Genomic DNA, 57,671 nt, shown 5'->3' with positions numbered 1-57,671 from the left:
TTTTAACAGATGACGAACAAGACATTAACAGGGAAATTAAATCTCTAAATATTGATGAAGACATCGTTAAGCGGGAGTTAGCAAACTATATTTTCCAAGACCTATATGATGAAAAGCGTTTCCGTTACAACAGTGAATACTCATTTACCTACAATCAGAAAATGGATGAGAAAAACTATGGAAACCAAACATCCAATATAGGAATGCAAATTCTTTCTCCATTATCAGACCATTACCAGAAGTCTGAGCAAGAATTAATGATGATGACTTCAGGTAACGGGGAAATGATCATTAAACTTGGTGGCAATGAGGCTTATATCGAGGAAATCGGAGAAGCATTGCGGATTGAGGAATTCCGTAAGAAAACGAATATTACGCAACTTCCTGAAAACATTCAAAACATCTTGAATAATAAACAAGCGGAAGTTCGTGAACGTAGAAGAAGGGTTCGTGAGCTTTTAGAGGATGCAATTAAAGATAGTGCCTTCTTTATTAATGGGGATAAAGTAGAAATTAAAGGATCAACTGTTCGTGAGAAAATAAATGCTGCTTTTACAATGCTAGTCGATAATGTTTACACAAAACTAAGTTATGTAAAGGAACACTTAGATAATGAACGAGCTCTAATTTCAATCCTTGCTTCAAACGATGAACAATTGTCATTTGAAGAAACTTTGAAGGTAAATCCTAATGACTTGGCTAAACGGGAAGTGTCTGATTTTATCAGCTTACAAGACGATTTGAAAAAACAAGTAAGAGTAAAAATTTTATTTGATCGTTTTGCGGACAAACCATATGGTTGGAAAACGCTTGATATAGCAGGAATGATTGCACATTTATTAAAAGAACAACGTATTCGGATTCGTTATAATGCAGAATACTTAGAACCTGAAGATAATGTGAATGCACTTGTAACGATTTTTACTAAGACACAGGAAGCCGACAAAGCTATTGTAGTGAAGAGGGTAAAAGTTGATGAAAAACTAATTAAAACAGCTAAAAGTATTTGTAAAGATGTTTTTAATAAAACAGATTTAGCTGATGATGAAGATGGACTATTGAAGGACATTCGTCTACTTGTTGAAAAACAGATAGACGAAATTAAGGGATATAAAGCCCGTTATGAAGGTAGAAAGTATCCTGGTATGAGTTTGCTCGATAAAGGATTAGAATACTTTGAGCAGTTCCATAGTGGCTTAGATAATGTATCTTATTTCAATAAGTTAAAGGAATTAGAAGACGACTTACTTGATTGGGAAGAGGATATTGTCTATGTCAAAAGTTTCTTCGGTACTGATCAGAAGAAAATTTTTGATGATGGATTGGCGGCCATACGAAAATATGATGAAAGTAAATCCTATTTGGTCGGTGCAGAGGTAGAAGGAATTATTAATAATCTACAGTCCATTCTTCAGGATTCTATACCTTACAAAAAGATAAAGGACATTCCTGAGCTTATTCATGCAATGGATGAACAGATTAATGCTGTTCTTAATGAGAAAAGGGAAAATGCTCACAAAAAGTTAAAAGATGATAGTGATTACTTATCATTATTGACATCACAATACGGTGTATCCAATGAAACGAAAGAACGAGTAAATCAATACTATCAAGAACTTAATGCAAATGTAGATGCTTTTACTGATATTTATAAAGTTGATGCAACAGTTTCTCAAAGCACCAGCTTCAAAGAAAAAATGGAAAGGTATATCGAGCGGGAAATTGCCGAATGGAAACATAAAAAGGAAGAAGAACAAAGAAAACGTCCTGATGGTGAAGTAGTTGATCCTCCTGTATCGCCTGTTGAGCCGACCATTCAAAAGCAACCGGTAAAGGTAACAAAATTAGTTAATGTTAAAACATTAACTACTGAAGATGATGTTGATAAGTACATCAATGCTTTGTCCAATAAGCTAAAACAGATTATTAAGGAAAATAAACAAATTGAGTTTGTAGAGTAATTGAGGTGAATGGAATGAATAAAACTGCACTCAAGACTTTTGCTACGAATGCACGAAGAGAGCTGTTGAAAAAGGTCGAAGCAAGAGCAATGAAGATAGGAATTACGGAAGACAACATAAAAAAAGCGGACATTGAAAGCTCAGATGCCATCTTTATAGATGGCAGACAGCTTTTAAAGGAAGAAAAGACTCAAAGAGATAGATTAATTGAGCGTATTAATCAAATTGGATTAAAGCGAGTAATGGAGGAAGTTGCTTATACTTGGTTTAACCGTTTCACCGCTTTACGCTTTATGGAGGTAAATGATTATTTACCAACCAAAGTAAGGGTGCTTTCATCTACTAATGCTGGTAGTACAGAGCCAGACATGATGAAAGAAGCACTTTCGTTAGATTTAGATTTGGACAAGGAATATATCTATGAGCTAAAAATGAACAATAACTCAGAGGAATTGTTCAAATATCTTATTATTAAGCATTGTAATGACTTAAATAGTTATATGCCATTTATGTTCGAAACTATTGAGGACTATAGAGAAATTCTATTTCCAGAGGGGCTACTTGCAACTGATTCTTTTGTTCGCCAAATGACTAATACTGAGGTTATTCCTGAGAATAATTGGAGTAAGGTTGAAGTCATTGGTTGGTTGTATCAATACTATATTTCTGACGAGAAAGATAGGGTAATTAAAGCTAAAAAGAAGTACAAAACAGAGGAAATACCTTTTGCTACACAACTTTTTACACCTGATTGGATAGTACACTATATGGTACAGAATTCATTAGGTCGTTATTGGCTTGAATCGCATCCTGAACATAGAGATCTTTTAGGAAATTGGGAATTTTACCTTGAAAACCAGAATCCTGAACCAGATTTTGCGGACAAACTTGCTCCTTATATCAATAAAGAGCTTAAAGTAGAAGACATTAAGTGTTTTGATCCTGCAATGGGTAGTGGACATATCCTTGTATATATGTTTGATGTCTTATATGAAATATATAGTAAATGTGGATATATGGAGAGAGAAATCCCAAGATTAATTATAGAAAATAATCTCTATGGCTTAGATATTGATGATCGAGCATATCAACTTGCATGTTTCTCTGTTGTTATGAAAGCATTAGAGTACAATAACCGATTCTTTAGAAGTATTGAAAGAGAAGGTTTAGAATTGCACTTAGCTTCTATTCAAGAAACAAATGATTTTCATATTGAAGAGATATCATATATAGCAGGAGAAGATAGTGGAGAAAGTTATGAAAAGACAGAGAGTTTCATATATCAATTTAAAAATGCCAAGTCTATTGGATCGTTAATAAAAACAAAAGAATTTGATATGAATTACTTTGAAGAAAGACTAAGACAAATACAGGAAAGTCCTGTACAAGACCTTTTTCAAGAAGAGGTTAGAAAGAAAACGTATGAATTATTACCAAAGTTAATAAAGCAGGCCAAAATAATGAACGAAAAATTCGATATATTAGTATCCAATCCACCTTATGTTGGAAATAGATATATGAATAAAGAGTTGGTTGATTATGCTGAATTGGAATATAAAGATTCAAAAGCCGATCTTTTTTCAATGTTTATTGAATACAGTTTTTCAATGACAAAAGAGAATGGTCAAATTGGCTTCATGACTCCCTTTGTGGTGATGTTTATATCTTCTTATGAGAAGTTAAGAAGTATGATAATAGATAATAAAAATATAAGTAGTTTAGTGCAATTAGAATATTCTGGATTTGAAGAAGCTACTGTTCCAATATGTACATTTACGCTCAGAAATTATAATATCCCAATTTTTGGTGAATTTATAAAACTTTCAGATTTCCCAGGGGCAATAAACCAGCCCATAAAAGTTAAAGAGGCGATAGCAAATCCTAATGTTCCTTATAGATACTCTACATTAACATCGGTGTTTAAGGAGATACCAGGTTATCCACTTTCCTACTGGGCAACGGAAAGAGTAAGAGACATCTTCAATCAAGAAGTTAGATTAAGTGAAATTGCTGAACCGAAGACAGGGATACAAACAGGTAACAATACTATTTTTTTAAGATATTGGTTTGAAGTTCCTCTAAATAAAATTGGATTTAACATGACTGAATTCGCAGATATTAATAAGTATGGTTATAAATGGTTCCCTTATAACAAAGGTGGCGAGTTCAGAAAATGGTATGGTAATAATGAGTATGTAATAAATATGGAAAATGAAGGGGATGCCATAAAAAACCTTGGAAATAGTAATTATAGATTACGTGAACCAAGACTTTATTTTAAAGAATCAATTACTTGGTCTTTTATTAGTTCATCTAAATTTGGTGTGCGTTTTTCTCCAAGGGGATTTTTATTCGATGTTGCAGGTTCTTCGGTATTTCCTGAAACGGAAGATAAGTATTATTTAACAGCTTTTCTTTGTAGCAAATTAACATTTGAATTTTTAAAATTGCAAAATCCTACATTAAATTTCCAAGTTGAAAATATTTCAAAACTTCCTGTGATTCTTAATGAAAATGACGATATTAGAAAAGAAATTGATGAATTGAGTAAAGAATGTATCAATTTATCAAAATCTGACTGGGACTCTTATGAAAATTCGTGGGAATTCAGGAGACATCCTTTGATATCAGATAGAAATATATCCATAGAAGAAAACTATAAAAACTGGGAAAAACTGAAGGAAGAGCAATTTACCAAATTAAAGTTAAATGAGGAAAAAGTAAATGAAATATTTATTGATATATATTCCTTAAATGAAGAAATGAGCCCCCAAGTAGATGATAAAGATGTAACGGTAAGGTTAGCAGATAAAGAAAGAGAAATAATATCGTTTATCTCCTATGCCGTTGGTTGTATTTTAGGCAGATATTCTTTAGATGAAGAAGGCCTAATATTCGCAGGAGGGGACTTTAATTCTGCCAGATACTCCACTTTAAAGGCAGATAAGGATAATATACTTCCAATTCTCCCTGGTGCATATTTTGAAGATGATATCGTGTCAAGATTTATTGAATTTGTAAAAGTTACTTTTGGAGAGGATTCTTTAATTGAAAACCTTGAATTTATTGGAAATACACTTGGTAAGAAAAAAGGTGAAGTAGCTAAAGAAACAATAAGACGATATTTTCTAAATGACTTCTTTAAGGACCATGTACAGAATTATAATAAACGGCCGATTTATTGGTTATTTACTTCTGGTAAACAAAAGGCGTTTAACTGTTTAATTTATATGCACCGTTATGATAAAACAACGTTATCTCGTATTCGTACTGACTATTTGCATGAATATCAAATCCGCCTTGATGCTGAGAAGAAGGATTTGTTGAGCATTATTGAAGGTGATTACACTGCTAAGGAAATTAGTAATGCTAAAAAGGAATTAAAAACGTTAGACAAGAAGATTGAAGAGTTAAAAGAGTATGATGAATTGTTGCATCATATGGCAGATATGCAAATTGAAATAAATTTAGATGATGGAGTTAAAGAAAATTATGAAAAATTTGAAGGACTGGTTGCAAAAATCTAATTAACTTTAACGAGGATACATTGGCGTTTTGCTGATGTATCTTTGCACTATAATGATAATGGAAGGTAGGTGAAGGGAATGAAAATAAATCAGATTGAGGCTGCTTTATCTGATATATTCAATGAGCCATTAAAAGAAGGGGAACAACGGAAAATTGTGTTCTGGGTTGATAAAGATAATGAGTTCACTGAGGACATTGAACAGCTCACCGTTGATAAAGTAAAGGTTCATACGCTTACAGACCGTAACCAGTTTCAGACGAAATATTTGCTTGAAGAAGAAGATTCTAAGTCTCCATACTTGATATATACAAATATAGAATTGGGTGTGGAAGACAACTGGTTAGCAGATACTGTTTTTTATTCAAAAACGTTCTATGCAGATCGAATTTCACTTATTTTAAGTGAGTTGAATATAGACCCATCACTTCGAGCGACAATCAAAAAGTATGAACGTTTCTTTAATAATAAGGAGCGTTTCAGAAAGTTCTCTGCACTAAATATAGAAACATATTCAGAAGGTATCATTGAACAATCAATTATGAGTGTTTTATGTAACGTTAGAACACCGGATTTTGAAGAAGTTTTAAAGGCTGTACTAATGGATACTCTGGATGACAAGGAGAATAAACTCCTTTCCCTTTTGGAGAAGTTTTTTGATATTGAAGTGTTCTGGAATTATGTTTCTAATCACTATGGTTATGAACGGGAGAAGAAGAGTCTAAAAACATTATTCATCCATCTTGTAGTAACGGCATTCAGTCAATCGGTTGGAGAAGAAAATCTAAATGTGCTTGGTGATTTTATATCCAATCGAAATAAAACGAATGCAGTTGTGTTTATTGACCATTGGATGCACCATAAGACTGATTATATGGTATTTGATGAATATGCGAAGATGGCTGAACAGGAAATTCAACTTTCGAACATAATTAATAATCTTCCAATTGAAACTTTTAAACAGGCGGATACTTTTCCATATGTCGACCGAGCAATCATCATTTACATAGCTAATGGATTGGTTACACAACTTGAGGATTATGATGAATACACGAAACTCATCAAATTGAGACGAGCAAAGCATTATTATGATAACTTTGCTTCCATATATGAAGCACTTTACTACACTGTGAAGATACACGAGTTTTATAAAGAGCATCAGCAAGGTATTCCACAGGGACGGGCTATTGATTTGTATCAAGCGTATGTAAATGATTATCACTTAATGGATACATATTACCGTAAGTTTTATGTGGCTTATGATGAAGAAAGTAATCATGATCTATTGAAAAAGTTAAAAATGCTGGTAGAAAATCTATATACAAACTGGTATATGGGTGAGTTGAGTTCACATTGGTCCCAAGCGGTTGAGTCTGAAATGACACAGGACTGGTCATTACCTGGTATCAAAAATCAGCAACACTTTTATTCTTCATTCATTGACTCTAAAGTTAGAAATGGGGAACGAGTTTTTGTTATTGTTTCAGATGCGATGCGTTATGAAATAGGTGTTGAGCTGGCCGATCGTCTTAATACCGAGACAATGGGTGTTTGTGATGTGGAAACATTACTTGGAGTAGTACCTTCTATTACAAAGCTAGGGATGCCTTCACTCCTACCACACAAAGAAATAGACATAGATACAAATGCAAGGGTATTTGTTGATGGAAAAGATTCCTCTGGTTTGGAAAATCGGAAAAAGATTATTGAATCTAAAGTGGCAGAAAGCATTGCTGTTCATTTTCAAGATGTACTAGCAATGAATAAAGCCGGAAGAAGAGAAACCTTTAAGGGTAAAAAACTCATATACATCTATCATGATACGATTGATGCAATGGGAGATAAGGCATCAACAGAAGTCTATACATTTAATGCAGTAGAAACCTCATTAAATCAATTGTATGATTTAGTTAAAATTATTCGGGATGATTTAAGTGGAACGAATGTATATATAACGGCTGACCATGGTTTCCTTTATCAAAGGGATGAATTAGAAGAAAGCGATAAGATTGGACAAGATTCAATAGATAATATTGAAGTTAAACGTCGCTATATACTTTCACAAGAGCAGCGTGAAGTGTCAGGACAATTGGCTATAAATCTGTCATCTGTTATAAAAAATGAACAGCAATTAACAGCGTATTTGCCAAAGGCAACGCTCAGATACAAAATGCAAGGATCAGGTATTAATTTTGTTCATGGTGGTGCAAGTCTGCAAGAGATTGTTATCCCACTATTAACGTTTAAAAACAAACGTACTGGGCAAAAAGGTGCTAAGGCCATTAAAAAAGTAGATATTAAACTTACGAATACTACTCGTAAGATAACCAATAGCATTTTTAATCTTGAATTTTTCCAAACCGAAAAGGTGGAGGACAAGACAACTCCTCGAACTGTAGTCATCTATATGGCTGATGAGGAAGGAAGAGTAATATCTAACGAGGAAACAATTATAGGAGATCGCCCATTTGATAATCCTGCTGATCGTACTTTCAAAATAAGGTTTGTATTGAAGAACATTCCTTATGATCGAAATAAAACGTATTACCTGACTATTAGGGATACAGAGACAAGTGTTGAAGTGGAGAAAATACCGTTTAACATCAACTTGGGTATTATCAGTGATTTCGACTTTTAAGAGGGAGGGGGACCGTGAGTGGAAGAAAATATGAATGAAGGATTAACTGTTGATTTAGATAAAAAACTGAATGACGTTTTTGCCGGAAGAGTTGTACGTAAAGATTTAACCAATCTTATTAAAGAAGGGGCAAACGTCCCTATTTATGTACTTGAGTATTTACTTGGAATGTATGCTGCAACTGATGATGAGGACAGTATTCGTGAAGGGCTAGAACGAGTGAAGAAGATTCTTTCCGAAAATTTCGTTCGTCCTGATGAGGCAGAGAAGATTAAATCTCGTATACGGGAATATGGTCAATACTCTGTTATAGATAAGGTAACAGTGGCATTAAATCCGAAGATTGATACTTACGAAGCCGAGTTCTCCAACTTAGGATTAAAAGGTGTTCCTATTTCATCCATGTATGTGAAAGAGTTTGATAAGCTCCTTGTCGGGGGCATCTGGTGCATGGTTAAAATTGATTATTTTTATGACGAAGAGGTACGGAATTCTAATCCTTTTAATGTTAGTAGCTTACAGCCGATTCAAATGCCTAATATGGATATAGATGAGGTATTTGAAGGGAGAAAGAGCTTTACAAAAGACGAATGGATTGATGTATTAATACGCTCTATAGGAATGGAACCTACACAATTAGAAGAGCGGGTAAAGTGGCATTTGTTGCTACGTTTGGTTCCCCTTGTAGAAAACAATTACAATATGTGTGAACTCGGGCCACGTGGTACCGGGAAATCGCATGTCTATAAGGAACTATCACCGAATTCAATTCTCGTTTCGGGTGGACAAACAACCGTAGCAAATCTATTTTATAATATGTCTACGAGAAAAGTAGGACTTGTAGGGATGTGGGACTGTGTTACTTTTGACGAGGTAGCTGGTATTCGCTTTAAAGATAAAGATGGCATTCAAATCATGAAAGACTACATGGCATCAGGTTCTTTTGCTAGAGGCAAAGAAGAGAAGAATGCCTCTGCTGCTATGGTATTTGTCGGCAATATCAATCAAAGCGTGGACACATTAATTAAAACATCACACTTGTTTGCACCATTCCCAGAAGAGATGGCAAATGATTCGGCATTCTTTGATCGGATGCACTATTATCTGCCTGGTTGGGAAATTCCAAAGATGCGTCCAGATCTTATTACCGAAAAATATGGCTTTATAGTGGATTACATTGCAGAGTTTTTCCGTGAAATGCGGAAGCGGACTTTCAGTGATGCGATTGATCGCTATTTCAAACTTGGAAACAATCTAAACCAACGTGATACAAATGCAATCCGAAAAACAGTTTCTGGTATGTTAAAGCTCCTTTATCCTCATGGCGAATTTACAAAGGAAGAAGTCAGTGAGGTCTTGGAATACGCTCTTGAAGGTCGCCGTAGGGTTAAAGAACAGTTGAAGAAAATTGGCGGTATGGAGTTCTACGATGTAATGTTCTCTTATATTGATAAGGAAACTCTTGAAGAACATTATGTGTCAGTTCCAGAGCAAGGTGGAGGCAAATTAATACCAGAAGGTATGGGTAAGCCGGGGCATGTTTATGTTGCTGGGCATGGTCATTCTGGCATGATTGGTATCTATAAGCTCGAAAATCAAGTTGTTAGTGGAACAGGTAAATTTGATAAGTCAGGTGTCGGTTCCAACCGTGAAGCAAAAGAAAGCCTTGATACAGCATTTCGTTTCTTTACGGCTAATAGCAAAAGCATTAGTAATACCATTAGCACTAAAACAAAAGACTACCTCATGCACATAAGTGATCTACAAGGAATTGGTCTAACGGATGAGTTAGCTATTGCTGAACTAATTGGTCTTTGCTCTGGAGCGTTAGGAAAGCCAACGCAGGAGAGTTTGGTCGTCATAGGTAATATGACTGTCGGTGGCACTATTTCCAAAGTGGAGGAATTTGCAAATACTTTACAAGTATGCGTAGATGCAGGTGCCAAAAAAGTATTAATACCTGCAGCATCAGTTATGGACTTGCAGACAGTTCCACCAGATTTATTGGTAAAAGTGCAGCCTGTGTTTTATTCTGATCCAATTGATGCGGTGTTTAAGGCATTAGGGGTCAGTTAATATAAAAATAACATTTATTTGATGGATCGGTTCCCCCCGGTCCTTTTCTTTTGGTCTATTATGAACTTTTTCTTAGGATGTAATGATTTTATTGTTAATGAGGCCTGTATTCCCTTGTAAACATTGATTAAATGCTTCATTCATTTACTTATAGGAAGCGTGAGGTTCTATGTAATAGTAGAACAATTATATCGGTGCAGCAACATGCTATTGAACCATATAATGATTTTGCTCTAAAAATAGTATGAACGAGTGAAACGAGTGTATTAATGTAATCTACTTTTTACAAAAATATTTGAATTACTTGCATTGTTTCTTTTTTTTAGCTCCTTTTGTTGAATCGTGAACGGCCTTTTTTATTAATCGGGTGGTTGGTCTTCCCTAGAAAGAAAAGATTCCCTTAATGTCAAAAACACTTTACACCTAGTTGGCTGATAGGTATTGAACAAAGGGAACTTTATTTAATTAAGTTGGGGTAACAGTCAGATTCTTTTCATACGAGTGAAACGAGTGTATTTTCTAAATCTATATCCAAGATACTTTAACTCTTTGTTTTGCTTCTATTTGTAATTCTTTTATTGGATCCTAAAAGAAGGTCCTCATTAATTAGGGGATTGGTCTTCATTAAACAGAAAAGAGATTCCCATAATGGGAAAAGCACTATATACATAGAGTTGACTAGCAGCTATTCATACAAAGAACTTTTCAACTAATTAGTTTAAAAGGATGGCACATTTACTCACGAGTGAAACGAGTGTATAGACTTAATTTATTTTTACAATAATTTTGAATCGCTTGGGTGGTTTCTATTTGTATTCCTTTTATTGATCCTTAAAAGGAGATTTTCACTAATTAAGGGATTGGTTTTCATAAAATGGAAAAAAGATTCCCTTGATGCAAAAGCACTTTATCATCAGTTGAGATGATAGTATTCAACCAAATTACTTTTCAACTAATTAGTTTAAAAGGATAAACCCATTTCCTTGACAAGTAAAACGAGTAACGATTCTCAATAGTAATGGTTGCAATTTAAAATGTTGTTAATTATCTTATAGGGATTATTCCTTTAAGTTCTTTCTATGCTTATTTAGACTTCAATAACGTAAATGAAAGATACACTATATAATAGCCTACATCTATAGATATAAAATATACACTCGTTTTACTCGTTGGAGGTATAAATATTTCTTTAGGTACAAAGGTTGACATTAACCATTAATAGGTGATTTTTATATAAGTAATCAATTATCATGGTAATGGGTAACTTAAAAACATATTTAATATGAACACATGCACTCGTTTCACTCGTATAAGGCAAGAAGATCTTCATTCAATAAAATAAGTTATTAGAAGTGGGTTACAGTTAACAGAGAAGTTGCTGTTGCTCCTCATTCCATAAATTGCAGTATTGTGGTTACGGTTTATTCTAGTTATTTGATTTATGTGAATGGAGATTTTAAATACATATCACTTTTTAATAGACATGGATAAAGTGAAACAAACCACTCGTTTCACTCGTTTATGGTTAGGCACGTACCCAATAGTAGCTAGATGCTGTAGATTAGGAGTAGTTGCATGTTATCGAAGCAAATAAGAGAGGTAGGGCATTATTAATTTTGGCAGGTGGCAAATTAGTAGTACAATAAGGTCATGGTTCATTGAAAGCATTATTTGGGTATCCTATTCATTGTTAAGGAAGAAACTTTACCTTTAGAACACCTAGATGGGGGTATTTTGAAATGCTGACCTTCGTATCCTTGTTTATTGGACTAAAAAATTTTTTTAGCCGCTCGAACAAGAATGATATTGACCACAGGCAAAATTGTGGTAATATAAAATTATGGGTAGGCAAATTAATTCCAAGGAGGTGAATTCTTGGAAGGAATGAAAGTAACTGGATTTGGACAACTTATTCTGATGAAAAGGAAATCCAAGGGCTGGTCCCTAGCCAAGTTGGTAAGTGTGGTAGAAGAGTATGGGCATCAAATAAGCGAAAGTTATCTCAACAGACTTGAAAATGGTAAAAGAACAGAGCCAAGTTTAAGTATAGTGATGATTCTTATTGAGGCATTAGGTCTATCCTTAAAGGAAGTCTTTGAAAGCCTAGATATGGGATACATATATGACAAGGCAATACATGGTAGTATGGCTTTAGTTCTTCCAGATGATTTAGACAAACTTGATATTGCTGTGGCAATAGGGGAAGAAAAAGTTCCTATGTCTGATGAACAAAAGCAGTTAATCGGAAAAATGATTGTTAACCTCTATGAAGTTACACTTTTTAATGATCCAACTTATTTTGAAAATGAGGCGGTAGGATATGTCCTAAGTTTGGGTGAACTACTGGATAAAGAGCTTTATTTAATTGAAATGGAAGATCAAGGATTCAAGCTGCTCTTCGATATTAAAATAATGGTAGATAAGTACAACCTCCTAAAAGAAGATATTAAAGCATCATTGGAACACCTCAATATTAAAGCATTGTATAATACTAACAACATGTCTATCCCTTTGCTAATTGTTGATGATTATTGGATGACATCAAGGGAAAACGACAAACTAATAATAGTAGATAAAATATCGGAAACATTTAAACCTTATATAAAACATTAGTAATGGGGGAAACCCCATTATAATTTTCTTGCTATATTGCCTAACGGCAATGGATGTGGTGAGGAACTACACAATATAAGGAGGAAACCATTATGATAATAGAAGAACAAGCAATGAATCATGAATTACCAAAAGAATTAAGTGAGGTAAAAATTTTCGTTTGCACAAAGACTGAGCAGATAGGAAAAGAAGAAGTAACCACTGCCTGGGATCCAACAACTGATGAAACAGTAGATGTGAATGATCAATCTAACCTAATGACCTTTGAAGCTGCACATGATCTGAAGGAAAATGCCCCTAAATACGCAAATGCAGGAATCGGCCTTGTCCTAAAAAAGGAAGATCCCTACATCTCAATTGAGATTCTAAATGCGATGATTTCGGAAGGAGAATTAAGTGTTATAGCAAGAGAAACCATTGATTCACTTAAAGGAGATTTCTATGGGGAAATTGCTGGAACATCTTTGGTTATGATTGTAAAGGGCTCTTCCGTTATAGATAAGCATTTCAAAAATATCAAGGTGAACTATTCTAGCGGTAATCATCTAGTTCCTATAAAGGGACATGCGACTTGGAAACCCAAAAGTCCATGGGTTGAGTCAACACGATTGGATGAGATAAGACAATATCATTTTAAAATGAATTGTCAAGTCGATGAGAATTCGGAACAGCTCCCAGAACACTATGAAAAAACTAATAGTGGGCTAAGGCTGTTGCCCAATGTTCTGGTATCAACTTTGCTAAAGCAAAAAGAATTACTCATGTGTAATACGATGATTTATTCAAGGGAACATGGTAAGGGTATCTTTAAGAAGGTTGACATGTATGAAATTGAACACGAAATTCTGGATTACCTGTCACCGAAGTATCTCACTAATAAAGATGTTGAAGATACCAAAAAACTACTACTGAAGAGAGTTTCTAGAGATGATGGACTAACAGATCCAGATCGTATGAGAGGAAAAGTCAATTTTGAAAACGGCGTTTATGACTGTAAAACAGGTGAGTTTGGCCCCTATGATCATAACTACAAAACAGCCTTTCAATTAAATGTAGAGTATGAGATTGGTGCTAAATGTCCAAGATTCTTTGAGTATATCAAGGCATCGTTAACTCATGACGATGCAAAAACCGTTCAGGAGATGTTTGGTTATCTATTAACAACCGAAATGAAAGCCCAAAAGGCATTCCTACTCTATGGACCTGGAAATACAGGCAAATCAATCTTAATTAAGGTTATTGAAAAAATTATTGGGGAGGATTATGTATCGAACGTTCCTTTTCAAGATTTAGGAGCTAAGTTCCGTACTGTTCAATTGTATGGTAAATTATTGAACTCGTATGGTGATCTTCCACAAGGGAACATCAGAGATACAGCCACATTTAAGGCGTTAGTCTCCGGAGACAGAATGTTCGGCGATGATAAGTTTGAAAAAGGTTTTAACTTCAAAAATACTGCCCGCCTGTTATTTGCCGCTAACAAATTACCCTCAAATTTAGTTGACCAGTCAACTGGATTCTACAGAAGATTGGTGTTAATTCCCTTCGAAAACATTATATCCAATGAAGATATTGACCGAGAATTAGAAGATACACTTTACGAAGAAAGGCAAGGTATTGTCCGGTGGGCAATGGCTGGCTTGAAGAGGTTGACTGAAAACAACTATGTATTTACAGAAAGTAACGCTGCAAAAAACTTGATGAAGGAATATAAGAAGGACAATAATAGTACCTTATGGTTCGTCGATGAGTATTGTAAGTTAGATTCAGCAGCAAATATACCCGGTAAAGTTCTCTACGACACTTACAAGAAGGCATGTTTAGATGCAAGACTTACATCAGTTTCCCAACGTGAATTTAATGCCCAAATTGGAAGCCAATTTGGAGACAAAGGTGTCCATAAATACCAAGGGTCACAATCAAGAGCAGTAGAGTTTGCTGGAATTAAATTAAAGTAGGAATCGTTGTGAAGCGTAATGACTTCATATATAGGTGAATGTCTACTGGATGAGGGGTATGGGAGATGCTACGATAATTGGCACTCCCCCCATTACTAAAACCTAAATTGAAAGAATTACAGCAATAAATGAGGCCCGATTAAATTTCTACAAGACTTAGGCAAGCTAAGCCCCAAAAAATTATTCAAATCGTAGGCTAGGCAATAAAATGAAATTATGATGAGAAAAAGGGATTCACTTTTTTCTTAATCATCATTTAACATAAAGGACTAATAATGAAAACAGAAGGAGAATAACAATTATGAAAATATCAAGAGAATTCCATCCATACCGCACTGCATTTAAAGGGGAAAGAACATTGGCCAAGAACGAATTATTCAAAAGTGAAAAGGCTGCTAAATGGGAGAAACAGAAGTCTAACACTTCAATCATGTTAAGGGATGTAAAAAGTCATGATGAGTTTGAAAAGTCAGTTATGGAATACAATGTTTTTCCGATGATATTTGCAAACTTAAAAGATATAGAGGAAGAAACCTTATTTCCATGTCAATTATTCGATGGAAGTGAGGCCTGGATCGGCCAAGATACTATTGGAAGGTACAGATATTTTACTGGAGAACCGTTTGGTGAAGCAATTGGTTATACGATTTTTGACTTGCTCCTTTGTTTTCAGGAGGTAAAGGGAAATGGGTATTCACAACAACTCCAATTTGTAAGAAAAGAACTAATTAATTTGCTAAACGTGTCATTTGATGATGTTGATTGGGAGAAAAAGGAGTTTGAGAAGTATCTGGAGAATAAACGTATTATTTCCTTATTCAAAAGCCAAGATTTTCAAATGAACTATCCCAAGCTATTCAAAAAAGTTAAAGTTTACATAGATGTACTTGGTGAAATACTTGATCACGGGCAACGATTCATTGACTTAACAAGGAAGGATTTGAATGATAACTCTTTCTTTACTATGTATGCTAATCAAGCTAATGTGTCAGCCACAAGATTCAGGAACGCAGTAACCAGGTTTAAAGAACTAGGATTGCTTATCTCCGAACAACGAAAGGTTCCCTTTTTCGATAAGGAATCACGTACGAGCTACATGGGTACGGCGACATGTTTCTCGGTTCCACTTTATTCAGAGAAATTTTTCCGTGATGTAGAAGAAGTGCTGAATAGCAAGGTGAGTAAAGCATGACTAAAGTGAAAGAACGAACTATTCAGACCTCCAGTAAGTTCAAAACACGTTATCCCCATTTGAGTTCGCTCATCAAGTTATGAGCTTTCATTAACTCCACATACAAAAAAATCCAATCAAACTTCAGTACCTTTAAACCAAATTTCACGAAGTCATGCAAATTAAGTTAAGAAACAAGCATGCAAGCGTAGCAATGCTCATAATAAGCAGCAGCTACCTTGCTACTTATTATGTTTTCCTTTAAGAAGCTATCATCTCAAAGACTATCAAATATAAGTGGTTAAACGGGGTAAAATCATAAAGAGTAATCATGGCAGACAAAAAATAATAGTATACGTTGAAAATATTAAATGAGAAATGGAGAGATGTTCTATGAAAAATAATGCAATTGAAATCCCTGTATACAGGTACAATATGTTCGACTATGACTTTGCTGAAGATGTACTGACTTGTGTATTGGACAATAGTGAATTTAAACCGATTTGCAAGAATGCTTGGGTAAATGGCGACGGGAAATATTTTGACGAAGAGATCTATTTGGATGATGCGGATGGCAAAGCAATTTGCGGGAAGTTTTTACTCAGACACGAAGTAGCTATAGAGGGTGAGGTCAAGATTTTCAAGGATTTTTTCATCACTGATTCAGGAGAGTGCTTGGTTTTCTTTACCATGTTTGAAGAGGTTTATGGCGGTAAAAGTGATGAAAAGCAGTACAGGATGCAACGTCTCATTTCTAGGGACCAATCTCTGTCTTCTGAGGAAAAGTGGGATTGCATTCTCGAGGTATTATATAGGTTTTTTCATCGGACTAAATGATGTCCAATTACGAGTTCAAATCGTAATCTACCGGTGGCTCTAGGGATAAGGTAACTTCTCTTAATTTTAACTTTGGGAACCTTATCCCTTTTTATCAAATTAAAGGGAGATGATATAAGTGAATGAAATAGCAGAACGAACACAGGAATCGTATCGTAAGGAAAGGGAACGGGTTTCTTATAGCGTTTTGGACATTGAAGTTTATTTGAAGAACCTTGCAGAAGATGGGCTAATATGGGTCTTAAAGGAAATGAGAGATATTTCCGAAATAGAGAAGATTACAATTGAATACTATTTGAACAAGTACAGAGCAAACCAGATTTACGACAACCTAGAAGAATTCCTCAATATTCAATCACCAAAGGATCTTTCCACAGTAACCCAACGTAAACTTCCACTATCAACACCTTCAATAGAAAAGCAAACCAAGATAAAACAGTACCTTGAAGTTAGAGACTTAAAGCATTTCGGTGGTTATAACATGGCGAAGGAACTAGAGGAAAAAATCATTGATATGTGTAAAAACTTTCCTTCATTCGAAATTGATCATATCGTAAGCCAGATTGAAAGAAGTGCTGGTTCAATTAAAGAAAGAATTGAAATGGGTGAGCAAATATATGTAGGGGAGAAGTATAACCAATACAGCATTGCAATAGGGTCGGCAAAAGAAACATCTGCATGGCTCCAAATGTCATTGGGACAGAAATATATAACTCAGGTACAATTTGATGAATTAGATAATTTGACAACCCAAGTGGTAAGTATTCTAACAACTAGATTGTCCAATATAAGAGCGAAAGAGGGGAAGGCGATGGATTTGCCAAGCCCCTATACAGCGAATGTGAAAAACTTTGGAGCCTATAATAATTCCCTGTTGTTGGTTGAAAAAACTTATGAGATTACAAGGAGACCAGAATTCTGGAAGGAAAAGAATCTTGTAAAGAAAATGAGAAAACGTGCAACATCATGCGTTGCTAATATTGCAGAGGCCCAGCAGTTATATACTCCCAGAAAGTTCAGTTTCTTCAATACGGCATTGGAGGCGTTGAATGGTCTTGATAGCCATTTGGATACATCCTTGACCAAAGGTATTATTTCGAAGGAGGCATTAAAAGAGATAAATGAATTGAGGATTTCTATACGAAACGTGCTTTTAATGAAGATGGCAAACATGAGCAAAGAAAAAGCGAGTTGACCTTTTTGAAAGGGTAGAGAGATATGATGCTCTTTATCCTTTCTTGTAATAATGAAATTAGTTCTTTCATTTCATCATGGATGGAATTTTTTATAAGATTATTCATAACAAAATGTTAATGTTTGTTTTCCATATTTCCCAAATTACTGAAATGATTACAAAATAGTATACTGAAATCTCTACTAATTTAAAAGTATAATGGTAGATAGGGTAAATCAAATTAGGGGTGAAAACATTGGATTGGATAATTGAAAATAAGGAATGGTTATTCAGTGGTATTGGATTGACAACAATTTCCTTTATAGTGGGGTTATTCTTAAAGAAAAAAAACAGAAAAACTAAAGACAATCAACAAGTAATCAATTCCGGCAATAATTCAACCAATATTCAAAGCGGAAGGGATGTTCATGTAACATTCGGTGAGAATCGTGATCGGTAATAGAAAGAAAATAAAAGCGGGAGACAGTTCTACAAATATTCAAAGTGAAAAGGTCATAGTTCATCAACATAATGGTTTAGGATACACTGAAGTAAAACAAATTGCATTAGACGTTTTTAAAAGTAATTTTTACGAACTTAGTGAATCGGCAAATAAGTTGGCTGTTGAGAGAGCGGAACAACTGGTTGATAGATTTTTATCAAAATTAGAGAAAGAGTCACCAGCTAAGGTGGAGAAGATACAAAATCCTGATGTTCAATATTCTTTAATTAATGCTCAGGTGACTTATGCAAGAAAAGGTGAACCTTTAACGTTAGAGTTGTTATCAGATTTACTAAAGAAAAGATTCCAAACAGAAGAAGGTTCATTAAAAGGTATTGTTTTAAATGAGTCCATAAATGTTATCTCGAAGTTAACAATTCATCAACTTAAACTAATAACAGCTCTCTTTTTAGTGAAAAATTGCCAATTGGCTAATGCACGACATTTAATTGAAACCCTGTCGAAGTTCTTAACCGATGATTTAATAAACTTTTTGAAGGATAAGAGTTACTTTGAACATTTGATATTTGTGGGTGTTGCGGCAAACGATGTTACCACGCTCTCTTCTCAAAATTTAGAGTTCTTTATAAGAAGGAACTATTCCGACGAACTGGTAGTGAAAATAGAAGGCAATACTTTAGATGTATTAGATCCACCAGTAAGAAAACAATATATTACTGATCAATTAAGTGAGTCAATTTTTGATAAATGGAATAATTCAACGATTAGTCAGTATTCGTTGACCAGCGTGGGGATAGCGGTGTCAGTTGCTTACTATAACGCTGTAATGGGCACAAATATTGAATTAGATATTTGGATAAAGGGTTAAACTATTTGTTAAACAATCAATGAGGCCCTTTTAGTGAAGTGGAAAATAACTTCTCTAATAAGGGCTTTTAAAAATCGTTATTTTCCAAAGTCTGACCAATCATAGTTATTTTCCTTTTGTTTGCGTTTCTTTTCTTCAATTTTACTTTTTACAGTTTTTTCTTTAATGAAACTCATTATATAACCGCAATCTTCACAAACAAATATATTTATAGGTTTCAACAGGTTCGTCATAACGACTATAACCATTCTTTTCTTCAGGTATTAAGTTTAAGAAAATATCCCCCTTTTCTACTATTTCATTGTCAATAGAAGTTGTCACATCAACATCAACATAGATATGTACATCATCGTTGCTCCTGCTAGTAACATTAACATCATTATATGCAGTTGGATAAATATCTACATCTACATCAATTTCATAATACCCTTTACGAAAGTGTTGACCCCTGCAAACTATACACTGGATTTCACTCATAAATAATCACGCCCATAGTTTATTTATATATGTATATGAGCTATCTTTGTTTGAGAACAATAAATCAGTTCAAAAAACAATTTGTTATTGCTATACATTACATAATTCCGCCTAAAACTGAGGTATCGTAAACGAGCAAGTAGTCCTAAAAGTTGTTACTATACTTTTTGGACATCCAAGATAATTAAATCAGATTATATGTTATTCTGATTTAAAGAGTAAAGCTAATATTATTGACTAACAACAAGAGGATATGGGGGAGCTCTCATGGAATGGATATTTGCTGTATTATGTTTTATTTTAGGTTTATTTGTTAAAGATCATCTTCCAAGCTATATGAAGGAAAAAGGTAAGAACTTGGCAACTAAAGAAGACATTAAAGAGATTACAAAGAAAACAGAAGAAGTAAAAATTGAGTTTCAAAAGGAAATGGCAAATTTTTCATCAGAAGTAAGTTTTAAAAATGATTATTCCTACAAGCAATATGCTGAATTGTATGCAAAGTTATATTCAATAGTTGCTCAATCCGAATATTTAAGATACTTTTATGAAAAACAAATGGGAAAAGAAATAATATTTAAGGAAGTACCCTTCTTCGAATTAGGAAGGACAAAAATTAGAACACAGTCCTCGCTTCTTACAGGTAAGGTGATCAATCATGAAGAAACAGCAGTTTCAGATGGAATGACAAATTTCAATAAAAAGGAATTGTGTGAATATATCATTAAGAATGGTGAGTATTCATCTCAAAGATTATTAAAACTTGCAGTAGCTTATAGATATGTTCATAGTAATTACTCTGGTACAAAGTCGCTTGAAGATAATGAAGTCCAAAATTCTTTTGATAATGAAGAAATTAAATTGATAAATAAAGTAGTTCGAACCATTGTGATGGATTACAATTCACTGAGAAGAGATATTAACTTGGAGTATAATCAATTCGAATTAGAAAATGGTTACTTTGATAGAATAGATTTTAATTAATCTGCGACTTTACAAAACCCTGTTGTGTAAACAAGGAAATCCTATAAAATCGGCATTTTTATTTTTGGATTTTGCCTCTAGGCTGTTGAATCTTACTCAAATAGAGATTTACAATGAATATGTAAGATTCATACAGGAGGTGAACTAAAGTGAAAGTTGTTCATCCGATTCGAGATTTAAAACAACTTGAAGCGGTGAAAGGATACCTTCGAGGGAAAAATAAAAGAGACTATTTGCTTTTTATGGTCGGTATTTCATCAGCTCTAAGAATTTCTGACATTTTGATGTTAAAGGTGAATCAAGTGTGGGACGGTAGGAAGCCAACAGAGTTTATCGAAGTGAATGAAAAGAAGACTGGTAAATATAAGCGGTTCCCGATTACGCCAAATTTAGCGAAAAGTATTAAAGAATTTAATAGAGAGTTTCCTGATAAGAAACAGGAGGACTTCCTTTTTACCAGTAGAAAGGGAACCAATCAACCTATCACCAGGCAATATGCTGCATCAATGTTGAATGAAGCCTGTGATATGGTAGGGATAACAGAGAAATTCTCAACGCACGGAATGAGAAAAACTTGGGGCTATTGGGCTTTTAAGAAAGGCATATCACTTGATTACATATGTATAGCCCTTAATCATAGGTCCGTTGCGGAAACTAAAAGGTATCTTGGAATATTACAAGAAGATCTTGATGAATTGTACTTACAAGTTAATTTATAAAATAGAGGCATTTGTTGCTGACTTTGTTATACGGAGAAAAAAAACAATCCGTTTTGACAAAAGTCAACGCAACAAATGCTTTTTTATATTTAAGGGGGCTTACTAAACGATGGACAAAATTAATGCTGTCATTCAATACATTGATGAGCATTATCATGATGAGATTTGCAATAAACATGTAGAAGAATTGGCGGGTTGTTCTTATGTTGATTTTGTTTCTGAATTCCAAAAAGTAACAGGGTCACAGTTCTTACGTTATTTAATCCGTAGGCAATTAACACTGATAAAAGAAGAATTATGTCGTATTAATGATTCACAGGATAAAAATTACTCTCCATTTAATGGTTGGGATGAATATTCTAATCTTTTTAAATGTGAATTCAAAACAACTGTTGATTCAGCAATTGATAATGAACACATTATTCTTCAAGAAAGAGGGAGTAGGGGGATACCGAATGATTAGAGAATGGAATGAAACAACTATTAAAAGGTTCCTAATGGAAAAACGAGGTCAAGGAACAGGAAAAGACTATAAACCATGGCTGCAAGTTCAAGACATAGCATCGAAAGGAAGATCTACTCGTATTTTTGGTCATACCACTCAAAGGGTCTACCATCTATTAAGCGATATGCAGTTATATTACTTCTACTTATTGGAATTTGACGACCATGTTACTGACATAAGGGAGCAGTACCCTTTACTAGATTTCCATGACATGAATATCCAAGTGGATGAGGAGCTTACAAAGAAACTATTTGATACGAAGACACAAGTACCACATATCTTTACGGTTTCTTTTTTTGTAACAAGGAAGGGGGAAAATGGAGAACCTTATTATCAAGCAAGAATAATTAAGCAATCACAGGAGTTAGAGAAAAATGCAACCTTGCAAAGATTGGAACTACAAAGAAGGTATTTTGAAAAGAAAGGGATTGATTTTGGAATTGTGACAGAAAAAGAAATCAATAAACAATTGGCACGAAATATTGGCTGGGCATTGAACTCCTATGACATTCAAGATTATCCATTGCTTACTTTGAATTTGCCCCACTTAAAAAGAGATATAGTTCAGTATTTGTCTAATAAATCGGATACGTTTCAAGGCATTTTTTCCCGATTGGAAAGAGAATATAGCTTGGATGAAGGATTGGGTCTAATCTTATTTAAACATTTGATAGCCCATAAAGAAGTAAGCATGGATTTAAGCAGGAAAATCTATTTGACTAATAAAATTGAAAATTATCATATTGAATTTACTGGTGAAAATGGTGGTGATGTAAGGTATGCAGTTGGTAATTAATGATTTATTACAAAGCACTGAAAATCCTGAATTTATTCAAAGGGTAGTTTGGGTCGATAATGAGCATCAACTTTGTTTTCTAGTTAATGTCCGTGAACCATCATTTCCTTACAGTGAGGAAATACACAGTATAGAATCCTCTTTGATCAAAGGTGAGATTACAAAGGTTGCAACTGAACCGTGGGCGTTCAGCGTGAAAGAAGAAGATTTATCTGGGATAGAAATTGAAAAACGTGATAAAGCATGGATAGTAATAAATCAAATCTATTTAATTCCTGACATTTTTATTCCAAAGAGGAGATCAGAGCTAATAAAAATGGCCAGTAAGGATTTTTTCCTTAGCACAAAGACCATTCGACAATATTTAAAACGATATTGGTCGAGAGGGATGGTAAAGAATGCTCTCTTACCCGACTTTAATAAGTGTGGGAAACAGCAAGGAAAGGAACGTAAATATATCAAAAAGGCAGGAAGACCCTTCGCTTACTCTTCCTCTATTCAAAGGGCAGCAATAACCGATGAATGGAAGAAAATCATTAGAATTAGCCTAGAAAAATACTACTTTATTCGTTCTAAACCCTCATTAAAATATGCTTATCAGCAAATGGTAAAGGAGTATTTCTCCAAAGAGGATGAAAAGTCAGGCTATAAAGTATTAGATTTAGATAAGCCAATTATTTCATATGACCAATTCTATTATTGGTATCGCAAGTGGTACAAACCGGAAGATGCCATTCATAAAAGAGAGGGCAGAAGGGAATTTTTACAAAACTATCGTGCTATAACCGGTTCAGCCACAGAAGATTCTATGGGGATAGGTACATATGCCATTGATGCAACCATTGGTGATGTTTATTTAGTTTCAAGTTTTGATAGGAATATAGTGATTGGCCGTCCTGTCATTTATTTAACTGTGGATATTTTTTCCAGGTGTATTGTTTCTGTATATGCAGGAATTCAAAATATGTCAAAAGAATCGTTGAGGTTGGCTCTTGCAAATGCCTTTGAAGATAAAAAGGAATTTTGCAAGCGGACCCTCGATATGGATATTGATGAAAATGATTGGCCTATTCATTATCTTCCGCATACTATTTTGGCGGATCGGGGTAGTGAGTTGATTTCCAATGAATTAACACAAATCACGGCGGATTTAAACATTAAGATCCAAAATTTAGGTCCGTACAGACCTGAGCTAAAGGCCGTATGCGAAAAATACTTTGACATTCTTCAGGACCACATCTCTCCATTCCTCCCTGGGGCGGTCCAAAAAGATTTTATGAAGCGTGGAGGAAAGGATTACAGGAAGAAAGCAGTGTTAAACCTAAACGAGTACGTCCAAATTTTAGTCAGAACGGTTCTATATTATAACAATCATAATTATTTATCGGACTACCCGTTAACGCAAAGTATGATAGCAGAAAAGGTCCCACCAATACCGATAGAAATATTTAAGTGGGGTTTGCGTAAAGGAACAGGATTACTGAGAACTATGCCTTTAGATGCGATCAGAAGTAGTGTTTTACCTAAAGCTAGTGCAAAAATCACCCCGAAAGGAATCAACTTTGGAGGTCTCTATTATACTTGTGCGAAAGCATTGAAAGAACGGTGGTTTTCTAAGGCTCGAATAAAAGGCAGTTGGAGTATGGGGGTGCATTATGATCCTCAAGACGTATCTAATATTTATATTCGTATAGATAGGTTGAACTATGAAGTTTGTTCATTAATCGAACAATACGAAATGTATCGTGGTGTAAAGATGGAAGAAGTTGTGAGTTTAAAAACTGAAAGAAAGCAACAAGAGGCAGAATATGAGGAAAGCAGTTTAAATGGAGCAATTCAATTAGCTCAGGACATAGAGGAGATTGTTAAAATGGCGAAAAAAGAGGCTAACAATCAAATCTTAAATGGTGAGGTTCCTAAAGATATAAAGAATATTAGAGAAAATCGAGAAAAAGAGAGAGAAATATTTAAAAGGGAAAAACAAACCGTGGTGGATCAAAATAACATTGGAAAGCAATCGAACGAAGTAAATCATGATACTGAACCGGTAAAAGTGTTGGATATTTTCCGAAAGAAACAAAAGGAAGTGCTTTATGATGGAGATAATTGAATTACATAATGGAACTGAGGCACAAATTGCAGAATATAGGGAACAAGAGATATTGGAATATCAAGGCAATCCTCTTATAGAGGCGTTGCCGCCAATCTATTCTCAGGAGGAAGTCATTGACCGTCTAAGCATGTATCCTCCTTATAATAAGGAAGAAAGATATTTGAATGACCATCAGAGAGTTCATCTAATTTCTAGGTTGCTGCATTATTTTCAAGCTATCCCGATCCATCTAAGAATTGAGTCATCAATATCTAGGTTAATTAGAACTGGTTATACCTATCGCAATCCAGTAAGTTCTACTTATGCACAAACTTTTGTGGATAACTGGAATAATATACAAAATAAGTCTTTTGATAAGTCTATTATCCAGACAGGACAAACATTGAGTATTTTGGGGGTCTCAGGTGTAGGAAAAACACGTACATTACAGCGAGTCTTGCAAACCATTCCACAGGTCATTTCTCATGTTTCATATAAAGGGCAAGCCTTAAATCACTATCAAGTAACCTATTTAAAAATTGAAACCCCTTTTGATGGTTCCGTAAAAACCATTATTTACGATTTTATGTATCAAGTAGATCTACTTCTAGGCTCCAACTATTTTAATAGATACGTAAACAGTCATTTGTCAACAAGTCAGCTAATGCCCATTATGGCTCAGATTGCTAAAAGTATAAACCTTGGCATGCTATTCCTGGACGAGTTACAACATTTAAAGGGTATAAAAAGCTCTAGCTCAGCACAGATATTAAACTTTTTTACAGCGTTAATCAATACGATAAATATCCCTCTCATTATGGTTGGAACCCCAAAGGCAATGGATGTCTTACAATCACAGTTTAGACAAGCAAGAAGAAGCACTAATATGGGGAACATCATGTGGGATAGATTTGAAAAAGATGCTATTTGGGATTTATTTGTTCAGGGTATGTGGAAATATCAGTGGACAAAAGAGGAATCACCGATTACAGAACAAATTTCTTCAACCCTATATAATGAGTCTCAAGGAATTGCAGACATCGCAATTAAGCTCTATATGATGGTGCAGCTACGTGCTATTAGTAGTGGTAATGAAAAGATTACCACTGCGTTAATTAAACAAGTGGCTCAAGAAGAATTAAAAATGGTTCAGCCTATGCTAAATACATTAAAGAGCAAGGACTATAGCAAGCTAGTAAAATATGACGACATAATGCTACCAAATATTGAGGACTTTATTGAACAAGAACGGATTATTGTTGATCAAAATCAGGTACTGAACTCACTCCAAGAAGGAGCCGAACGGAAAAATGAGCAAGTACAATTAATTGATGATACTGTTTTCCGTTTAGGGATGCTAGGTTTTAATAATGATGTTGCTGTTAAGGCAGCACAAAAAGTTGTTTCTGAGAACAATCAAATAAGGGATGTATCACAAGTCGTAAAAGATGTTTTTCTTCTATTAAACAATAATGAAAAAAGTACGGATAAAGTAATAAGTAACGACCTAAGAACCATTATAAAAAAAGGGAAAGAACAACAAATAATTGCGTATCAAGCACTACTAGATGCTGGAGTAATTAAGCAGGATTACCCTGAGCGTGATGTTTCATGATTATACAATTCCCAACCCCATATCCTGATGAACTTTTATATAGTATTATTGCTCGGTATCACATCCGATCAGGAAATGTTTTTTGGAAACACACATTGGAAGATTTATTCGGTAAGAGGACGATAAGTGCTTCGGTATTTTTGCCATCTGGAATTGCCTCTCTAGTTCAGCATTTGCCTAAAAACACGACATTGAACGAACAGATGCTTATAGAGAAACATACAATGTATCCTTTTTATACAGTGTTCTTGCCAACAGAAAAGGCTCAATCAATTTATGAGTCTATGACAAGTGATGACGGAAAGAAGATTTATATGCAATCGGGTATTATGGCAAGTTCGATACCACAAAACAGGTATTTAAAATATTGTTCAGCCTGTGCTGAAGAAGATATAGCTACGTATCGAGAATTGTACTGGCATCGCCTTCATCAGTTACCTGGAAATCTCATTTGTGCTAAGCATGAGTTGTGGTTAGAGGATAGCGATGTATTGATAACTCATTCTAATAAACATGCTTTTATCTTACCAACCACCAGCAACTGTGATTTGAAAAGAAAGAGAAAAATAACTGAGAACAACCTAATACATCTCAAGGATATTGTTTTACGAGCAGAGCATTTATTGAATAGGAAATATCAAAATCAATGCTTTTCCCATTTCACAAAGTTTTATCGCTATCATTTAATGGAAAAAGGTTACGCTAGTTATAGAGGACAGGTTTATCAGAAAAAGTTGTATGATGATTTTCATACATATTTTTCACAGCAAGTTTTGGAAAATCTGCATGTGAAAATACGGCAATCCGATTCTTGGATAGCCAATATATCCCGTAAACATCGAAAGTCATTTCATCCTTATTATCACATTCTAATGCTAACCTTTCTTGGATTAGATACTAACTCAATATTTAAGGGCAATTCTTTTGAAAGTTATCCTTTCGGAAAGCCTAAATGGCCTTGCCTTAATGTCGTTTGTCCCAAGTATCATAAGAAGGTTATTGATGAAGTAACTGTAAGAATATGTGAGAAAACAAAGAAACCTATTGGGAGATTTACTTGTCCTGTATGTGGATTTTCTTATACAAGAAAAGGACAGGACCCAGAAAAAACAGGACAGTACCGCTATACACGGATTATGGATTTTGGTCCTATATGGAACAAGGTATTAAAAACTTTGTTAGAAGAAAAACTCAGTTATCGGGAGATTGCTCGAAGATTAAATGTTGATCCCGGAACTGTGATTAAATATAAATCAGAAAAAGAGGGGATAGAGAAATCAACAAAAGAAGTTTTGAAGCAGGATGAGAGTGGAACTATCGAAAGATATCGACAAGTTTGGATGCAGCTGCAAGGCGAGAATCCACGGCTATCTAAGACTCAACTAAGAAATATTAATCCAGCAACTTATGCCTATCTATATAGAAATGATAATGAGTGGCTTCAAAATAATTCACCTAATTTGAAAAAGAGAAGAAACGATAATAAGAGAGTGGATTGGCAGAAAAGAGACCAAGAGATATTAGCTAGTGTACAAAAGTCTATGGATGAAATTAGATATTACAACGATAAGCCTAAAAGGGTTACAGTTAAGAGGATTGGTGATGTAATTGGAGAAAGAGCGTTATTGGAGCAACATTTAGATAAGATGCCAAAAACCAAAGCATTGGTAGATGATGTTTGTGAGTCAGAAAAGGATTTTCGTGTACGAAGAATAGGTTATGTAATTGGTTTAATGAATAATGACGAAGATGAAATAAAGGTATGGAAGGTGCTTAGGAATGCCGGGATTAATAAAAAGTTCTACGAAGAGGTAAGTGAGTACATACGACAAATTACTAATTTCAGTATTTAATAGTATCCCGGTGCAAGTGATTACATAGTGTTTTGAAAAGTGTCTACTATTCTATAGTAAAAAAGAGGGGTTTTCAGTATAATAAATTTAGGAAATTATTACTAATTTTAATTTAAGGGGTATAGATATGGGGAAAGCGACAGCAGTATATATGGATTATGATAATTTATACCGTTCTATTAATGAATCATATTCCCAGTTTAAAACAAGTGAAGTAGTAAAAAAAATACTAGAACATTTAGCATTAGGAGAGGAAAATTCAGTCCAACTTATTAAAGCGTTTTGTGACTTTAAGACAGCAAATAATGAAATAAGTGATCTACAGGAGAATTTAGTAGAGTTACGGCATATTAATTCCATTGGAGATGGAAAAACCAATGCGTCTGATTTAGCTTTGGCGATTGATGTAATTAAATCGCTATATAATACTCGTAAGTTCGAACACTATGTAATTGTTTCCTCGGATTCTGATATGCTTCCTCTAATTTTAGAGCTTAGTTATCAAGATAAAGAAATAACTCTTTTATACTTAGAATCTAAAGTAAAAAAAAGATACGTAGAAAGCCTAAAAACTAGGATTAATGTAAAGAAGATTGAGGATATTTTAGGTGTGGAAACATACAGACCTTTTGATATAGAAGATATAGAATCAAGTGATGAGGAAAAGTTAAAATACTTAAATTGTATTAATAAAGGAATGAATAGACTATTTGTTAAATACGGTTCTAAACCTCTGACAGTAATTTATCAAAAAAATATTTTAGAATTTTTGAATGATGAGTCAAGTTTTAATTTGCAACCATCTGATTCCTCTGCAATACTGGATTATTTTAAAAATGAAAAATTAATTATTATTAAAGAGGTAGAAGTTAATATAGAGGATAAGGAAACAACAAGAAAAGCTAATTTTATAAACCCCGAAAAGCTGAATGAGCTAGGATTAACCTTGGACGAGGAAATAAATGTTAAATATGAAACAAGAGAAGAATCCTTAGTATAAGTGTCAAATTAATTAATTTATGTTAGATGTTTTAGCTAAACAAACACTGGTATCTCCTTCTCAAAGAATCAAAAAATCTTTAGAGTTAAAAAAAATTTAAAGAAAGTGTTGTATTTTTCTCTAAAAATGAATATAATGATGATGAAGATTCAAAAAGAACGATTTATAAATGAACGAATTAAAGAACGAATTAAAAGAACGCTTTGAGGAGATCCTTCTAAAAATTGAAGGATCTTTTCTCATTTGGTGAACCTTCAAAATAAATGAATTTATGCCCTATAGGATTGGAAAATAGGTAAATAAGAAGGTAAAAAAGTGATTCCATAACAATCATAAATAATCAAATCAGTTAGTTATGCCTCAACAGAGTGTAAATGGAATGGAAAAGGAAATTACATAGGTAGACAACGAAAAGAATCCAATCGTGATTTCATCCTTTTTGCACAATATCCTTTCAATCTTTTGAATAATAGTTGACAAAGTCAATTGTTGTATATATCATTTACTGTGAGGTGAATGAAAAAATGAGTTTTAAAGAAGCAATTGAGATCAGAGAAATTCTTCAACAATTGGTTCGTGATTTTGGTTTATTACAGCGTGAAGGTTCAGAATGTTGCGGAATAACAGTCCTGCAAAGTCACATTATATATGAACTGGATAAAAATCCCCGTATTTCCTTAATTGATCTGGCTGAGAAATTATCCATGGATACCGGAATGCTAAGTAGGCAAATCAATAAAGTGGTGGAATTAGGGTATGTTTCTCGAACCCCAGATCCAAACGATAGACGTTATGTTGTTTTATTACTTACTGAAGAAGGGCAAGTAAAAGCAAACGAAATCTCCGGTCAAATGAATCAATACATTGGGCAGATTTTAGGATTCATTCCAGATGATAAAAAGGATCAGGTTATAGATAGTTTACAGGTCTTACTGAGTGCCATGAGGATGAATGATGGATCTGGTTCTGGTTGTTGTACCACTAAATAAATAGTGGTTTCCTTTTGGGTGATATTTGACTTTATCAAGTGTTGATTTTAGCAATTAAAGGAGGGGTGATTAATGATCATTAGGGAGGTCGAAGTAAAAGACTTGATGAAAGTTCTTCAGATTTATAATCAAGGAATAGAGGATCGGATTGCCACACTTGAAACTAGAACGAAAGATCAAGATTATATCCATTCCTGGTTTCTTCATCGTCAGGGGAGATACGTTGGGTTGGTCGCAGAGGATGAAGAAAGAAACATTGTCGGATGGGCAGCCATAAGTCCTTATAATCCTAGAGATGCCTATAGGGGAGTAGGGGAAATCTCGGTCTATATCCATCGTGATTTTAGAGGGAAAGGGATTGGGCAAAGGTTGCTAAAACAACTTGAAATAGAAGCATCGAATCATGACTTTTATAAATTAGTTTTATTTACTTTCCCATTTAACTCTATAGGTCAAGGCTTATATAACAAATTGAAGTATCGCCAAGTTGGGATATTTAAGAATCAAGGAATTCTTGATGGTGAATTTGTAGATGTAATGGCGATGGAAAAAATACTAGGTGCAAATTGTTAATCTAAGCATCTGGATTTTACATACAGCAAATATCTCAGTTACAAAGTCGAAGTAGTCTTCTTTAAAAAACATAATGAGAGGAAAGATGAAAATGGAATGGATAGAAATCAAACCGACCTGTTGTCAAGCTGAAGAGGAATTGAAAGAAACTAATAAAGATGAAAACAAACATTTACCCGTTGCAATTATTGGGGCGGGCCCTGTAGGTCTTGCAGCAGCAGCCCATTTAGCAAGATATGATCAACCATTTATTCTTTTAGAATCTGGAGCTCAAGTAGGGGCGAATATCCTAACATGGGGTCATGTTCGAGTATTTTCACCTTGGAGATATAACATTGATGAGACGGCATCTAAACTTCTTAAAGAACAAGGTTGGACTGAGCCAGACCTAAATGAATTACCTACTGGGAAAGAATTAGTTGATCAATATTTAAAGCCGTTGGCAAATACTCCTGAAATTAAAAAATCTTTGTTTGCTAATACAAAGGTTTTTTCAATTAGCCGAAAAAATATGGATAAAATGAAAACTGCTAATCGAGAAAAACAACCATTTGTCATTTATGCAGAGCAAAATGGCGAATTTAAAAAGTTTGAGGCGAGAGCAGTTATTGATGCAACAGGCACCTGGGGTAATCCTAATCCTGCAAATTCAAATGGCATTTGGTTAAAAGAAGAGGAAGCCATAAAAAATCAAATTTTCTATGGCATCCCAGATATTCTAGGAGCAGGTAAAAGCCGTTATCTAAATAAACGTGTTGCTGTTATTGGAAGTGGCCATTCTGCAATCAATTCATTATTAGAGTTAGCAAAATTAAGAGAAGAATATCCCGCAACAGAAATTGTATGGGTTTTGAGAAAAGTGCGAGTTGAAGAGGCTTATGGAGGAGAGGAACTGGATGCACTCGAGGCGAGAGGTGATTTAGGAAGTCGCATACACAAATTAGTGGATTCGTGCGTAGTTCAAGTTATTACTCCTTTTAGGATTCAAAACATTAAAGGGGAAAATGGGAAAATAGAGCTAGTAGGGGAGACTAAAGATGACTTAAAAACCTATTCAGATATAGATGAAATGATTGTCAATACAGGGAATCGTCCAGACTTTTCAATCCTTCGGGAAGTGAGGACCAGCATTGATACAGCAACGGAATGTGTCAAAGCTCTCGCTCCATTGATTGATCCTAATATTCATAGTTGTGGAACGGTACGTCCTCATGGGGAAAAAGAATTACGGCAACCTGAAAAAGATTTTTATATCGTTGGAGCAAAAAGCTATGGTCGAGCACCAACATTTTTAATGGCGACAGGATATGAGCAGGTTCGCTCCGTTGTAGCATACATATCAGGGGACTACGAAGCCTCAGAGAAGGTTGAGTTGGAATTACCTGAAACGGGTGTATGTAGTACGAATCTAAATGTTACAAAAGCATCCTGTAGTTCAAATTCATGCTGCTAAAATTGTGAAATTAGAAAGGGGGAGTCGAATATACTCTCCTTTTTTTGGAGGTAATGATGATGGTCATTAATAAAGGTGGTAATTTAAGTAAAGAATACTTTATTGCATATCTTAAATTAATTATGAATAGTAGACAATGCACCTTAGAAAAGGCAAAGGAAATCACGTTTGAGCGTCTATTTCAGAAAGATAAGGAAACACTTGGGAGCATTTCTTTTGAACGTTTTACAAATGCGTATGAGGATTTAAAAGAGGAAGGAAAGTGAGTTTAAAACCTTTTTACCATAGACAAATAGTTAGAGGGGAAAGTGCTGTGAAAAACCATTGAAGAAAAAACTTGAAACACATATATAAGTGGATTATTATATAAGTAAATACTTATTTAAAGTGAAAAAGTGAGGTGTAAAATTGAAAACGACTATTGAAATAGAACAAGTTGCTGTAATACTTAAACTATTAGGAGATAAAACTAGGCTAACCATGATGAAAATTCTTGATGGTGGAGCATGTTGTGTATGTGAATTTGTTGAGATATTTCAAATGACACAACCAGCTATAAGCCAACATCTAAGAAGGTTGAAAGATATGGGATTGGTTCAAGAGGAGAAAAAGGGACAGTGGGTTTTTTATTCAATTAATGAGAACAATATCTACTATCCATTTGTTACTCAGATTCTTAACCAATTACCTAGCCAAAAGGATAAGTTAGAGGATTTAGAAAAACAAGGGAAACGGATTTCTTGTTGTTAATATTGGGGGTTTTACATTTTGTCAGGAACACTTATTTTAGCTCTTATTATCTTTATTGCAACATTGATTTTAGTTATTTGGCAACCTAAAGGGTTAAATATTGGCTGGTCAGCTTGCGGAGGGGCTGTAATAGCTTTATTAGCAGGAGTAGTGGGATTTAGTGATGTTCTTGAAGTAATTGACATTACATGGAATGCAACGTTATCTTTCGTTGCAATTATCCTCATTTCATTAATATTAGATGAGATTGGATTATTTGAATGGGCAGCATTACACATGGCACGGGTAGCAAAAGGTCATGGAATAAAGATGTTTGTATACATCAGTATTCTAGGTGCTATTGTAGCGGCCTTATTTGCAAATGATGGTGCGGCATTAATTCTAACACCCATTGTACTTGCTATGGTACGAAATTTAAAGTTTAAAGAACAAATGATATTTCCCTTCATTATGGCAAGTGGATTTATTGCTGATACAACTTCACTTCCGTTTATTGTAAGTAACCTAGTAAATATAGTCTCTGCAGACTTTTTTGGTATCGGATTTGTGGAATATGCCTCACGAATGATAATTCCAAACTTATTTTCACTGATTGCGACGATTTTTGTATTGTTAATTTACTTTAGAAAAAGTATCCCTAGAAATTACGATTTATCAAAATTAAAGGAACCAAAAGAGGCTATTAAAGACTTAAAAATGTTTCGCTTATCATGGTATGTTCTTAGTTTATTAGTAATTGGATACTTTACTAGCGATTTCATCAACGTACCTGTTTCTATAATTGCAGGAACCATTGCTATTTTCTTTTTCATAATGGCAAGACGTAGTGCTTCTGTTAATACTAAGGAAGTTATTAAAAGTGCACCTTGGAATATTGTATTTTTCTCTATTGGAATGTATGTGGTGGTATATGGATTAGGAAATGCGGGACTTACATCTGCACTGGCAAGTGTCATTCAAACAGTAGCTGATCAAGGTTTATTTGTTGGAACTGTTGCAATGGGATTTTTAGCTGCTTTCCTCTCATCCATCATGAATAATATGCCAACCGTTATGATTGATGCTTTAGCCATTGCTGAAACAGATACATCTGGTGTGTTAAGGGAAGCACTTATTTATGCTAATGTAGTTGGCTCCGATTTAGGTCCAAAAATCACACCAATTGGTTCTTTAGCAACATTAGTATGGCTTCATGTATTGTCACAAAAAGGTGTTAAAATTTCATGGGGAACTTATTTTAAAACGGGTATTATTTTAACAATTCCAATTCTATTTATTACATTATTAGGTCTTTACCTAACACTTACTCTATTTTAAAAAGGAGAATTATTATGTCTAAAAAAACAATCTATTTTTTATGTACTGGAAATTCTTGCAGAAGCCAAATGGCTGAAGGCTGGGGGAAGAAGTATTTAGGTGATGAGTGGGAAGTTAAGAGTGCAGGTATCGAGGCACATGGCTTAAATCCCAATGCAGTGAAAGCAATGAATGAAGTAGAAATTGATATTTCAAATCAAACATCTGACATTATTGACCCAGAGATCCTAAACAATGCTGAATTTGTCGTTACTTTATGTGGAGATGCTGCTGATAAGTGTCCAATGACACCACCACATGTAAAACGTGATCATTGGGGATTTGATGACCCTGCAAAAGCTCAAGGAAGTGAAGAGGAAAAATGGGCTGTATTCCAACGAGTTCGTGACCAAATAGGTGAAAGAATCAAGCGTTTTGCTGAAACTGGAGAATAAAACAGCCTTATACCAAGAGATCCATCTCTTGGTTTTCTTTAAAGACTAATATAAGTATATGCTTATTTAATATTAATCGGAGGGTTTTAGATGAAAAAAGTCGAGATATTTGATCCAGCAATGTGTTGTTCAACAGGAGTATGTGGTCCATCAGTTGATCCAGAACTAACCAGAGTAGCATCTGCGGTATATTCTTTGGAGAAAAAAGGATTTGATGTGAAACGGTATCAATTAACAAATGACCCTGATAAATTTGGTAAAACACAGTCAGTGAATAGTGTTTTACATGAAAAGGGACCGGATGCGTTACCTGTAGTTTTAGTAGATGAACAAGTTGTTAAAGTTGGAACCTATCCAACAAATGAAGAACTTGCAGAATGGCTAGGGGTAAAAGCTGAAGAGCTTACTGAAAAACCGAAAGTCCGACTTTCATTAAACATAAAAAAACAGTGAAAAGAAAGAAGTGAAAAACATGTTTCAATCTTTCAAACCTCAAAATGTTGTGCAGACACAGTTTTTATTTTTAACTGGAAAAGGCGGAGTTGGAAAAACATCAACTGCATGTGCAACAGCCGTAGCTTTAGCGGAAAGTGGAAAAAAAGTTTTACTAATTAGTACAGACCCAGCATCTAATTTACAGGATGTTTTTGATTTTGAATTAACAAACTCGCCTAAAGCAGTTCCAACGGTAGAAAATTTATTTGCCAGTAATTTAGATCCCGAGGCATCAGCAAGTGCATATCGTGAAAAAGTAGTCGGTCCATACCGTGGAATATTACCAGATTCCGTTGTAGCTACAATGGAAGAGCAACTATCAGGAGCATGTACAGTCGAGATTGCCGCATTTGATGAATTTACAACTTTACTTACAAACACAGAAATTATAAACCAATATGACCATATCATTTTTGATACAGCACCAACGGGCCATACGTTACGTCTATTACAACTACCAACAGACTGGAACGGATTCTTAGAGGAAAGTACGCATGGTGCTTCTTGTTTAGGTCCTTTATCAGGACTTGCTGATAAGAAAAATTTATATTCGGAAACTGTTGATGTTCTTTCGGATTCAAATAAAACAACACTTATATTAGTAACAAGACCTGATATATCATCTCTAATAGAAGCAGACCGGGCATCAATAGAACTCAAAGAGATTGGAATAAAAAATCAAATACTTATTGTTAACGGTCTGCTTCTGAACTATATGAAAGACGATGAAGTTTCATCAGCTTTTTATCAAAGGCAAAGGAATGCTTTAAAGCAGATACCAGCTAATCTAAAACAGACAGTAAGCTATTCATTACCGTTTGTTTCATATTCTCTAACTGGGGTTGAAAATTTACGTTATTTATTTAAAGAATACGTTATTCCAGTATCAGAGGAAAACAGTGAGAACGAGATAGTAAGACTACCAAATCTAAACGATGTCATTAGTGATTTCTCATCAACTAATACAAGAATAATTTTTACTATGGGTAAAGGGGGCGTTGGAAAAACAACGGTCGCTTCAGCCATTGCAGTTGGTTTGGTGGAACAGGGCCATCGAGTTCATTTGACGACAACTGATCCTGCAGCTCACTTGCAGTATCAATTTCAAAGCGACCAATTAAATCAAAATCTAACTATTAGCAGCATTAATCCTAAAGATGAAGTAGAAAAATATAAAACCGAAGTGTTGGCGACTGCTGGTAAGGATTTAGATGAGGAAGGTCTGGCTTATTTACAGGAAGATTTAAACTCACCTTGTACAGAGGAAATTGCAGTCTTTCGTGCATTTGCCGAAGTAGTTGCCAAATCTGAAAATGAGATTGTCGTCATTGACACAGCTCCTACAGGTCATACATTACTCTTATTAGATGCAGCACAGTCATATAGCAAGGAAATTGCTAGGTCTACTGGCGAAGTGCCAGAAAGTGTAACAAAACTACTTCCAAAGATTAGAGATTCCAAGGAAACATCTGTCGTAATCGTTACCTTAGCTGAAGCTACACCTGTATTTGAAGCCTCCCGATTACAAGATGATTTAAGAAGAGCAAATATTAGCCCAAAATGGTGGGTTATTAATCAAAGTCTATTTGCCACTGATACCAAAGACCCTGTGTTAAGAGGGAAAGCAATTTCTGAAAAAGAGTGGATTCGTGAGGTCAATAATCATTTAGCCGATAGTTGTGCGATTATACCTTGGTTGCATGAAGAAAAGATTGGGTATGAGAAACTAAAAGACTATATAAATTAATGATGTAGAAAAATGATGGAGGTACTACAATGACAACAAAGAATTATCATGAATTAATCAAGGATAGAATTTACATCGGTGGTGCAGACGATGTAAATGATTTATTAGGGAATGAGAAAATAGATGTTGTATTTGATTTAAGAGCTGAGGCTCCGATAGAAGATGTAGTTTATAACCGTATTCATAGCCCTATTGTTGATGATGCAGCAGACCAAGAAGAATCTATTAAGAAATCTATTGATCATGTAATAAAAGCATATAACGAGGGTAAGAATATTTACTTCCATTGCCAAGGAGGAAGTAATCGCACTGGTACTGTTGCAATCGGAACATTATTAGCCTTAGAAAAAGCAAGTACAATTGCTGAAGCAGAAGAAATTGCTAAGGCAGCAAGACCAAAAATTAATGTGAAGCCAGAAATGAAAGAGGCTTTAAAAAGAATTTATCCAAATGGATAGGGGAGAAACCTTAATGAAAATTACAGATGCTGCGAAACACTTATTAGAAAATGTATTAACGGAAAATGGTGCAGAAGGTATACGCCTTTATTCAGTTGCTGGATGCTGCGGACCACAATTTGCGTTATCTTTAGATGCACCACTTGAAACTGATATAATTGAAACTATTAATGGTATTAAAGTAGCAATTGATTCACAGGTTGCTACAACTGAGGAGCTAACTTTAGACAAAGAAGAAAATCAGAACGGTGAAGGTTTAGTATTATTAGGTGCAAGTGGTTGTTGTTAGGAAAAGGTAAAAAGGAGTAGTTAGCTCATTCATGAGTTGATTACTCCTTTTTATTTTAGATTTTGCTAAGTATCCTTAGAGACACTTGCTGAGGAGATTCGGAATCAATTTGACACCGGTCCAATATAGTGAGGAAGCTCAATAAGGTAAGGTTTGTAGCTGTGCAACTGCATAAATAACGAAAAATATAACAGAGGTTATCCGGATATTTTGTGATAACCTTTTATTTTGTATTAAAAAAATTGTTATTAGAATCGGATACCATAATTCAATTTTACATTCATTCAAATAACCACTTGAATGTTAGCGAGTAAAAGGAGTATACTATATTCAAATAAACACTTGAATGAGAATGGAGTGAAAAAATGAATAAAAAAGATACCTGTGAGATTTATTGTTATGATGAAGAAAAGGTAAATCGAATACAAGGGGATTTACAATCAATTGACATTGTTAGTGTATCCCAAATGCTAAAAGCTATTGCAGATGAAAATAGAGCAAAAATTACCTACGCTTTGTGCCAAGATGAAGAACTATGTGTGTGCGATATAGCAAATATTGTAGGTGTTACTGTAGCGAATGCTTCTCATCATTTACGTACCCTCCACAAGCAAGGGATTGTTAAGTTCAGAAAAGAGGGAAAACTAGCATTTTATTCATTAGATGATGACCACATCAAACAGATAATGATGATTGCGTTAGCACATAAAAACGAGGTGAAAACCAATGTCTGATCAAACAGCAAAACTAAATGAACAAGAATTGAAAGCCTATCGTGTTCAAGGATTTACTTGTGCCAACTGTGCTGCCATTTTTGAAGATAATGTAAAAGATCTTCCTGGTGTTCAGAATGCGAAAGTAAACTTTGGAGCATCTAAAGTTTATGTTCAAGGGAATACAACGATTGAGGAATTGGAAAAAGCAGGGGCGTTTGAAAATTTAAAGATTCGGGATGAAAAAGAACAAAAAGTAGAGCGTGAACCATTCTGGAAACAGAAAGAAAACATTAAGGTATATATATCTGCCATTTTGCTTGTAGTCAGTTGGTTCTTAGGTGAGCAATATGGTGAGGAGCATATACTACCTTCGATTGGTTATGCAGCGTCTATTTTAATTGGGGGGTATTCGCTATTCATTAAAGGACTTAAAAATCTAAGCAGATTACTCTTTGATATGAATACGCTAATGACCATTGCGATTATAGGAGCTGCCCTTATTGGTGAGTGGGGTGAAGGAGCAACCGTTGTCATCTTATTTGCGATCAGTGAAGCGTTAGAGCGTTATTCAATGGATAAAGCTCGTCAATCAATTGAATCATTAATGGATATTGCTCCAAAAGAAGCATTGATTCGCCGTGGAAATGAAGAAATGATGATTCATGTTGATGAAATTCAAGTTGGAGACATCATGATTGTAAAGCCTGGCCAAAAATTAGCAATGGATGGAATCGTTATAAAAGGAACGTCCACGTTAAATCAGGCTGCTATTACTGGTGAAAGTGTTCCGGTAACGAAAACGATAGATGAAGAAGTTTTTGCGGGAACCTTAAATGAAGAAGGGTTACTTGAAGTTAAAGTGACAAAACGAGTAGAAGATACCACTCTTTCAAAAATCATTCACTTGGTAGAAGAAGCTCAAGCAGAACGGGCACCTTCTCAAGCGTTCGTCGATAAATTTGCGAAATACTATACACCAGTTATTGTGATCTTGGCTCTTTTAATTGCGGTTATTCCACCGTTATTTGGGGGAGATTGGAGCGAATGGGTTTATCAAGGTTTAGCTGTATTAGTAGTTGGTTGTCCATGTGCCTTGGTTGTTTCTACTCCAGTTGCGGTTGTAACTGCAATAGGAAATGCAGCAAAAAATGGAGTGTTAATTAAAGGTGGCATCCATTTAGAAGAAGCAGGGCATTTGAAGGCTATTGCTTTTGATAAAACAGGTACATTAACTAAAGGGATTCCTGCTGTAACAGACATTATGATATATGGTGGAAATGAAAATGAACAGTTAACCATTACAGCAGCGATTGAAAAAGGATCCCAACATCCATTAGCTTCAGCTATTATGCGGAAAGCAGAAGAAAAGGGATTAGACTTTAATGATGTAATAGTTGAAGACTTCCAATCTATTACAGGTAAAGGTGTAAAAGCCAAGGTAAATAACGAAATGTATTATGTTGGAAGTCCAGCACTTTTTGAAGAATTACACGGAAGCATTGAAAGTGATAGAAAACAAAAGATTACTGAAATGCAAACCCAAGGAAAAACCGTGATGGTACTAGGAACGGAGAAAGCGATTCTTTCGTTAATCGCCGTAGCCGATGAAATTAGGGAAACATCAAAAGAAGTCATTGGTAAATTGAATAATATTGGAATTGAAACGGTAATGTTGACAGGGGATAACAAAAGAACTGCATCAGCAATTGGGAAACAAGTTGGAGTTACTGATATAAAAGCTGATTTGCTACCAGAGGATAAGTTGAATTTTATTAAAGAACTTCGAGGAAAACATCAAAGTGTAGCAATGGTTGGGGATGGTGTGAATGATGCACCAGCACTTGCAGCTTCCACTGTTGGTGTAGCGATGGGTGGTGCTGGAACAGATACAGCATTAGAAACGGCTGATATTGCCTTAATGTCTGATGATTTAAGCAAATTGCCATATACAATAAAGTTAAGTCGTAAGGCTTTAGTAATCATCAAGCAAAATATTACCTTCTCTTTAGCGATTAAATTAGTGGCATTATTGTTAGTTATGCCTGGTTGGTTAACGCTATGGATAGCGATATTTGCAGATATGGGTGCAACATTACTTGTGACATTAAACAGTTTGCGATTGCTAAAAGTTAAAGAATAGAATCATATGTAAAAGGGATAGCAAGACGTTAACGGGCAGAATACTTGAAGAAAAGAATTTTAATATTATACTTGACCGTGTACCTTAGTACACGGTTTATTATGTTTATAGGGGTGAATAATTTGAGTTACCGAATTAGTGTGTTTGCCGAAAAATCCGGTGTAAATAAAGAGACAATTAGGTATTACGAAAAAAAATCATTATTAAAAGATCCTTCCCGAACGAATGAAGGTTATCGGATATATTCAGATGATGATGTTAAGCGTGTAAAATTTATTAAAAGACTGCAAAATCTTGGCTTTTCATTGAGTGAAATATATATATTACTTGGAGTTGTCGATAATGATGAAGTTCGCTGCAAAAATATATTTGAATTTGTATCAAAAAAAGAATTAGAAATTCAAGAACAAATTGCAGATTTAAAGCGTATTGAGTCAATGTTAAAGGACTTAAAAAGTCGATGTCCAGATCAAAAGGCAATACATCAATGTCCTATTGTTGAATCTTTGATTTTTGATTGATTTTTAAATAGAGGAGGAAGAAAAGGTGAAAAAATATCGGATTAAAATCAACGGAATGACCTGTACAGGCTGTGAACAACATATTTATGCTGCTTTAACCAACATAGGTGCTTTAAATATCGAAACCAGTTTTAGACGTGGTGAATCGGTATTTGAAATACCAGATGATGTTAATGCTGAAAATGTAAGACAAGCAATTAAACAAGCAAAATATCAACCAGAAGACATAGAAGATATTTCAACACAGAAGCTAAAAGATATAGAGTTAGATATTAAAAGTGATTACGATTTACTTATCATTGGTTCAGGCGGGGCAGCTTTTTCTGCTGCCATTAAATCAATTGAATATGGGGCAAAAGTGGGGATGATTGAACGTGGAACTGTTGGTGGAACTTGCGTGAATGTTGGTTGTGTTCCATCAAAAACACTTCTTAGAGCAGGAGAAATCAATCATATAGCAAAAGCAAATCCATTTATAGGGTTACAAACATCTGTTGGAGAAGTCGATTTAGCCTCTTTGGTGAAGCAAAAGGATGAATTAGTTAGCGAACTTCGAAATCAAAAATATATAGACTTAATTGATGAATATGGTATTGATTTAATAAAGGGTGAAGCAAAATTTATTGATGAAAATACAGTTGAAGTAAATGGGGAGAAACATTCTGCTAAACGCTTTTTAATTGCAACAGGTGCTTCACCATCAATACCAACAATTTCAGGACTTGAAGAAGTAGATTATATTACAAGTACAACACTACTTGAATTAAAAAAGATGCCTAAGCGATTAACAGTAATGGGTTCAGGCTATATCGGGTTGGAACTTGGGCAACTGTTTCATAATTTAGGTTCAGAAGTAACTCTTATCCAAAGAAGTGATTGTCTTTTAAAAGAATATGATCCAGAGATTTCAGAAGCTGTAGAAAAGGTTTTGACAGAACAAGGTATAAACCTTTTGAAAGGGGCAACTTATGAGCGTGTAGAGCAAGTTGGAGCGGTAAAAAAGGTTTATGTAACGGTAGATGGCAAGAAAAAAGTTGTGGAATCAGAACAACTACTTGTTGCAACAGGAAGAAAACCAAATACGGATTCTTTAAATTTAAGTGCAGCAGGGGTTGAAGTCGGAAAACGAAATGAAATACTGATAAATGATTATGCCAGAACAAGTAATCAGAAGATTTATGCAGCAGGAGATGTAACATTAGGGCCGCAATTTGTATATGTAGCAGCCTATGAAGGTGGGGTTGTTGCTGATAATGCGATTGGTGGGTTAAATAAAAAATTAGATTTATCAGTTTTTCCTGCTGTCACATTTATAAATCCATCCATTGCAACAGTTGGTTTAACAGAGAAAAAGGCAAAAGAACAAGGCTATGAAGTAAAAACATCTGTACTATCTTTAGATTCCGTTCCAAGAGCATTAGTAAACCGTGAAACGACAGGTGTATTTAAGGTTGTTGCTGATGCTAAAACATTAAAAATTCTTGGAGTTCATATTGTATCTGAATATGCAGGTGATGTGATTTATGCAGCGACATTAGCAGTTAAGTTTGGTTTAACCGTGGAGGATTTAAAAGATAGCCTTGCACCATATTTAACAATGGCAGAAGGACTAAGACTAACTGCTCTTACATTTGATAAAGATGTTTCGAAGCTATCTTGTTGTGCAGGGTAAATGTAAATAAATTAATATCATCGGAGGTATGTATGGATTATTGTGAAAATATGAGACAAATGATTGGGAATTCTTCACTAATTATTGTTCGGCCAAGTGTAGCTATTGTTAATCATTACGGAGAAATATTATTAAGTAGATATTCAGGAGCAACTTGGGGGATTCCGGGTGGAATTTTGCAGTTAAATGAGTCAGTTGAGGATTGTATTACACGAAAAGTCTTTCAAGAAATAGGCTTAAAGATAAAAGAGTTAAAATTATTTGGTGTCTATTCAGGAAAGGAATTAATAAATCGTGTCGAGGAAAGTGGAGACGAGTATCAAACGGTTGCAATTGGTTATTTATGTACCAAGTACGAAGGAGAAATAACACCTGAAAGCAACCAAGGAATAGAGGCACAATTTTTTGGATTAGATCATTTACCTGACGAGATTGACCCTTTTATTAAAGACAAGTTAGTTGGGGTAAAAGGTCAACTTGAAAAATAAAACTCTCTTATTAAGCCAAGGGGCGAATGCTTTACTTTATAATAGCATTGCCTTTTTTTGTTTACGTAGAATATTGTGAAGTATCACACCTTAAAGTAATGGGGCGAGATAGCTTATCCTTTTTATATTTATTTCATCTTGTTTCTTTATTCTTTTTTCTATTATATGTAGCTGTCTTATTCTTCTTCTCCATGCTAAAAAGTCGGTAGCTACTGTTAAATAGTTGGTATCCAGAGCGGAAGGAAGAGTGAGGAAAAAAGAGCAGGCGAACAATATGTACTCAATCATTTTTCAATCGTAAAATCAATTATATTTCAGGCTGGATCCAATAGTGGTCCAGTCTTTTTGTTTTGTCCAATATCTCCTCAATCCCTTGTCCAGTAGGGGTTCAATCATCCTTGCTCATTCTTTTCTCTCTTCTAATATGTTGTTTTCCTCACTGCATAAACCCGTAGGGTTTCAGTTCTTTTTCGTGTATTTCTCAACGTGTTTTTTCAATCTTTTCTCTTGATTCTTCCCTCCATTATGGAAGAACTTTTTAACATTGTCTGAATATTCGATACGACCCAGAACGGAAAAAAGAGGGCGAAAATGGGGGTTTTGGGGAAGAACAATAAAGCAGAAGAAAGAGTGGGGGAGAGAAGAGGAAAGAGGGATGGGACTTAGAGCCGCAAGGATTTGAGGGGAGTGAGAGGGACGAAACCGACATTTTAGCAGTTGAATATTTGAAATAAAGTTTCTTTAAAATTATTTTAGCTCGCGTTTATTTTCTTTTAAAAATTCTTTATAATTTTCTCCCCATTCATTCATTAGAGAAATAATTGGTTCTAGCGTTCTCCCAAACTCAGTCAATGAGTATTCAACTTTAGGGGGGATTTCAGGATAAACTTGGCGATGGACAATTCCATCTTCCTCGAGTTCTTTTAATTGGAGAGATAACATTCGTTTAGTAATACCGGGCATTAATCTATTGAATTCATTAAATCGCTTCGTTCCATCTAATAAATAAAATAGAATGACTCCTTTCCATTTACCTCCAATTACATCAAGAGTTCCTTCAACCGGACAGCCTTCGGGGCATCCATACCCTTTCTTTCGATTTCTCATCCGTACTCATACCTTTCTCATTTCTTCTTAGTCTTTAATTCTTAATTAGTAACATAGTTAATATCAGATTACAAGAATGTTAGTACACACTCTTTTCCTTCCATTCCTAATAGGTAACATGGTTGATACCAGATTACAAGAATGTGCGTACTTACCCTTAGCATATTTCTTTTTTATAATAAACATGAATAAAAAAGGAGGGCATTTAAATGAAGGCAGTTGGATTATACAAATATTTACCGATTGAAAGGGAAGAAAGTTTGGTAGATGTTCAATTGGAAAAACCTACACCAACCAAAAGAGATATACTTGTTAAAATTAAAGCTATTTCAATTAATCCGGTCGATGTAAAGGTTCGAGCTCCAAAAGATAAAGAAGAAAAAGAACCAAGGATTTTAGGTTGGGATGCAAGTGGAGTGGTGGAAGAAATCGGATCAGATTGTACAATATTTAAGCCTGGGGATGAAGTCTTTTATTCTGGTGACCTAACACGATCAGGGACTTATAGCGAATATCAATTAGTTGATGAAAGAATTGTTGGATTAAAGCCAAAGTCTTTGAATTTTGCTCAATCAGCTGCGTTACCATTGACATCGATAACAGCATGGGAAAGTTTATTTGATCGATTAATGATAGATATAAATAACCACAAAGAAAATCAATCTAAGAGCATTCTTATTATTGGTGGAGCAGGTGGAGTTGGCTCAATAGCGATTCAATTAGCTAAATTGGCTGGTTTACAAGTGATTGCCACAGCTTCTAGACAGGAGAGTAAGCAACGGGTGAATAAATTAGGTGCTGATTATATCATTAACCATCACGAAAACTTTCGAAATCAACTACAAGAACATGATATAAAAGGCGTTGAATATATTCTATGTTTGAACGAAACAGAGCAGCATTGGCAAAACATGGCCAATATTATTTTCCCGCAAGGAAGTATTTGTTCGATTGTAGAAATGGAAAATCCTATCGACCTTACTGCTTTAAAAAATAAAAGTGTAACGTTTGCTTGGGAATTTATGTTTACAAGATCCATGTATCAAACTACAGACATGATCAAGCAACATGAACTTTTATCCAAACTAAGTAAACTAATAGATGAAGGGAAAGTAACAACAACCCTAACTGAAACACTTAGACCAATTAATGCCGAAACTTTACGTAAAGCACATAAAATAGTAGAAACGGGAAGTATGATTGGCAAAATAGTAGTAGAGAATGAGTAAATGCCTAATGAGACTGTCGTGTACAATAAATTGATTGTCTAAAAAGCAGGCTGTTTAGATGTTTCGAAAAAATCAGGCAATTTATCTATAGGTATAAGAATCTTCAAGAAATCTAATGGTGTATCCATATGGATTAACTGATCATAAAATATCGTTATTAAAAGTGCAGGTTATGACACTGTAAAACATGTCTTCAATGCTAGTAATAATAAATTTTACAGAAAGATGGAATTCATTGGCAGTGAAGATTTAAAGTAATAGCGCTTTATATCTTTTCTACCAAGATGTATCAGAAATAGAGTCTATTGCTTAAGCATTTAGTAGTGAAAAAAGATTTGAATTTAAATAAGATAGATTAGTGTGAATTTTTTGAAAAAATAGTTTACGTGCAATATATTATTTAGTATACTTTAATTGTAAAATATTGGAGGTGGAATTCGAATGAATATAATGAAAAGATTAACGGTTGGTGGATTGGCAATAAGGTATATCTCTAGGAATAGGTTTATCTAACGTATCTGCAGCAATACCAACTGAAGCAAAGATTAGTGGTCCGAAAAATGAAATTATAATTGGTTCTTCTGCTACAATGACTAAAACTATTTCTTGGGGTGGGGGTAACGGAATTTATAATGTAAAGTACCATGATGGTATTACTACTCGATTTACAGATCCTGCTGCTAATTATTATAGTACAACTAGATCATCTACATATCATCTAGGTTCCTTAAGTACCGACAAATGGAACCTTACACTAACTGTTTCATCCGCTGGGGGTGGAACTGCACGTGCAACAGGAACAGTAACACTAAGAAAATAAATGTAAATTCTATGGCACCCTAGTCAACTGACTAGGGTGATTGTAATTAATCAATTTAAGGAGGAACGTCATGATTGATATAAAGTATTTACAAAAGTCATTTTCTGAATCCAATTCCATAATAGAAAATGTATCCTTGTCTATTGAAGAGGGACAGTGGTATACGATCGTAGGCCCTTCGGGTACAGGAAAGTCTACTTTACTTAAATGTATTTCAGGACTTTTAAAGCCTGATAAAGGCGAGGTCTTATATGAGAGAACTAATATTTATCACATGAATGAAAATGCGAGAAGCGAGTATAGAAAAAAAAATATTGGTTTTATATTTCAGGACTTCAAACTTTTGCCCCACTACTCTGTTATTGATAATGTCATGTTACCTCTTATTTATGATTATCCGAAAAAGGAACTATATATTAGAGCGAAAAAATTACTTGAGAGTGTGGGAATTAATAATTCTTTGTTTGCTAGACTGCCAGAATCTTTATCAGGAGGGGAAAAGCAAAGAGTGGGGATTGCTAGAGCTTTAATGGCTAATCCAAAGGTACTGATATGTGATGAACCGACTGGGAACTTAGATATTGAAAATAGAGATAACATTCTGCGCATTCTGATTGAATGCAAAAATAAAGGACAAACGATTATTATTGTAACCCATGATGAGGAAGTTGCGAAACTTGGTGATAAGACCTATAAATTATACAAAGGTAATTTGAAGGAAAACGAGGTATTTGTATGATACGTTTTGCTTGGGTTCGTATTTTAAGCAGAAAGTTGATCTCCATTACCATTTTATTAGCATTTATTGGTTTATATACACTTATTCCATTAGGTTTTCAGAGCACAAAAGAAATTAAGTTAGCAGTTAATCATTCCGTAGAAGAATACGGACGAGGTACATATGACATCCTAGTACGACCAAGTTCTACAAGAACAGATGTTGAAAAAAAATTAGGAATGATTGAAGAGAATTATATCGGTGATGGGGGAGGTGGTATTTCTATTTCTGATTGGGAACAGATTAAAAGAAACCCAGACATAGAATTGGCCGCTCCAGTAGCATCTCTAGGGTATTTTAGTGGTAAAAGGATGTCTATTGAACTTCCAGTATTAAAGGAACCAACAAGATTTTCTTGGCAATTTTATACCTCGGATGGGATTCATAAATATCCTATTGATCAGAAAGAGGAGTTATATTATTTTGATGGTTCGGTTCCAGGAAACATACAATATATTGACGCTTCGTATCCAAATTCATTAACAGGTGTAGCAATGACAGTCCTAATGCCTTTTAATTATTATCTATTAGCTGCTATTGATGTTGAGAGCGAAAGTAAGTTAACTGGAATTGACTATTCTGAATTAGATAAAGAGATTAATGATATTGAATTTAAAGAAGTTCGGGAAAGTTTAGGAAATCCACCCGTTATCAAAGTTATACAGCGGCATGATATAAATATTCCATTATATATGACTGTGAAGACAGATAGGATAGATGTAGATCTCGGAGAATATCAGGAGAAATTAGGCCTGATGAAAGATGACTCACTATTAATGGGCTATGAAAAACCTGAAAAAATGGAGCAAGTAATTAATGAACTATCTAAAGCTAAAGTGCTTGATAATAGAGAATATAATTTAGATTTATCTAAATTCCAAAAACCGTTTGAGGGGACAGCTGTAAAGATTGGGGAGGATTTCAGTATAAGTGAGACTGATCGCTTTATGTCTGACCAAGATACCTCGATTTATTACATAGCATCAAAAATCAACTATAAAATAAATGAAAATAATCTAGAAGTGCCCATACTTGAAGATGGACCTCCCCCAATATATAAAACAGTAAATAAAAAGGGGATAAGTGCCTATCAAAGTCAAAAGGTGCCCTTTATTATTGAACAAGTGGGAGAATTTTCACCTAATAAGGATACTAACCAGTTAGCTTCAAGCCCATTAGGTATATATTCTACCACAGAGTCAAAAAGCTTAGACGGTAAAGTGGTACAATCTACAATCTTTCCTGGAAGCTTTATTCCTACACCAGCGAGCGGGATAACAACCCTGGAAGCTGCTGAAATGGTAAAAGGTCAAAAACCGATTGATGCAATAAGGATCAAAGTGGCCGGGATAAATAAATATAACGTGGATGCTCAAGAGAAAATTGAACAAGTTGCAATAGACCTACTAAAATCTGGTTATGAAGTGGATATTGTTGCTGGTTCCTCTTTTAAACAAATGAGATTAGATGTTGAAGGTTTAGGCCAGATACTGGAGCCTTGGACAACTCTAGGGGTAGCACAAGAGCTGAGTGAAAATTGGAATCACATGTCCGTGATTTCTTTCATATTATTTTCTCTTTTTGGGTTTCTTTGGTTATATTCAAGAGTAACTTTTGAAAAAAAAGCCTTATATAAGGAAGATGAGTTACTATATCTATTAGGGTGGAAAAGGAAATTTATTTTTCTACGGAACTGTCTTGAACAATTTATTATTATTACTATTGGGTATGTAGTTAGCATTATTTTATTTACTCTATTCAAACAAGATGCATTCCCTTATTTACTCTCTTCATTATTATGGTTCCTAACCGTGGTCATGGTATGTTTATTATTTTTAAGAAATGGATCAGGGAATAAAACTAGGATAATGGAATATAAGAAAGTTCCAGCAATTATTCATTATAAAGAGTTTATATTACCAACCATTTTGGTTTTGTTCATTTCGATTATACTACTGATTATTCAGATATCTAACTTAGGATATTCCATTGAAAAAGCTAAGGAAACAACACTAGGTCAATTTACAATGGATGAAACATTAATCATACAAATTTCCATTATAGTGATAACCGTACTGCTTTCTTACCTAGCAGTTAGTGAGAGTATTACAGCACTCCTTCAATACCGAGCGAAGGAATTTTCTATGTACCATATTATTGGGTGGACTAAAGGTCGTATATTGATTCATTTCTCTAAAGAAATCTCTCTCTGGTCAGGAGTCCCAATTGTTTTAGGGGTTCTTTTAGGAAGTTTGATTTTATTTGGAATGAATGTTTCATACAGTTGGATTTTTATTAGTATATTAATCTCTATAGGTATTTTATCAATTGCAATCGTCGTGACTACCATTACAAAATTAAAACCGTTTAGCAAGGGATAGCCTTGAATTAGTTTTTTTACCAATTTGTATCAAATAAATTGTGTTTCGGATTCAAAACATAATTAACTTCACTCTTACAGTGACACTCAAGGAAAATGGAATGCTGAGTGTTGTGGATAAATTAAGCTAGCAATTATGAGTTTTGATACTATTGGTCGATATCTGAACTAGAGTTAAGGATAAAATACACTTCATCTTTTATTAGATGAGGTGTATTTTGTACAATCAAATATTCAGCAATAATTAAAAAGATAATACAAGGAAAATCACTCTTTGTCGATGAGATTCATATTAGATTACAAGACATGAAGAGGAGGACTATTAATCAAAATGAAGGAAAAACATATTTGAGTATATCAGTAGAGTAAAATTTATTCATATGAGATTATAAACTATAATCAAACTTTATTCGAAACACCCCCTAAATATCCTGCAAACCTTCTTTTTATTATCTCTCTACTCCTCACTATTCAAGAATTCCCTCACATAAATCCTGTGTACTCCCTCTAAAATAAGGGAACTATATTCAGAAAATTTAACCTTCGTGCTTTTCCCTTTAATAATAAAGTCCCCAGAAACTGCTCCAGTCTTATCCATTGCGGCATCGTAGAGTAAAGCAGCCCCTTTTGTGGGTGGGGAAAAGAAAAACTTCATCAATGGTTTTATATAAAAGGGGATACCTGATTTTTTTTCTTTCCGCAACGTATTGTTACTCCCGGGGTCTACACTTAGAAACCGGAATCCATTGGCACTCTCCCTTTTTGCTATTTCTTTTGTCCATAAAGATAAAGCTAGCTTTGCTGTCGCATAGGGACCGAATAACTTTTTAAAGGAAGATGGGTTTTCCAATGTATCTGGATCAAACTGTTTCACTCGAAGGATGACAGCGGGAGATGTATTAACAATTGTCTTATCTTCTCCCATTTCAAATAAAGGGGATAGTTCTTTAAAAATAATATAAGGCACTACTGTCTGAAGTTCATAATGTAGTTCGCGATTTTGCTTAGAAAATAACAACGAAGGAAAGCTGCCGCCAGCGTTATTGAAAAGGAAATCTATTTTCTTCTCCGTTGCTTTTATTTCTTCCAGCGCTTTTTTTAGACTGTTAAAATCAGATAAATCTGCTTTATAAATTCGTAACTGTCCTGTAGTAATTTTTGATTGAATAAAGTTGTCGTCCTTTGAAAAAGAAGAACGTATTAATGCAATAACTTGACTCCCTTCTGCTAGCATTTTTTTGGTTAACTGTAGACCAATCCCATTATTGGCTCCAGTAATGATTACTATTTTTCCTGTTTCCAAAATAATTCCCTCCGATATTAAATAATTTTATAAATGAGCAATTGACACTTAAGTTACATTTGTCACTTAGTTTGAAAGAATTGTATAATAAATTTAAGCAAAGAAAAAGTAAATAATTTTTTTATGTGACACAGGAAAGGAAATTGGTGCATAAATGGATAAACGGGTCGAAAGAACACAAAAATTATTGCTGCAAAGTTTAATGATGTTTAATCTTAAGAATAAAAACTTTTATGAGCTTTCCATCCGAGATTTATGCGAGGAAGCTGGAATTGCAAGGCAAACTTTTTACAGAAATTATTTAGTGAAAGAAGACATCATTATAAGACAGATATCCAATGTCATGAGTGATTTTAGGTCGGTTTTAAAGCAGCAATCTTTTAACGCTTCAGGCTTTATTCAACTACTAATTCAATTTTGGAAACAAAATCAAGAGACATTTGCATTAATTGAATGGGCTGGCATTAGTAATGAATTTATTCGCCAGTTAGCTAATTTTAATAAGCTTGTAATGGAGCAACATAAAGCATTTGGTAAAAATAGTGATTATATTGCAAACTATTATGCAGGCGCTACTTATATGTTTTTAAAGACATTTATGGAAAAGGATGATTTTAGCAAAGAGGCTTATGCCAAAGGAGCGGCGGTTTATAATCAGTTAACTAACCAATGTAAAGGTTTGTTTGAACCACTTAATTAGGTATGGAGTTAAGCTCATAACACAGGAAAATAATAATTTCCATAATAGGATAAATGGAGGATTAAAATGAATAGAGAAATAGATGATTCAAAACAGGTAGTTATTCAAGTTGGAGCAGTGCTTAAAAAATTGCGTAAAGAAAGACAGTTGAGTCTCGAAAATTTATCTGAGATATCAGGTGTAAGTAAGCTGACGCTGGGGAATATTGAGCGGGGAGAAACTAATCCAACAATTGGGGTTTTGTGGAAGATTTCGAAAAGTTTATCGATCCCTCTTATGGCGTTATTTTCCTCAGGAAGCAGTGTAAATGTATCGCGAGCTGGGAGCGGGTTAAGAATTTTTGGAGATGATGGCAATTGGGCAGTGGAGCCAATTTTTCAAAATCCAAATCCAAATAATGAGATAGAAATGTGTCGAGCATATTTACAACCGCATAGTTCCTATTATCCGGAAAGGCATCACCCCAATACGACTGAACTTGCTACTGTGATGGCAGGAACGATAACCATTAATGTAAATAAAGAGTCATATATCTTAAATGAATATGATTCTATTAGTTTTGATGCAAATGAAACACATTCTTATATAAATGAGACGAACGATGTTGTAGTTCTCCATATATTATTAAAATACGGAGTCTAATCATTTCCCTCTATTATCCAAAAGGATAGAGGGTTTTTGATTTTCAAGTATGAGTAAAATGTTTGTGGGAGAATAAATATCCTTTTTGTCTAGTTGGGGGACTCGTCCCCCAACTAGACAAAAAGGCCACCAAGCGAGAGCGCGGTAGCTGGAAAAAATTAAGCATTAAAAAAGAGAGCTTCCTTTTGTAAAGTAGAATTTGACTAGAAAACTACGAAAAGGAGAGGCTCTCATGAATCAATGTAACACAAAAATGCCATCATTAAAAGAATTGGAAAAGACTTTATTTCGAACACTCCAAATGACGTTTCAAGAAATCCTTGTTCAAACGTTAGAAAATTGGGATCAAGAGATTGCCCAGCAACGAGACAAAAGAAGATTTGCTTTACGTGATAAACGAGAAATACGAGTAGATACAGCGTTTGGAGCTGTGGAGCTGAAGCGTAATTATTATTTTGATCGTGTGACCAAAAAATATATTTGTCTATTAGATCACTATTTACAGTTTCAGGGGAATAAGGGATTTAGTCCGCTACTAGAAGAATGGGGGTTAGAACTAGCGACGAATGGTTCCTCCTATCGAAAGGCGGTGGAAACGTTCGAACAATTTTTAGGCTATTCGGCGATGAGCCATGAAGCATTACGGCAACATCTTCTTCAAACAAACGTACTTCCCGCTAAGGAAAAACGCCCTTTTCAAAAGGTATTGTTTGTCGAAGTAGATGGATTATATGTGAAGAGTCAAGAAAAGAAAAAGCGTGGATGGGAGTTGAAATTCGCCGCTGTACATGAGGGATGGAAAGAAAACGGAAAGCGAGTCAGACTCCGAAATAAAAGGCATTTTCTCTATGAAGGAAAAGAACCCTTTTGGGAAGCTTTTGAAACATTCTTACAGAATAATTATGCGTATGATCCTACCCAAACCTTGCTTATTATTAATGGCGATGGAGCAGGCTGGATAACGGCATGTCGAGAGTATTTTCGGGAACGCGCCTTTTTCACCATGGATCGTTTTCATGTCGCTCGTTCAATGAAGCAACTAATGAAGAGCCATCCTCGATACCGCTACATGAAAAGAGCGTTAAAAAACTACCAGGTAGAAACATTACTTCTAGAGTTGAATAGCGCAGTAGGAACAATGGATACACCAGAAGAAGAAGAAAAACTAGAGCATTTCCTCGGCTTTTTAACGCATCATCAGGAAACCATAAAAGATTACCGTAGTTGGTTACAGGAAAAAGGTGTGGACACGACAGCGTATCGTCCAATGGGAAGTGCAGAGGCGATGATGAATCAATTAGCCAAACGATTAAAAAATGGAAGAGCATGGAGCAAAAAAGGGGTCATGAGCATGGCGCGCTTGTGGATTGGATTGAAGGATGACCTATCCATCCAAACGATATATGGAAAATGGGAAAAGACCACGGAAAAATCAAAGAAAGAGCATCGACCGAAAAGAAAAATACCCACAAAATTAGTAACAGAAACCGTGCGTCAGAACATGCCATACTTAAATCAAGCGATTGGAAAACCCATTCACTTTGCCTTACAGGGATTAAAAGGTTTTTAAAAAAAGAAAAAAACGAAATTTTGATGAAAGAAAATGTTTAGAAAGCGGATACAAAATTAAAAGTTTTATTTTATAAAAAGGGAGCTAAAAAAACTCCCACAAAAACTTGACTCAATCGATTTTCAATCATAAATGGACAAATGTGTTTTTGTATATTATACTTTGTTTTATTAAAATAAAAATATATTATTATATACAATCCGCCGGTTAATAAAGTAATGAAATAAAGTTATTGAGGTGACAATTAAATATAATAATCAGGAGGAAACAATGACTAATCAACATATACAATTAAATCGAGCTGTTCATAAATCAGCCGTTTGGATGATTATTGTAGGAATAATCTTTATTGCTGCCAATTTAAGAGCTCCGTTAACATCAGTCGGTCCAATAGTAGGATTTATTAGGGATGATCTTCAACTTTCCAATACATTGGCAGGGATGATTACCACATTGCCATTATTATCTTTTGCCCTTTTTTCCCCGTTTGTACCTAAATTGGCTCGTGAATTTGGGGTAGAAGTCATGATTTTGATGTCTATTATCTTTCTTACACTAGGCATTATTTTACGTTCATTATCAGGGGTGGCTGCTTTATATATTGGTACTGCTGTGCTAGGTTTGGCGATCTCGATTTCTAATGTGCTATTACCTAGTCTGATTAAACAAGAATTTCCAACACGAATCGGATTAATGACAGGTGTATATTCTATTTCGATGAACCTGTTAGCTGCTATTGCGTCGGGAATTAGTGTTCCAATTGCCATTGGGCTTGGATTTGGATGGCAAGGTGGATTAGGGATTTGGGGGATGCTTAGCTTCTTATCAATTTTATTCTGGTTGCCTCAAGTAAAACATCTCAAAAAGGAAACCGTCGCTGTTTCAAATAAAGTAGTGGATAGTCAGGTGAATTTGTGGCGTTCTCCACTGGCATGGCAAGTAACCCTGTTTATGGGGTTACAATCGATGGTCTTTTACATACTTATCGCATGGCTGCCTGAGATTTTACAGCAACAAGGAATAAGTTCAGACCAATCTGGTTGGTTGCTTTCTGTTATGCAATTAGCGTTACTTCCCTTTACTTTTATCGTGCCAATTATTGCAGGGCGAATGAAAAGCCAGCAGTCCTTAGTCATTATAACTAGCGCCTTACTTCTTGCAGGAACGCTTGGATTAATGTATGGAAGTGCGAATTTAATTGTATGCTGGATCATCATGATAGGTATTGGGGGAGGATGTGCCTTCAGTTTAGCGATGATGTTTTTTGGCTTGCGAACGGAGAATGGTAGACAGGCTGCAGAACTATCTGGGATGGCTCAATCAGTTGGTTATTTACTCGCTGCTATTGGTCCCACCCTTTTCGGATATTTACATGATGTAACGAATAGCTGGACTATTCCGTTATTCATTTTAGCTGGCGCGTCATTGTTGCTCTTTGTATTTGGATTAGGAGCAGCAAGAGATCGGTATGTAGGCTCCATTAAAGGAAAGTACAGAGATTGGGTTGATACGGAAGAGGTAGAAAGACTGTTTAGCTCACAGCCGCATGTAGCTGAGAATCAAGGTGGGAGATAGCTGCCTGTAAAGGTCTGATAAGTGCAATTAACGATTAGGGGGAATTGTATGAGAAAAATCAGTGGGATAGTAATGATTATTATTAGTTTAGTACTAGCTTTTGCTAGTGCTTTGAGTTTTAAAGATGATTTTATCTTTGCCAATATACTATTATGGGTGATTAGTTTTCCGCTCTATATCAGTGGTCAATTAATTAGAACTTCAAAATATGAATTTAAACAGCGAGGCAAGCGTTGGGTATCTATTTATCTATTTTTCTTTCTCATTCTCCCTTTACTAATGTTTTTATTTGAGAGTTATCAGGATTTAAAGGAAACTACCTTTGTAGATGAACAGTTTATCACTTATGAACCTGCATCAGGGGATTTAGGAGTGATAGCGCTTGTTGGCTTTATGATTCTTCTCTCCTTATTTGCCGGACGATTTCTTAATCCGGGTTTAAAACGGAAAGGGTTACTAAATAGCATCATAATAGGGACCATAGTATTCTTAATTGGATTCCATTATTTTATGTTCACTGATTATAGGGGAATACATGAGGAAAAGGGATTGATATCAAGCAATTGGAAAGGGGAGAAAGACATTATAGGTTTTGAGGAGATAGAAAGTGTCTTTGTGGAACCTTATGTTCATTATGCAAATTTGAATATTCCTTCCGATGACACTAAATTTTCTTGGAAAGTAATCTTTCAACCTAATAATCAAAAAGAGAAAGTAATTTATCATTATACTTTAGTGACAAAATCTGGTTTAGAAGAAATGGTTAAAATAAAGACAATATCACAGGAGAATAATATTCCTTTTAATGTAGGTGAAATGGATCAAGAAACGCGGAAGTGGTTTGATCTAGATTTAGAAGTAGAAGAACTAGAGGAAGAACGCTATTATGAGCTTTTTGAAGTGAATAATAGATAGGCCAGCAGCGCTATTTTAAATGTGGATATTTCGAAAAAAGGCAATAATTCTTCTGGAATTATTGCCTTTTTAATAGTAGCTTTTTAACAGTTTTAATCGTTTTCTCTATTTTTCGACAGAAACATTCATAATAGCATTTATTTTTCTCATTTATAATTGACAGAAAAATAAAAACCAAGTATTATAATTGAGAATGATAATCATTAACTATTATAAAGACTAGAAAAAGGAAAGGACATACATATGTTTAAAAAACGCCAAAAGTCATTTATTCAAATTTTCTTATTCTCAGTTGTTGCAATTCTTTTACTAGCAGGTTGTTCAAGTCAGTCATCTCCGAAAACGGATGAAGAAAAGTCCGCTGATTCCAATACAGATTCTCAGTATCCAATCACAATTAAACATGCGTTTGGTGAAAGCGTAATTGAAGAGAAGCCAGAACGCGTTGCTACTATTGCGTGGTCCAACCAAGATGTTGCACTTGCACTAGGCGTTGTTCCAGTTGGTTTCTCTGCAGCAAATTATGGTGTTCAAGATGATAGCGGCATGTTACCTTGGACGGCAGAAAAACTAGAAGAGCTAGGTGAAGAAAATCCAACCATTTATCAAGATACTGATGGTTTAGATTTTGAAGCGATTGCCGATTCGAATCCGGATGTTATTCTTGCAGCATATTCTGGTATTACACAAGAAGAATATGATACTTTAAGTGAAATTGCACCAGTGGTTGCCTATCAAGAAAGTCCTTGGGTAGCGTCTTGGCGTGAACAAGTAACGTACAATTCAATGGGAATGGGCATGGAAGAAGAAGGAAAACAGCTTATTGCCGATACAGAAAAGTTTATTGCTGATAAAGCAAATCAATATCCTGAAATAAAAGGGAAAAAAGCAGCATTCGTAAGCATGAATGGTTCTGATTTATCGAAGTTTTACATCTACTCTCCAACAGATCCTCGTGGTGAATTCCTTACAGAGTTAGGGATGGAGTATCCGGAAAGTATAACAAGTCAAATGACGGACCCAACTAGTTTCTATTTGGAAGTAAGTGCTGAAAATGCTGATATATTAAATGATGTTGATATTTTCGTTTCCTATGGAAATGATGAAACACTTGCGGCTTTACAGGCTGATCCGATTTTCGGGAAAATTCCAGCTGTAGAGAGAGGATCTGTTGTGATTATTGAGGATAATACGCCACTTGCAGCAGCAGGAACACCAAGTACACTTTCCATTGAATATACTCTCGATGAGTACTTAAAATTACTCTCAGAAGCTGTAAGTAAA

49 protein-coding genes (2 of these 49 only partly in view) are annotated in these 57,671 nt (G+C 34.8%); 46 read left to right on the top strand and 3 right to left on the bottom strand.

Annotated elements, in window-relative coordinates; all coding sequences use genetic code 11:
* From brxC to ACWNMZ_RS01610, 12 genes are all read left to right on the top strand, one after another.
* Positions 1-1,961 carry the 3' portion of a BREX system P-loop protein BrxC gene (brxC, locus tag ACWNMZ_RS01665; protein WP_251628816.1) on the top strand. 1,624 nt of this gene lie to the left of the window's left edge, so the window shows 1,961 of its 3,585 coding nt (coding positions 1,625-3,585); its start codon lies beyond the left edge, outside the window; its stop codon occupies positions 1,959-1,961.
* Positions 1,962-1,975: 14 nt separating this feature from the next.
* The gene (gene pglX / locus ACWNMZ_RS01660) at positions 1,976-5,488 is read left to right on the top strand and encodes a BREX-1 system adenine-specific DNA-methyltransferase PglX (RefSeq protein WP_349204952.1); all 3,513 of its coding nucleotides are present in this window, start codon (positions 1,976-1,978) and stop codon (positions 5,486-5,488) included.
* A 78-nt stretch (positions 5,489-5,566) separates the two neighbouring features.
* Complete coding sequence (pglZ, locus tag ACWNMZ_RS01655; RefSeq protein ID WP_251628817.1) at positions 5,567-8,125, top strand: BREX-1 system phosphatase PglZ type A; 2,559 nt, start codon at positions 5,567-5,569, stop codon at positions 8,123-8,125.
* 30 nt (positions 8,126-8,155) lie between these two features.
* Positions 8,156-10,201, top strand: coding sequence for a protease Lon-related BREX system protein BrxL (gene brxL / locus ACWNMZ_RS01650; RefSeq protein ID WP_251628846.1), 2,046 nt, complete (start codon positions 8,156-8,158; stop codon positions 10,199-10,201).
* Between the two features lie 1,447 nt (positions 10,202-11,648).
* Entirely contained in the window at positions 11,649-11,795 is a 147-nt protein-coding gene (locus tag ACWNMZ_RS01645) for a hypothetical protein (protein WP_449598261.1), read from the top strand.
* Positions 11,796-12,085: 290 nt separating this feature from the next.
* Complete coding sequence (locus ACWNMZ_RS01640; protein ID WP_251628847.1) at positions 12,086-12,814, top strand: helix-turn-helix domain-containing protein; 729 nt, start codon at positions 12,086-12,088, stop codon at positions 12,812-12,814.
* Between the two features lie 92 nt (positions 12,815-12,906).
* Positions 12,907-14,772, top strand: coding sequence for a DNA primase family protein (locus tag ACWNMZ_RS01635; protein WP_251628819.1), 1,866 nt, complete (start codon positions 12,907-12,909; stop codon positions 14,770-14,772).
* 301 nt (positions 14,773-15,073) lie between these two features.
* Complete coding sequence (locus ACWNMZ_RS01630) at positions 15,074-15,964, top strand: hypothetical protein (protein ID WP_251628820.1); 891 nt, start codon at positions 15,074-15,076, stop codon at positions 15,962-15,964.
* 372 nt (positions 15,965-16,336) lie between these two features.
* Positions 16,337-16,780 carry a hypothetical protein gene (locus ACWNMZ_RS01625; RefSeq protein WP_251628821.1) on the top strand — a complete coding sequence of 148 codons (444 nt, stop codon included), beginning with the start codon at positions 16,337-16,339 and terminating at the stop codon, positions 16,778-16,780.
* Between the two features lie 118 nt (positions 16,781-16,898).
* A complete protein-coding gene (locus tag ACWNMZ_RS01620) occupies positions 16,899-17,975 on the top strand; it encodes a four helix bundle protein (protein ID WP_251628823.1) in 1,077 nt (358 codons plus the stop codon).
* A gap of 235 nt (positions 17,976-18,210) precedes the next feature.
* Entirely contained in the window at positions 18,211-18,414 is a 204-nt protein-coding gene (locus tag ACWNMZ_RS01615) for a hypothetical protein (RefSeq protein WP_251628825.1), read from the top strand.
* Positions 18,404-19,285, top strand: a complete 882-nt coding sequence (locus tag ACWNMZ_RS01610; protein WP_251628827.1) for an LPO_1073/Vpar_1526 family protein — start codon at positions 18,404-18,406, stop codon at positions 19,283-19,285. Before ACWNMZ_RS01615 ends, ACWNMZ_RS01610 begins: the two co-directional genes overlap by 11 nt.
* Positions 19,286-19,477: 192 nt before the next feature.
* On the opposite strand, the gene ACWNMZ_RS01605 is transcribed toward ACWNMZ_RS01610, so the two are convergent.
* On the bottom strand, positions 19,478-19,762 hold the full coding sequence (locus ACWNMZ_RS01605) for a hypothetical protein (protein WP_251628829.1): 285 nt from the start codon (positions 19,760-19,762) through the stop codon (positions 19,478-19,480).
* 267 nt (positions 19,763-20,029) lie between these two features.
* Here ACWNMZ_RS01605 and ACWNMZ_RS01600 point away from each other — a divergent pair, with 267 nt between their 5' ends.
* The 24 genes from ACWNMZ_RS01600 to ACWNMZ_RS01485 all read left to right on the top strand — a co-directional run bounded on the left by ACWNMZ_RS01600 (position 20,030) and on the right by ACWNMZ_RS01485 (position 43,368).
* Positions 20,030-20,746, top strand: a complete 717-nt coding sequence (locus ACWNMZ_RS01600) for a hypothetical protein (protein WP_251628831.1) — start codon at positions 20,030-20,032, stop codon at positions 20,744-20,746.
* A gap of 149 nt (positions 20,747-20,895) precedes the next feature.
* Positions 20,896-21,465: a tyrosine-type recombinase/integrase gene (locus ACWNMZ_RS01595; protein ID WP_080848942.1), complete on the top strand. Its 570-nt coding sequence runs from the start codon at positions 20,896-20,898 to the stop codon at positions 21,463-21,465.
* Between the two features lie 109 nt (positions 21,466-21,574).
* Positions 21,575-21,928, top strand: coding sequence for an AraC family transcriptional regulator (locus ACWNMZ_RS01590; RefSeq protein WP_080848941.1), 354 nt, complete (start codon positions 21,575-21,577; stop codon positions 21,926-21,928).
* Entirely contained in the window at positions 21,921-22,766 is an 846-nt protein-coding gene (locus tag ACWNMZ_RS01585) for a TnsA endonuclease C-terminal domain-containing protein (RefSeq protein ID WP_080848940.1), read from the top strand. Before ACWNMZ_RS01590 ends, ACWNMZ_RS01585 begins: the two co-directional genes overlap by 8 nt.
* Positions 22,750-24,876 (top strand): integrase catalytic domain-containing protein, encoded by a 2,127-nt coding sequence (locus ACWNMZ_RS01580; protein ID WP_080848939.1) that lies wholly within the window; start codon positions 22,750-22,752, stop codon positions 24,874-24,876. Before ACWNMZ_RS01585 ends, ACWNMZ_RS01580 begins: the two co-directional genes overlap by 17 nt.
* Positions 24,860-26,473 carry an ATP-binding protein gene (locus tag ACWNMZ_RS01575; protein WP_251685483.1) on the top strand — a complete coding sequence of 538 codons (1,614 nt, stop codon included), beginning with the start codon at positions 24,860-24,862 and terminating at the stop codon, positions 26,471-26,473. The genes ACWNMZ_RS01580 and ACWNMZ_RS01575 overlap by 17 nt, the downstream gene beginning before the upstream one ends.
* Positions 26,470-28,326: a TnsD family Tn7-like transposition protein gene (locus ACWNMZ_RS01570; RefSeq protein ID WP_026682634.1), complete on the top strand. Its 1,857-nt coding sequence runs from the start codon at positions 26,470-26,472 to the stop codon at positions 28,324-28,326. Before ACWNMZ_RS01575 ends, ACWNMZ_RS01570 begins: the two co-directional genes overlap by 4 nt.
* Positions 28,327-28,453: 127 nt before the next feature.
* Positions 28,454-29,326, top strand: a complete 873-nt coding sequence (locus tag ACWNMZ_RS01565) for an NYN domain-containing protein (RefSeq protein WP_026682633.1) — start codon at positions 28,454-28,456, stop codon at positions 29,324-29,326.
* A 524-nt stretch (positions 29,327-29,850) separates the two neighbouring features.
* Positions 29,851-30,315 carry a MarR family winged helix-turn-helix transcriptional regulator gene (locus ACWNMZ_RS01560; protein ID WP_026682632.1) on the top strand — a complete coding sequence of 155 codons (465 nt, stop codon included), beginning with the start codon at positions 29,851-29,853 and terminating at the stop codon, positions 30,313-30,315.
* Positions 30,316-30,387: 72 nt separating this feature from the next.
* Positions 30,388-30,888: an arsinothricin resistance N-acetyltransferase ArsN1 family A gene (locus tag ACWNMZ_RS01555; protein ID WP_026682631.1), complete on the top strand. Its 501-nt coding sequence runs from the start codon at positions 30,388-30,390 to the stop codon at positions 30,886-30,888.
* A gap of 85 nt (positions 30,889-30,973) precedes the next feature.
* Positions 30,974-32,341, top strand: coding sequence for an NAD(P)-binding domain-containing protein (locus tag ACWNMZ_RS01550; protein WP_026682630.1), 1,368 nt, complete (start codon positions 30,974-30,976; stop codon positions 32,339-32,341).
* A gap of 59 nt (positions 32,342-32,400) precedes the next feature.
* Positions 32,401-32,607, top strand: coding sequence for a hypothetical protein (locus ACWNMZ_RS01545; protein ID WP_026682629.1), 207 nt, complete (start codon positions 32,401-32,403; stop codon positions 32,605-32,607).
* Positions 32,608-32,749: 142 nt separating this feature from the next.
* The gene (locus ACWNMZ_RS01540; protein WP_026682628.1) at positions 32,750-33,091 is read left to right on the top strand and encodes an ArsR/SmtB family transcription factor; all 342 of its coding nucleotides are present in this window, start codon (positions 32,750-32,752) and stop codon (positions 33,089-33,091) included.
* Between the two features lie 18 nt (positions 33,092-33,109).
* On the top strand, positions 33,110-34,408 hold the full coding sequence (locus ACWNMZ_RS01535; protein ID WP_026682627.1) for an arsenic transporter: 1,299 nt from the start codon (positions 33,110-33,112) through the stop codon (positions 34,406-34,408).
* A 14-nt stretch (positions 34,409-34,422) separates the two neighbouring features.
* Positions 34,423-34,842 (top strand): arsenate reductase (thioredoxin), encoded by a 420-nt coding sequence (gene arsC, locus ACWNMZ_RS01530; RefSeq protein ID WP_026682626.1) that lies wholly within the window; start codon positions 34,423-34,425, stop codon positions 34,840-34,842.
* 90 nt (positions 34,843-34,932) lie between these two features.
* A complete protein-coding gene (gene arsD / locus ACWNMZ_RS01525; RefSeq protein ID WP_019156609.1) occupies positions 34,933-35,295 on the top strand; it encodes an arsenite efflux transporter metallochaperone ArsD in 363 nt (120 codons plus the stop codon).
* A 19-nt stretch (positions 35,296-35,314) separates the two neighbouring features.
* A complete protein-coding gene (arsA, locus tag ACWNMZ_RS01520) occupies positions 35,315-37,084 on the top strand; it encodes an arsenical pump-driving ATPase (protein ID WP_019156608.1) in 1,770 nt (589 codons plus the stop codon).
* A gap of 29 nt (positions 37,085-37,113) precedes the next feature.
* Positions 37,114-37,542, top strand: coding sequence for a protein-tyrosine phosphatase family protein (locus tag ACWNMZ_RS01515; RefSeq protein WP_019156607.1), 429 nt, complete (start codon positions 37,114-37,116; stop codon positions 37,540-37,542).
* A gap of 13 nt (positions 37,543-37,555) precedes the next feature.
* Positions 37,556-37,831 (top strand): iron-sulfur cluster assembly accessory protein, encoded by a 276-nt coding sequence (locus tag ACWNMZ_RS01510; protein ID WP_019156606.1) that lies wholly within the window; start codon positions 37,556-37,558, stop codon positions 37,829-37,831.
* Positions 37,832-38,196: 365 nt separating this feature from the next.
* Positions 38,197-38,565, top strand: coding sequence for an ArsR/SmtB family transcription factor (locus ACWNMZ_RS01505; protein ID WP_019156605.1), 369 nt, complete (start codon positions 38,197-38,199; stop codon positions 38,563-38,565).
* Positions 38,558-40,687 carry a heavy metal translocating P-type ATPase gene (locus tag ACWNMZ_RS01500; protein ID WP_019156604.1) on the top strand — a complete coding sequence of 710 codons (2,130 nt, stop codon included), beginning with the start codon at positions 38,558-38,560 and terminating at the stop codon, positions 40,685-40,687. The genes ACWNMZ_RS01505 and ACWNMZ_RS01500 overlap by 8 nt, the downstream gene beginning before the upstream one ends.
* 122 nt (positions 40,688-40,809) lie before the next feature.
* Positions 40,810-41,208: an Hg(II)-responsive transcriptional regulator gene (merR, locus tag ACWNMZ_RS01495; protein WP_026682624.1), complete on the top strand. Its 399-nt coding sequence runs from the start codon at positions 40,810-40,812 to the stop codon at positions 41,206-41,208.
* Between the two features lie 55 nt (positions 41,209-41,263).
* The gene (gene merA / locus ACWNMZ_RS01490) at positions 41,264-42,880 is read left to right on the top strand and encodes a mercury(II) reductase (protein WP_285846551.1); all 1,617 of its coding nucleotides are present in this window, start codon (positions 41,264-41,266) and stop codon (positions 42,878-42,880) included.
* A 32-nt stretch (positions 42,881-42,912) separates the two neighbouring features.
* Positions 42,913-43,368: an NUDIX domain-containing protein gene (locus tag ACWNMZ_RS01485; RefSeq protein ID WP_026682622.1), complete on the top strand. Its 456-nt coding sequence runs from the start codon at positions 42,913-42,915 to the stop codon at positions 43,366-43,368.
* A gap of 747 nt (positions 43,369-44,115) precedes the next feature.
* Here ACWNMZ_RS01485 and ACWNMZ_RS01480 read toward each other — a convergent pair.
* A complete protein-coding gene (locus ACWNMZ_RS01480) occupies positions 44,116-44,475 on the bottom strand; it encodes a winged helix-turn-helix transcriptional regulator (RefSeq protein ID WP_109769204.1) in 360 nt (119 codons plus the stop codon).
* 209 nt (positions 44,476-44,684) lie between these two features.
* Here ACWNMZ_RS01480 and ACWNMZ_RS01475 point away from each other — a divergent pair, with 209 nt between their 5' ends.
* The 4 genes from ACWNMZ_RS01475 to ACWNMZ_RS01460 all read left to right on the top strand — a co-directional run bounded on the left by ACWNMZ_RS01475 (position 44,685) and on the right by ACWNMZ_RS01460 (position 49,683).
* A complete protein-coding gene (locus ACWNMZ_RS01475) occupies positions 44,685-45,704 on the top strand; it encodes a zinc-binding alcohol dehydrogenase family protein (protein WP_235252588.1) in 1,020 nt (339 codons plus the stop codon).
* A 589-nt stretch (positions 45,705-46,293) separates the two neighbouring features.
* Positions 46,294-46,524, top strand: coding sequence for a hypothetical protein (locus tag ACWNMZ_RS01470; RefSeq protein WP_251628836.1), 231 nt, complete (start codon positions 46,294-46,296; stop codon positions 46,522-46,524).
* Positions 46,525-46,594: 70 nt separating this feature from the next.
* Positions 46,595-47,263, top strand: a complete 669-nt coding sequence (locus ACWNMZ_RS01465; protein WP_109769206.1) for an ABC transporter ATP-binding protein — start codon at positions 46,595-46,597, stop codon at positions 47,261-47,263.
* On the top strand, positions 47,260-49,683 hold the full coding sequence (locus tag ACWNMZ_RS01460; RefSeq protein WP_109769207.1) for an ABC transporter permease family protein: 2,424 nt from the start codon (positions 47,260-47,262) through the stop codon (positions 49,681-49,683). Before ACWNMZ_RS01465 ends, ACWNMZ_RS01460 begins: the two co-directional genes overlap by 4 nt.
* A 456-nt stretch (positions 49,684-50,139) precedes the next feature.
* Here the strand turns inward: ACWNMZ_RS01460 and ACWNMZ_RS01455 are convergent, their stop codons facing one another.
* Positions 50,140-50,985 (bottom strand): SDR family NAD(P)-dependent oxidoreductase, encoded by an 846-nt coding sequence (locus ACWNMZ_RS01455; protein WP_268817954.1) that lies wholly within the window; start codon positions 50,983-50,985, stop codon positions 50,140-50,142.
* A 154-nt stretch (positions 50,986-51,139) separates the two neighbouring features.
* On the opposite strand from ACWNMZ_RS01455, the gene ACWNMZ_RS01450 reads away from it, so the two are divergent.
* From ACWNMZ_RS01450 to ACWNMZ_RS01425, 6 genes are all read left to right on the top strand, one after another.
* The gene (locus ACWNMZ_RS01450) at positions 51,140-51,685 is read left to right on the top strand and encodes a TetR/AcrR family transcriptional regulator (RefSeq protein WP_109769209.1); all 546 of its coding nucleotides are present in this window, start codon (positions 51,140-51,142) and stop codon (positions 51,683-51,685) included.
* 66 nt (positions 51,686-51,751) lie between these two features.
* On the top strand, positions 51,752-52,327 hold the full coding sequence (locus ACWNMZ_RS01445; protein ID WP_109769210.1) for a helix-turn-helix transcriptional regulator: 576 nt from the start codon (positions 51,752-51,754) through the stop codon (positions 52,325-52,327).
* Positions 52,328-52,559: 232 nt separating this feature from the next.
* Positions 52,560-53,897 (top strand): ISLre2 family transposase, encoded by a 1,338-nt coding sequence (locus tag ACWNMZ_RS01440; protein WP_449598260.1) that lies wholly within the window; start codon positions 52,560-52,562, stop codon positions 53,895-53,897.
* 270 nt (positions 53,898-54,167) lie between these two features.
* Positions 54,168-55,472, top strand: a complete 1,305-nt coding sequence (locus ACWNMZ_RS01435; protein WP_251627925.1) for a CynX/NimT family MFS transporter — start codon at positions 54,168-54,170, stop codon at positions 55,470-55,472.
* 48 nt (positions 55,473-55,520) lie between these two features.
* Complete coding sequence (locus tag ACWNMZ_RS01430) at positions 55,521-56,387, top strand: hypothetical protein (RefSeq protein WP_235251574.1); 867 nt, start codon at positions 55,521-55,523, stop codon at positions 56,385-56,387.
* 243 nt (positions 56,388-56,630) lie between these two features.
* Positions 56,631-57,671, top strand: the 5' portion of a protein-coding gene (locus ACWNMZ_RS01425) for an iron-siderophore ABC transporter substrate-binding protein (protein ID WP_235251575.1). 9 nt of this gene lie beyond the right edge of the window; 1,041 of the gene's 1,050 nt are visible here — the first part of the coding sequence; it begins with the start codon at positions 56,631-56,633; the stop codon falls past the right edge of the window.

The organism is Niallia sp. Marseille-Q9988 (genome assembly GCF_976954375.1).
Note: the sequence above shows the minus strand (reverse complement) of the source record. Positions and strands in the feature narration are given on the sequence as shown.

What these genes read in the sequence shown, in the direction of transcription:
- pglX (WP_349204952.1), top strand. Translation starts at nt 1,976, where the DNA reads ATGAATAAAACTGCACTCAAGACTTTTGCTACGAATGCACGAAGAGAG.
- pglZ (WP_251628817.1), top strand. Translation starts at nt 5,567, where the DNA reads ATGAAAATAAATCAGATTGAGGCTGCTTTATCTGATATATTCAATGAG.
- brxL (WP_251628846.1), top strand. Translation starts at nt 8,156, where the DNA reads ATGAATGAAGGATTAACTGTTGATTTAGATAAAAAACTGAATGACGTT.
- ACWNMZ_RS01645 (WP_449598261.1), top strand. Translation starts at nt 11,649, where the DNA reads ATGGAGATTTTAAATACATATCACTTTTTAATAGACATGGATAAAGTG.
- ACWNMZ_RS01640 (WP_251628847.1), top strand. Translation starts at nt 12,086, where the DNA reads ATGAAAGTAACTGGATTTGGACAACTTATTCTGATGAAAAGGAAATCC.
- ACWNMZ_RS01635 (WP_251628819.1), top strand. Translation starts at nt 12,907, where the DNA reads ATGATAATAGAAGAACAAGCAATGAATCATGAATTACCAAAAGAATTA.
- ACWNMZ_RS01630 (WP_251628820.1), top strand. Translation starts at nt 15,074, where the DNA reads ATGAAAATATCAAGAGAATTCCATCCATACCGCACTGCATTTAAAGGG.
- ACWNMZ_RS01625 (WP_251628821.1), top strand. Translation starts at nt 16,337, where the DNA reads ATGAAAAATAATGCAATTGAAATCCCTGTATACAGGTACAATATGTTC.
- ACWNMZ_RS01605 (WP_251628829.1), bottom strand. Translation starts at nt 19,762, where the DNA reads ATGAGTGAAATCCAGTGTATAGTTTGCAGGGGTCAACACTTTCGTAAA.
- ACWNMZ_RS01600 (WP_251628831.1), top strand. Translation starts at nt 20,030, where the DNA reads ATGGAATGGATATTTGCTGTATTATGTTTTATTTTAGGTTTATTTGTT.
- ACWNMZ_RS01590 (WP_080848941.1), top strand. Translation starts at nt 21,575, where the DNA reads ATGGACAAAATTAATGCTGTCATTCAATACATTGATGAGCATTATCAT.
- ACWNMZ_RS01585 (WP_080848940.1), top strand. Translation starts at nt 21,921, where the DNA reads ATGATTAGAGAATGGAATGAAACAACTATTAAAAGGTTCCTAATGGAA.
- ACWNMZ_RS01580 (WP_080848939.1), top strand. Translation starts at nt 22,750, where the DNA reads ATGCAGTTGGTAATTAATGATTTATTACAAAGCACTGAAAATCCTGAA.
- ACWNMZ_RS01575 (WP_251685483.1), top strand. Translation starts at nt 24,860, where the DNA reads ATGATGGAGATAATTGAATTACATAATGGAACTGAGGCACAAATTGCA.
- ACWNMZ_RS01570 (WP_026682634.1), top strand. Translation starts at nt 26,470, where the DNA reads ATGATTATACAATTCCCAACCCCATATCCTGATGAACTTTTATATAGT.
- ACWNMZ_RS01565 (WP_026682633.1), top strand. Translation starts at nt 28,454, where the DNA reads ATGGGGAAAGCGACAGCAGTATATATGGATTATGATAATTTATACCGT.
- ACWNMZ_RS01560 (WP_026682632.1), top strand. Translation starts at nt 29,851, where the DNA reads ATGAGTTTTAAAGAAGCAATTGAGATCAGAGAAATTCTTCAACAATTG.
- ACWNMZ_RS01555 (WP_026682631.1), top strand. Translation starts at nt 30,388, where the DNA reads ATGATCATTAGGGAGGTCGAAGTAAAAGACTTGATGAAAGTTCTTCAG.
- ACWNMZ_RS01550 (WP_026682630.1), top strand. Translation starts at nt 30,974, where the DNA reads ATGAAAATGGAATGGATAGAAATCAAACCGACCTGTTGTCAAGCTGAA.
- ACWNMZ_RS01545 (WP_026682629.1), top strand. Translation starts at nt 32,401, where the DNA reads ATGGTCATTAATAAAGGTGGTAATTTAAGTAAAGAATACTTTATTGCA.
- arsC (WP_026682626.1), top strand. Translation starts at nt 34,423, where the DNA reads ATGTCTAAAAAAACAATCTATTTTTTATGTACTGGAAATTCTTGCAGA.
- arsD (WP_019156609.1), top strand. Translation starts at nt 34,933, where the DNA reads ATGAAAAAAGTCGAGATATTTGATCCAGCAATGTGTTGTTCAACAGGA.
- arsA (WP_019156608.1), top strand. Translation starts at nt 35,315, where the DNA reads ATGTTTCAATCTTTCAAACCTCAAAATGTTGTGCAGACACAGTTTTTA.
- ACWNMZ_RS01515 (WP_019156607.1), top strand. Translation starts at nt 37,114, where the DNA reads ATGACAACAAAGAATTATCATGAATTAATCAAGGATAGAATTTACATC.
- ACWNMZ_RS01510 (WP_019156606.1), top strand. Translation starts at nt 37,556, where the DNA reads ATGAAAATTACAGATGCTGCGAAACACTTATTAGAAAATGTATTAACG.
- ACWNMZ_RS01505 (WP_019156605.1), top strand. Translation starts at nt 38,197, where the DNA reads ATGAATAAAAAAGATACCTGTGAGATTTATTGTTATGATGAAGAAAAG.
- ACWNMZ_RS01500 (WP_019156604.1), top strand. Translation starts at nt 38,558, where the DNA reads ATGTCTGATCAAACAGCAAAACTAAATGAACAAGAATTGAAAGCCTAT.
- merA (WP_285846551.1), top strand. Translation starts at nt 41,264, where the DNA reads ATGACCTGTACAGGCTGTGAACAACATATTTATGCTGCTTTAACCAAC.
- ACWNMZ_RS01485 (WP_026682622.1), top strand. Translation starts at nt 42,913, where the DNA reads ATGGATTATTGTGAAAATATGAGACAAATGATTGGGAATTCTTCACTA.
- ACWNMZ_RS01480 (WP_109769204.1), bottom strand. Translation starts at nt 44,475, where the DNA reads ATGAGAAATCGAAAGAAAGGGTATGGATGCCCCGAAGGCTGTCCGGTT.
- ACWNMZ_RS01475 (WP_235252588.1), top strand. Translation starts at nt 44,685, where the DNA reads ATGAAGGCAGTTGGATTATACAAATATTTACCGATTGAAAGGGAAGAA.
- ACWNMZ_RS01470 (WP_251628836.1), top strand. Translation starts at nt 46,294, where the DNA reads ATGACTAAAACTATTTCTTGGGGTGGGGGTAACGGAATTTATAATGTA.
- ACWNMZ_RS01465 (WP_109769206.1), top strand. Translation starts at nt 46,595, where the DNA reads ATGATTGATATAAAGTATTTACAAAAGTCATTTTCTGAATCCAATTCC.
- ACWNMZ_RS01460 (WP_109769207.1), top strand. Translation starts at nt 47,260, where the DNA reads ATGATACGTTTTGCTTGGGTTCGTATTTTAAGCAGAAAGTTGATCTCC.
- ACWNMZ_RS01450 (WP_109769209.1), top strand. Translation starts at nt 51,140, where the DNA reads ATGGATAAACGGGTCGAAAGAACACAAAAATTATTGCTGCAAAGTTTA.
- ACWNMZ_RS01445 (WP_109769210.1), top strand. Translation starts at nt 51,752, where the DNA reads ATGAATAGAGAAATAGATGATTCAAAACAGGTAGTTATTCAAGTTGGA.
- ACWNMZ_RS01440 (WP_449598260.1), top strand. Translation starts at nt 52,560, where the DNA reads ATGAATCAATGTAACACAAAAATGCCATCATTAAAAGAATTGGAAAAG.
- ACWNMZ_RS01435 (WP_251627925.1), top strand. Translation starts at nt 54,168, where the DNA reads ATGACTAATCAACATATACAATTAAATCGAGCTGTTCATAAATCAGCC.
- ACWNMZ_RS01430 (WP_235251574.1), top strand. Translation starts at nt 55,521, where the DNA reads ATGAGAAAAATCAGTGGGATAGTAATGATTATTATTAGTTTAGTACTA.